We start from the raw sequence: 56377 nt of genomic DNA, 5'->3' as shown, positions 1-56377 counted from the left end.
CGGGGACGGAGGACTGGATCGCGTACGACGTACGGGCCACCGGCTTCCACTTCCTGCTGGACAAGCGCGTGCCGGGCACCATGGAGCCGCTCGCCCCCGCGCTGCGCAGCCTCGCCGACGGGCACGGCTGGGACGCCTCGGACCTCGACTTCTACATCGTGCATGCCGGTGGGCCGCGGATCCTCGAGGACCTGGGCACCTTCCTCCACGTCAAGCCGGAGGCGTTCCGTCACAGCCGGGCCACGCTCACCGAGTACGGGAACATCGCGAGCGCCGTCGTACTGGACGCGCTACGCCGGCTGTTCGACGAGGGTGGCGCCGCCGACCAGGCGCGCGGCCTCCTGGCCGGGTTCGGCCCGGGCATCACGGCCGAGATGGCGCTGGGCCGCTGGAGCCGTACGCCATGACCCTTACGGAAGGAAAGCCGATGACCGGGTACTCCCACACCGCCGCCCCACCGGACAGCGGTCTGATCGTGCCGCCCGGCGAAGGCCGTACTCTTCGTGCCGCCGCCCAGCACGTGACGTTCAAGGTGACCGGCGCGCAGTCGCGCATCGCATCGAGTTTCGAGGTGCTCGTGCCACCGGGCTTCGACGTCGGCGCGCACGTCCACGCGCGCAGCGAGGAACTGTTCTACGTCCTTGAGGGCGAACTCGATGTCCTCGCCTTCGAGCCGCGCGTGCGCACCCCGGACGGTTGGCAGGGATGGCGGTCCCCGACCGGGGAACGTGTGGTCCGCGCCACTCCCGGCACGGTCATCGTGGTCCCGCCCGGCTGCCCGCACGCCTTCGCCAACCTCGGCGAAGTCCCGGCCCGGATGTTCTTCCAGTCTTCCCCGCCCCCGGACCACGAACGCTATTTCGAGGAACTCCTGGACATCCTGTCCGCCGACGGGCCCGTGGACCACGGTGCCATCGCGGCGCTGCGCCGCCGCTACGACGTCGAGCAGCTCACGCCGCTGCGCCATGACCCGCCGACGAGGCACCCGTAATGCACGACACAACCGCCCCCTTGTACGAGGCGTCGGACTTGGCTGCGCTCGACTTCGACCCGTTTCTGCGCGAGGCCGCGCAGGCCGCACCGGTCATCCGGATCCGGCTGCCGCACGGAGCCCCCGGCGAGTGCTGGCTGGCGACACGGCACGACGCCGTCCGCTTCGTCACCTCCGACCCCCGGTTCAGTCGCGACATCGTCGGCCGACCGCTGCCCAGCATGAACAGATACCTCGTCCCGCTGGACCGCGCGGTCAGCTTCGTCGACCCGCCCGACCACACCCGCATCCGCTCTGTGGTCTCCTCGGCGTTCAACCGCTTCGGCATGGCAGCCCTGCGCCCCCGCATCCAAGCCGTACTCGACGAGCACATCGACGCCATGGTCGCATCCGGACCCCCCGCCGACCTGGTCCAGCACGTGACCTCCCCCTTCCCCATGCATGTCATCGGAGCTCTGCTGGGTGTCCCGGAGGGCGACCGGCCGTGCCTGCGCACGTGGGCGGACACCATCTTGACCCGGGCGAAAGACGAAGCGGGCGTCGAGCGCGCCCGGCAGGCCAAGGAAGAAGTCCGCGCCGCCTTCCGCGAATTGGCCCGCGAACGCCGGCGCCGGCCGCAGGACGACCTCATCAGCGAACTGGGAGCCGCAGTCGAGAGCGGCAGGATCGAGGAAGAAGAACTCCTCGCCCTGGCCACGCTGATGGGAATCAACGGCTGGCACGCGGTACGCAACCACACCTCCAACATGGTCTACCTCCTGCTTACCCACGACAGCCTGATGAGCCGGCTCCGGTCCGACCCGCAAGCCGTACCGGCGGCCGTGGAGGAGCTACTACGCTGGATCCCGCACAAACACGGCGTGGGACAAGCCCGCATCGCCACCGAGGACGTCGAGGTGGGCGGCGTCCTCATCCGCCGCGGCGAAGCCGTCTATGTCTCCTACGTGGCAGCGAACTGGGACGAGCGGTGCTACCCCGCGCCGCACCGGATCGACATCGACCGCAAAGGCCCGCCCCACCTCGCGTTCGGCTACGGCCCCCACCACTGCCTGGCACCATTGCTGGCCCGCATGGAGGCCGAACTTCTCCTGACCACCCTGATCACACGCCTCCCCGGCCTGCACCTTGCCATCGATCCCGGCGAAGTCGTGTGGCAGAAGGACGTCCTCATCCGAGGACCCGTAGCCCTACCGGTCACGTGGTGAACCCGGCCGGCGCCCCTTGCGACCCGGGCGATGCACGGATGGTGTTGTCCTCAACGTCCAGTACTGAGAGTTCTCGTCCGGTTGAATGGATGCCGTGACGCATGCTCTGGGTTTCACCGAGGAAGACCTGCGCCGGCTGGCGGGGGCGCGCTCCTTCGAGCGCGGGGTCTGCTATGTGTCGGCGGTGTCCCGGCTGGAGATCGGGGACGAGACGATCACCGCAACCGTGGACGGCAGCGACGCGTACGAGGTCGAGCTGACCGAGGACGAGGAAGGCCGACTCAGCGGCTGGTGCGACTGTCCGTACGGGCAGGAGGGCAACTTCTGCAAGCACTGCGTGGCGGTGGGCCTGGCCGTCCTGGGACAGGCCGAATCGGTGCCGCAGCAGCGGTCGCCCGCCGCCTCGCGCACCCGCCTGCTGGACGACTGGCTGGAGTCCCGCACCCGCGAGGAACTGGCCGCTCTGGTAAGGGAACAGCTCGCCGGCGACCGTGGCCTGCGCCGCCGACTCGAGCTGCGCGCGGCCACCGCTGGGGAGGACACCGCCATCGTCCGGGAGCGCATCCTGGGCCTCCTCGACACCTGTTCCTTCGCCCGCTACGGCTACGTCGAGTACGCCGACGCCCGCGCCTACGGGCAGCAGGCGGCGGAGGCGGTCACCGCCCTACGGGCGCTGACGGCTGGCGGGCGGGCCGCCGACGCGGTGGAGGTGGCCCGCGAGGCCCTCCGGGCTCTGGGCCGTACATACGGGGAGATAGACGACTCGGACGGCCTGATCAGGGACGTCGCCACCGGCCTGGCCGAGGCCCATCTGGAGGCCTGCCTGTCCGCCCGCCCCGACCCGGTGGAGACCGCCGAGTGGCTGGTGCACCACCTGCTGGATGAAGAGAACGACATCACGGACATCGACCTCTTCGACTACCGGGAGGCCCTGGGTGAGCCGGGCATGACCCGGGCACGCGAAATGGTGGTGGCCGCCTGGCGGATCAACCCCAAGGCGTGGACCGAGAAGTACCTGATGGAGCGGCTCCTGAAGGCGGACGGTGGAAGCGTGGACGCGCTGGTCGCCGTCCACGCGGCGGACCTCGCCCCGAACGGCCACACCCACCTGGTGATCGCCCGGGAGCTGGAGGGGGCGGGCCGTACGGCCGAGGCCTTTGAGTGGGCGGAACGCGGGCTGCGGGAGGCCGAGTCCGACCGGGGGCCGGATGACGAGCTGGTCGCCTTCGTCTGTGATCGCTACGCACGGGCCGGCCGCTTGGTGGATGTGGTCACGATCCGCCGGGATGTGCTGCGGGCCCGTCCCTCCCTTGCCGCCTACCGGCATCTTCGTACCGCGGCCCGCACGGCCGGGAGCTGGGAGGGCACTGAGCGCGCGGGCGCCCTGGAGGTACTGAAGGCCTCCGACCGGCCGATGAAGGGCCGTCGGTACGGCGGCTCGGTGCTGGTCGACGCGCTCATGGACGACGCCGACCTCGAGGCCGCCTGGCAGGCCGCCGCCGACGGGTACGCGGACCAGCAGCAGTGGCTGGTCCTGGCCGACCGGATCCGCGACAGGCAACCGGCCGACGCGCTGACCGTCTACCTGCGCTGGATCGAGCCACTGCGCAAGGAGACCGGTGACCGCACGTACGAACGCATGGCGGAACTGCTGCTCAGCGCCCGCGCCTGCCACCGCACGCTGGGCACCGAATCCGAGTTCGCCACCTATCTGGCCGCCCTGCGCGCCGACCAGAAGCGCAAGCGGAAGCTGACGGCGACGCTTGACCAGCACGGACTGTGAGCGGTGCCGGGCTCCGTGTCTGAGCCCTGGCCCACCTCTCGCGTCGGCTTCCACCGCGCGTCACCCATGGCAGAAAACCCTTCATCGGTGGCCGAGCCTTGTATGGGACCGCCGATGCCGGGCAGGCGCCTCGCGCGGGAGAAAGGCGCATACGGCGATGCGGAAGCCCGGTGACACCCTCGGCTGGATCCGGCCGACGTCGGCGCCGTCGGCAGTGCCCGTAACGCTTCCGGGCGATGGGGTTGGATACTCGGCCGCCGCATCGCCCGCGACGTCAGGGTCCGGCACCGCACGGTCCGGCCCACACGCACCGGCAGAGGGCGCGTGCACGCCCGAGCGGCCCGCCACCGAGTGATCAGGTCGCGGTCCCCGCCAGGGCGGCGCGTGACGCTTCCCAGGAGGTAGGGACATGACGCAGAAGGAGCGCCGGATCGTGGTGGTCCGGCACGCCGAGGCGGTACCCAAGCACGTCACGGACGACTTCGACCGCGAGCTGGCCGACCGGGGGCGCCATGACGCCCAGCAGGTCGGGTGCCGACTCGCGCAATCCTGGGTCGGGATCGACCTTGCCGTGTGTTCTCCGGCGCGGCGTACCCGTCAGACGTGGCAGCTGATGCTGCCGGAGCTGACCGCGCCCCCGCCGACCGTCTACGAGGACCGCCTCACCGTTCTGGGCGCCCGGCGACTGAGCGTTCGGGTGCGGTGTGGAACCGTGTGATCCCGGCCGCCTGGGGCCCGAGGCCTTGGTGTGCCTCTGGTCGTGCCCGATCTCCTTGGCGGACTGGCGCTGTCGGGTAGGCGGGTCGGCCGTCGGCATGCCGTCACAGCACTCGTTGCGCGTCCGGCCCGGAACCCCATGGGTTCCGGGCCGGCACTACGGGCGGCGTCAGCCCACGGCGGAGAAGGCCTTGTCGAAGAGGTCTTCATCCTCATCCGCGTCGCTGCCGGGCATGACCGCCCCGTCGGCGTGCTCGCCCTGCTCGGCGTGCTCGCCCTGCTCGAAGGCCACGGCGACAGCCGTGATGTCGCCGGCCTTCTCACCCGGGCCGGCAGCGACAACCGGCTCACCGCTGCATGTGGCGTTGTCGAAGAGCAGGGCGACCATGTCGGTGTCGTTGGCGATCTCCTGGACTGCGCCGTCAGTGACCGCCAACTTGTGGCACTTGCCCTCGGTCACGTCGCTGATCTGCGCGAGCTGGCGCTCTCCGTCCTTGAGGAAGACATAGTTGAAGGCCTGCCCATCGTCGGCGAACGCCTGAGCGCCGGCGGGGAGAGTGAGCGCGAGGGCTCCGGCGAGGGCGACGGCTGTGGTACGAAGACGCATGAGGGATTCCATTCTTCCGCGTTGTGAATGCCGGTCGGCTGACACCCATGCGGAGCGTAGAAGTACGCCTCACCCGAAAACGTGACCTGGCGATGGCACGGTCGAAGATTCACCCGAGTTGCCCTGCCACATCCAACCTGCCGCCTCGATACGGAGCCGCTCCGCACGTCTTCCCGCCCCACACCGGGCGGGGCGGGAAGCAGCGAGGGCCAGTAGCCCGGTCGATCAAGGTCTGGCCGTGCGGCCCCGAGTATGCGAGAACACCCCGACCTGGAGTTCATCGTGCGGCTGGCGGTGCCGGCAGTACTGCCGCTGCAGGCCGGCCGGCCGGCCGCACGACCATCTTCAGGAACCCGGTGACGGACACGACACCGCCGGCCACTCCCGGCGAAGCGCCCGACCTGCTGTCGTCGAGCGACACCGGCGGCAACGACATCGACAACATCACCACCATCGACACGCCCGCCTTCCAGGGCTCGGGCGTCGAGCCGAACGCGCTGGTGCGGCTGCTGGCCACCCCGGTGAAGGGCGGGTCGGGGCCGGCCGTGGTCGGCAAGGACACCGTGACCTCGGAGGGCGACTACGAGGTCGTCAGCGCCGCGCTGCGCGACGGCACGTACGGATTCGCCGTACGCCTGGAGGACCTCGCCGGCAACGTGAGCCAGCCGTCGCCGACCCTCGCGGTCACCACTCCGAGGCGGAGCGGATCGGCGTGCTGGCCCGCGGCGGCCAGGACCGGGTGGACATCACCGTCGACAACCCGGTCAGCGCCCAGCTGTCCGTGCACGGCGGACCGCCAACCGGCGTCGACAAGTCCAAGGGAGACGAGCTGATCCTGCGGGGCGGGTCGCCGAAGGCAGAGCTGCACGAGAGCCGGTCCAAGAGCCCGGCACCGGCTCGGCCCTGGTCTCCTACCCGGAGACGACGCACACCAGGACCACCGTCGACTTCACGGACATCGAGAAGCTGACCCTGAACAACGAGCGCCCGCACGGCAAGGAGGACAAGGCCGCGAAGGAGGCCGCCGGCAAGGTCAGCCCCGCGGCCGCGTCCAAGCCCTAGGGAGTGTCGTCAAAGTGGCGTCGGCCGCCCGAAAGGGCGGGGGCTGGCGGGGGCTGGTGCGTGCGATCGCAAGGCGGAGGAGGGAAGCGACGCGGTGGGGGCACCTCCCAGCGGTAGCTGGGGGACGTCGGTGACCGACGACAACGCGGCGAGCGTGCGTGCCAGGCTCCGCCAGCCTGGGGGCACCTCCCAGCGGTAGCTGGGGGAGGGACTTTGACGACACGACCTAGGCCCGGGCACCAGGCCCGGCACCAAGACTGGGCCTGGCCGCACCACGCACGGGAAGCCCCCGCCTCCTCCCCCGATGGGATGCCGTTGGTTGATTCGGGGGTCTACTTCGCCCCGTCGAGCATTGGCTCGGCGGGGCAAAGTGCTGCGAGGTGGCTGGTGCGGGTGCGGGCCCCGCGTGTGTCGGTGAGTGTGCGTCGAGGCGGGCGAGGTTGATCGCGGCGCCGGTCAGCTGGTGCTGGAGGCTGGTCTTCGCGAGACCGCGGCAGCGGGATCTGCGCAGACCGCAGCGCTGGGCGGCCTGGGTGATGGTGCCTTCGACTCCGGCGCGGGTCTTGTATCGCTCCTTCCAGGTCTGGGTGTCCTGGTCGGCGCGGGCCTGGCGGAGGGCTTCCATTTGCCACTCCTTCATCCCCTTAGGGGCTCTCCGGCCGTCATCGACCGATTGGCCCAAGCTAGGGGGAGTGGATGAGACGAAGCGATTCTCTCGACCGGAGCCACGCCGGGAAGATGCCCCGGACATCGGCACAGCCGTCACATGCCCAGCCCGTCGCCCGGAGTGCTGGTTATGAGGCCATTGTCGTCGAGGTACCACCGTCTGCTACCGGCTCAGGCAGCCAGTCAGTCGCGGTTCACGAGCGGAGCCTGAGTCGGCGCCTGCGCCTGCGTCAGTACTGTGGCTTCGTATGACCGACCTCGAGATCGAGATCACGGCAGACCTGGTCCATGACCTGCTGCTGCAGCAGCATCCGGACCTTGCAGGGCTGGCCATCCGCGAAGTAGTGGGCGGGTGGGACAACCAGCAGTGGCGCCTTGGGGACGAGTTGGCCGTGCGCATGCCGCGTACAGAACGTGCCCCGGACCTCCAGCGCAAGGAGAGCCGGTGGCTGCCCGTACTGGCTCCGCGCCTGCCGCTCCCGGTCCCCAACCCCGTACGGATCGGTGAACCGTCCGCGCGCTTCCCGAAGCCCTGGACCATCATGACGTGGGTCCCCGGCAAGCCGCTGGACCATACCTCCATCAGCCGCGGCGACCACGCGGCCGACACTCTGGCAGCCTTCCTCACCGCGCTCCACGTGGAGGCGCCCGAAGACGCGCCGATCAGCTCGGACCGCGGCGACCACCCCAAGAAGTGCACCGACGGCTTCGACTACTTCTTCCACGCCGTCGTCCCCGGCGGCATCGCCGACGACGTTCGATCCGTCTGGGACGACGCCGTCGCGGCGCCCGAGTGGGAGGGCCCGCCTCTGTGGGTGCATGGCGACCTCCATCCCGCGAACGTCGTCGTCTCCGACGGGACACTCTCGGGCGTGATCGACTTCGGTGACATGTTCGCCGGCGATCCGGCGTGGGACCTCGCGGCCGCCTGGGTCATCCTTCCCGCAGGCGCCGCCTCACGCTTCTTCGACGCATACGCGCATGCCGACGAGGCGACGATCCGGCGCGCCCGCGGGCTGGCAGCTTTGAAAAGCCTGTTCCTCATGCTGATGGGCCAGAACGGAGACCGGGGCCTGCCTGGCGGCAAGCCGACGTGGGGACCCGCAGGCCGCGCAGCCCTTGATCGTGTTCTGAGAGGCGGTTTGACGTAGGCACGGAGTGACGACCCTCACCCGGTACTCGCTGTCAGAACTGTCGCGATGTCGCTCTCGCGTCGCTCACGAAGCGCTCCCCATGGAGACGAACAGATTCTGCGGGCGCCTGCTGTAGGAATCGGAAACGCGTGAGGGCGATCACCTCTGCTGCCTAAGCACCAGTGCGGGAATGCCAAGGTCAACGGTTGGGGCATGCCCGTCAGCCGTACCGCTTCGGCCTGCTTCTGCCGGAGCAGCATCAGTGTCAGCTCCATGCCCTCGATCTCACCGAGCCAGCCTTCAGCCTCGGCACGGGCCCGGCGTGCGATCAGATCGGTCTCGATCTCCTCCAGGCGGAAGGCCACCTGCGGGTTGACCCGCAGGACCGGACAGCGAGTACAGGCTTATCCGAACTAGCCGAGCCGGCGGCCTGGCGGGGCGGATCGCAGTCGAGTCGCTAAAAGTAGTGGTTGGAAATCTTCGCGCCCGGGAGCATTCGGGCGTGTCGCGCCGCCAGATGCTGCCCGGCCGCCAGCGCGCGGTGCGCCACGGGCGGTCACCGCCTCACTGGAGGACGACCTCGACCCCGTGGTCGGCGAAGATCTCAAGGAGAACCTCGAACAAGGTCGCAGTGCCCTGGTGCAGCGCACGCTGTTTCACGAGCCGTGTCCTGGCTACCTCCGAGTGCTGCCATTCCAATGTGAACGGAGGAGAGGCACCCCAGCCTCCTCCGAGGCAGTCGTCCAAGGCGTCGAGGTTCCATCCGAAGTACCCGCCGGGCGCTCTTTCCTGGCAGAAGGCGCGGATCTCGGCGCCCCCTTCGGTCTACGCGCATCAACCTAGGAGCGGACCCGGCCTCCCGGGATCACGCAGACGCGTAGGGAAGAGCTACGCGTCCGCGTGGCCACGCCTGCGATCAGGGCCCGGGCGGCGGAGCGCTTGCCATCAATCCCCTGCGAGCGCCGCCTCCGGGAGATGGATGCCACCGCGGCGAAGGAGATCCTGATCTTCCGTCCCGGCGCATTCGAACGCGACGAGCCGGCCGCTGCCGGGCCCACGCATCGTCGAAGATCCGACCACGGCCTTGGCCTCGCCGTTTCGCGCCTTACGTGTCTGCCGTCCCGCGGTCGCGACCGGCGGCGGCCTACCAGGACTTGAAGGTCAATTACCCTTCACAGCTGCGGAGTTGAATGTCTCGCGGTAGGTGCGCGGCGGTACCCCGACGTGTGCCTTGAACAGGGTCCGGAAGTTGGCCGGGGTGCCCAGGCCGCAGTGGCGAGCGATGGCTTCGACCGTGAGGTCGCCGGATTCGAGGAGTTCGCGTGCGCGGGCGAGCCGGGCGTTGAGCAGCCACCGCATGGGCGGCAGGCCTGTGTCGGTGTGGAAGCGGCGGATCAGGGTCCGGCGGGACATGCCGGCCTGGTGCGCCAGCTGGTCGACGGTGAGCGGCTGGTGCAGGTTGCGCAGGGCCCAGTCGTAGAGTGCAGGGCTGTCGGAGGGCTCGGGTCGCACTGGCAGGTCGATGAACGGGGCCTGGCCGCCGGTGCGGTGCGGGGCGGCCACCAGCAGGCGGGCCTGCTGGTTCGCCAGGCGGGGGCCGTGGTCGCGGCGGATGAGGTGGAGGCACAGGTCCAGGCCGGAGGAGACTCCGCCTGAAGTGAGCACTTGACCCTCGTCGATGTACAGATCCTCGGGCACGACCGTCACCCGGGGGTGCCGCCGGGCCAGCGCCTGCGCGTACAGCCAGTGCGTGGTGGCGCGGCGGCCGTCGAGCAGACCGGCGGCGGCGAGGGCGAACGCGCCGGTGCAGATGGACGCCATGCGGGTGCCGCGGGCTGCCGCCCCCGCCAGCGCGTCGGTCACCTCGGCGCCGGGCACGTCCGGCTCCAGGTAGCCCGGGACGATCACGGTGTCGGCGGTTGCCAGGGCGTCCAGACCGTGCGCGACGGACAGCGGGGGGCCGCCGTGCATCGGGACGAGACCGGGCCGTTCGGCGCAGACCGTCAGCGTGTACGGGCCGTCCCGCCAGCTCCCGAAGACCTGCCAGGGGATCCCGATGTCCAGCGCGAGGACGTTCTCGAGGGCGACCACGACCACGTGGTGTGCCCCGTCTGATGCTCGACCCGTCATGGCACGATTCTATCGCTACATGGCACCCGTGCCACTGACAGTTGGGTCCGGTACGCGCCTACGGTCGCCTCATGGACACTGAAGCGCGCCTCCTGCCGGCACTCCCGGACACTCCCGTCGCCCGTGCCGCCGTCGAGCTCGTTCTGTCGTGCGAGAGCGAGCCCGTCGCCAACCACAGCATCCGCAGCTACGTGTTCGCCGCGCTGCTGGCCGAACACGAAGGACTCAAGCCCGGCATCGACTTCGACGCCGAACTCCTCTTCCACGCCTGCGTCCTGCACGACCTCGGAGCCTCGCCGTCGGCCCCGGGCCAGGCGCGCTTCGAGGTCGAAGGCGCCGACATGGCCGCCCGGTTCCTCACCGAGCACGGCTACGGCGCCGACAAGACGGACCCGGTGTGGGAGGCGATCGCCCTGCACACCTCGGACGGCATCGCCGAACGCCGTGGCGTGCTGGCCTACCTCACCCGCCGGGGCATCGGAGTCGACATCGGCTTCGGAACCGAGTTCGTCACCGACGCCCAGGGCGAGGCGCTCCACGGCCGCTACCCGCGCCTCGACATGGCCACCGTTCTGGTCGACGACGTCGTGCGGCAGGCCGCCCGCTCCCCGCAGGCCAGCGCCCGCTACACCGTCCCGGGCGAATTCCTCCGCGAGCGCGGCGGACCCGGCGCCGTCACCGCCCTCGAACTCGCGGCTCGGGCCGCCCGCTGGGGCTCCTGACGCCGACACCGCGCCGCAGGGCAGAACGTCGGCACCGAGCACTCCCGACGGGCCGCCGTACGCCATATCTGCGCGCTCACGTTTTCGCGTGGTGTCGGGGCGGGCGGCTGGCTGATGACCTGGGTACGGTCTCATGGGAGCAGGCCGGCGACGCCGTCCATGGACGAATGCGGAGGTCAGCGGTGAGGAGTCGACACGAGCCGACGCGGTCCGGCCGCGCAGACATCGACGCGGCCCAGGCTGCGGCCATCCACGTGATCGTGCTTCCCGGTGGCGGGTACGCCGCACACGCGGCACACGAAGCGGAGCCGATCGCCGACTGGCTCGGTGGGCTCGGCATCTCGGCGAGCGTGTTCCGGTACCCGCTCCATGCGCGCCATCCCGAGCCCCTGCTGGCGCTGCGAGCCGAGATCCGGCGACGCCGCGAACAGGGCGCCGAGCACATCGGTCTGATCGGTTTCTCCGCGGGAGGGCACCTGGCCGGGCACGCCGCGCTCGCGCCGACCGCCGACCCGCGCGAGTCGGTCCAGTTCGCCGTACTCGGCTACGCGATCACGTCCATGGAGACCGAGACCTACCGGCCCTCGCGGATCATCCTGCTCGGCGAGGACGCCGCACCGGACCTGCGGCGTGAGACATCGCTGGACAAGCTAGTGACCGCCCAGTCACCACCGTTCTTCCTGTGGCACACCGCCGAGGACATCTACGTCCCTCCGGAACACACCTACCGCCTCGCCGCGGCCTTGGCCGCGCACGACGTCCCGCACACCGTCCATGTCTTCGCGCACGGCCCCCACAGTCTCGGGCTCGCCCGAGGGGCCGGCGACGCAACGGCCTGGACCACGTTCGCAGCCTCCTGGATCGCCGAACAGATCGACGCTCCCGCCGGAAGCACCACCGACTCGCACCGCTGACGACAGGGGTGAACGCCATGAGCATCAACCTGGATACGACCCAAACCCTGGTCGAGAGGGCCCGCGCCCGCGCGGTGGCGATCGGCATCCCGATGAACATCGCCGTCGACGACGGCGGACACCTGCCGGCGTTCGACCAAATGGAGAGATCATGACCAGCGCAGCGCTGACCGGGAGTGCCCTGCAGAAGCGAACCGTCGACGGCCTGGCGATCCGCCACGTTGATACCGGCGAACAGCCGGGACCGACGCTCCTCATGACGAGCCCGTGGCCGGAGAGCCTCCTCGCGTTCCGCCGCATCTGGCCGCGCCTGGCGCCACTGGGTCGGCTGGTGGCCGTCGACCTGCCCGGATTCGGCCACTCGGAGGGGCGCACCGAGCTCTTCGCCCCCTCGGCGATGGGCGAGTTCCTGTACGGCCTGATCCGCGAATGGGGCCTGGGCACCCCGCACGTGCTGGGCCCGGACGTCGGCACCGGCGCGGCGCTGTTCCTGGCCGCCCGACACCCGGAGTCGGTGGCATCGGTCATTGTCGGCAGCGGCGGGGCGGCGTATCCGCTCGACGTGTCCGGCGCGCTCGCGAACATGATCGCGGCGCCGGACCTCGGCTTCCTCCAGGACTTCGACGCCCGCGCGTCGGTCGGCGCGGCGGTGGAAGCGGCGGCGCCCAAGGGCGAGGAGCCCGAAGTGTGGGAAGACTACGTGTCCGCCTACGAGGACGGACGCTTCGCCGAGTCGGCGCGTTACGTCCGCGCGTACCCCGCGGAACTCCCGCTCCTTGGGGACCTGTTGCCGTCCATCATGACGCCGGTGCTGGTGATGAATGCCGAGCTCGACGAACTGGTTCCGCCGTCCAACGGCGTCTACCTGCACGACCGGCTCCCGAACAGCCGTCTCGTCTCCTTCGACTCCGGTCACTTCCCGTGGGAGCAGGCCGCCGCCGCATACGGCGCGACCGTCGCCCGGTGGCTCAACGAAGAGCACGCCCAGGTGGCGGACGCTTGAAAGCCCGACAGACAAGGGAAGTCAGCGTGCACGGCAAGCGGGGTTTCACCGCTGTCGCGGCCACCGTTGCCGCAGCCGCCATGACGGCGTTCGCAATCGGCCGCGCCGCGGCGGCGACCGCGCCGGTGTCCCATCCACGCGTCCTGATCCACTACGACCGCGCCGCCAGGCGAGCAGCCCGAGAACGTCGCCGCTGAACCGGGCGGCGCTTTCGACGTCGTGCCGGCCCGGGCTGCCAAGGTCCAGCGGATCACACCGCAGGGCGGTCGGCGCCTGCTGGCATCCCTTCCCGTCCCCGACTCCGCGCGCGGCATCGTCTGGCGCGTCCCGCACGGGGGCGGAACGCCCGTCCCGTGGGCGAGCGGCGCCGTCTGCACCCCGGGCAGCCGGTTCGGTCTGGGCGCCAACGGACTGAAGGCCCACGAGAACGCAGTGTGGGATTCCGACTCCGACCAGGCGACGCCGCTGCGCATCCCGATCGGCCGCCACGGGGAGCCCGGCGCCGTCGAGACCGGGCTCGCCGGACCGACGATCGACGACTTCACCTTCATCGGACACAGCGACGCCATCGTGGCCGCGCTCAACCCCGACAGCAAGGTGGCGCTGACCAACCCGACGACTCGTACCGAGTCGTCCTGGACGCAGGCGACGGACCAAAGGGCCGGCCTCGGGCAGGTGTGCGGCACGACACGCTCCACGTCGCCGGCGCCGCGGTCCTCACCGACACCGGCCCTAGCCTCGTCGTGGCCGACCTCGACGTCCGCTCGGCCGTACGCAACTGACGCGACAGCCACAGAGGGGAACAACCATGGAACACAGCGCCAAGTACCTCGATGTCGACACCTCGACCATCGAGGGACCGAACGGCATCAGTTACTCCTACCGCCGCCTCGGCCCGCGCGGCGGCCGCCCCCTTGTCCTGCTGGTCCACTTCCGCGGCAACCTCGACAACTGGGACCCCGAACTCGTCGACGCACTCGCGGTGACCCGCGACGTCATCGCCTTCGACAACGTCGGCGTGGGCACGACCAGCGGGACCACGCCGACCACGTTCGCGCAGATGGCCGACGATGCGATCGCCTTCGTCGAGGCGCTCGGCCTCGACCTGATCGACCTGCTCGGCTTCTCCATCGGCAGCTTCATCGCCCAGGAGGTCGCCCTCGCCCGGCCGTCCCTGGTCGCCAAGATGGTCCTGGCCTCGACCGCCCCGCAAGGCGCGCCCCGCATGCACGGATGGGCACCAGACATCATCAAGGCGATCGGCGAGCCGGCCACCCTTCCCGAGGGCTACCTGCATGCGTTCTTCACCGACTCGCCGGCGAGCCGCGCCGCCGGCCAGGGGGTCATGGGCCGGATCTTCGCGGGACGGACGGAGGGTCGCGACGCACCGACCACCTGGCAGACCCGCAACGCGCAGTACGACGCCGTCATGAAGTGGGGCACGCCGGACTTCGGCAAGCTCCAGCGGCTCGCCGCCATCGAGCAGCCCGTGTTCATCGCCAACGGCGACGACGACCGAATGATCCTGCCCTGGTACTCACACCTCACCGCCGCGCTGATCCCCGACGCGGTCGTGAAGCTGTACCCGGACTCCGCGCACGGCTTCCTGTTCCAGCACGCGCAGGCCTTCGCGACCGACGTCCACAACTTCCTGGACGCATAGACCATGTCGGAACTCGTCGGTACTGGGCGACGCAGCGCCCCGCGCCCGGCACCGACGGACCAGGACATGCACGAGGTTCTGGTACGAGCCGACGACTCCTACTCGGCCAGCGTCCTGCTGCCGGACATCTCGCTCTCGGCAGCGGCACTCGGCGACCGCAAGATGATCAAGGAGTTCAGGACGTGGCCCCGTGGGAGGGGGACGATCAGGAGTGGTGGGACTGGTACATGACCCTCGCCGCCGATCCCGGGCTCGACCGCGCGGACCTCAAGCCCGGACGGGAACTCCACGACGCCGCAAGGGCGTCCGCGCGCGAGGTGAGCGCCGCACTCGACGAGCCGTACCCGCTCACCGACGACGCCGTCCGGTTCTTCCACCGCCACGGGTACGTCCGGCTGCCGGCCGTTCTCCCGCCGGCCGTGATCGCCGCACTCGCCGCACGGGCCCACCACATGCTGGAGTCAGCCTACGGCCGTGACAACCCGGGGCGGTTCCTCGCCCGGGAGCAGCTCTGGCTGACCGACCCGATGCTGCGCGATGTCGCCCTGTCCCGCCGCCTCGGGGACATCGCGGCCCGGTTGCTCCGCGTCGAAGCGGTCCGGCTCTACCACGACAACATCCTGTCCAAAGAACCCGGCTGTGGCCGCACGCCCTGGCACCGTGACAGCGACCACTATCCCCTGGACTCCCCCGCGGTGGTGACCTCGTGGGTCCCCCTGCACGACATCCCGACGGAGATGGGCCCGCTGGCCTGCCTGGCACGGCAGCTGACCCCGGCGGCACTCCACGCCCTGCCCGCCTCCCCGCAGGAGCGGTCGTACGACGAACACGTGGCTGGTGGGCTCCGCGCGGCGGGCGTGGTTCCCGATGCGAGCCCGTTCGCCCTGGGCGAGGTTTCCTTCCACGCAGCGGACTGCTTCCACACCGCCGGCGCCAACCTCACCGCGGTACCGCGTCGGGTACTCTCGTCGACCTACTACGCCGACGGCACGCGGATCACCGCCCGGCACACCATGCTGAGCGGCAGCTGGACGGAGTTCGTCCCGGGCGTCGAACCGGGCGCTCCGGCCGCGTCGGCACTCAACCCCATAGTCGGCCTCGGGAACCGGCCGCCATCGGCGTACTGACGACTTGCCGGACCAAGGACAACGCGGATGCCGCTCCGCTCACGCCCGGTCGAGCGGGCGGGCAGGCGGGCGGGCGGGCGGGCGGGCGGATCACGCGGAGCCGAGGCAGCTCGACATTGGCACCCGCGACTCCCCGCCGGGCGGTCGTCCATCACCGGTCCGGTCCGGTCCGGTCCGCGACGACCTGGTACCGCGAAGGGGACTCCTTTCCGACACCGAACGCCGTTCGGCGCAGGACAGCAGGACAGGTTGTCGTGTGGACGCATGTCGAACGCCAGGTCGCACGCCGTCAACCCCAGGGAGGGAGCGCCCCGGGGCGGATTCAAGCCCTTCCGGGGGCACGGCGCTTGGACCGGCGCCGGGCCGGGCACCGATGCCCGCGTGCCCATCACAGACGAGACACATCGTTTCACCGCCCTGTCGGTACGGCTCACCGGCTTCGACGGAGCGGCCTTGGAAGCCACCGGCTTGACCGACACGTACCGGGCGGTCGCCGCGGAACAACTCGGCGCCGGGCCGTACGCACGGCTGCTGCACGAGCTGCGGGAACCGGACGACTCCATGGACGACGACCTGAGGGAGGCCGCCCGCGCCGTTACGTACCTCTGGTACACGGGCAGTTGGCCGGGCTGGCCGCCGCTCACGGTGTCTTCGCGTGCCTACGCCGAGGGACTGGTGTGGAAGGCGGCCGGTCTCAAGGCTCCCGCCACCGATCCCGAAGGGTACGGAAGTTGGGCCGGGACCCCCGACCGGTCCGCTCCGGGGGACGGGACCGGGGGCAGCGGCCGGTGACGAGGTACGACGTGATCGTCGTCGGCGCCGGTGTCGCGGGCTCGCTCGTCGCGCACCGGCTTGGCCGGCACGGCCGACGAGTCCTGGTCCTGGAGGCCGGCGTGGCGGGGCCCAACGCCCACGGACCGACCGCCGGCCCGCTCTCCACGGCTGCCGCAGAGGTGCCGAGCTCCCCCTACCGGGCCCATCCGGCAGCTGCCTGGCCCGAGGTCACGGACCTCGTCGGCGCGGACGGGACCCCCGGCTTCCGGGCGTCCGGCCACCTGCGGCAGGACGGTCCGCTCCCGTACGCCAGCGGATACGTCCGCGTGAACGGCGGCACCGGCAACGCCTGGACCGGCCTCGCGCCGCGCATGCTCCCGGAGGACTTCGACACCGAGTCCTTCGGATACGGGCGTCGATGGCCACTCACCTATGACCGGCTGGAACCGTACTACCGGGCGGCCGAGGAGGAGTTGGGGGTGGCAGCCGACGTCGACGCACAGCGCGAGCACGTCGGTCTGCCCTTTCCCGACGACTACGTGTTCCCCATGCGGCCCCTGCCCGCCGCACGTCTGGACCGTCTGATCTCGGCCCGCCTCGACGGGCTCCGCGTCAAGGACCCCGTCGCCCTGCGCGAAGTCGAGCTGAAGGTGGTCGGCACACCACACGCACGCAACGGCGTCCCGGACCCCCGGTACGACGGCGGACGCGGCTACGTGCCGCGCGGACGGCACGGACGGCCGGACCCGGACAGCCGGTGCGTGGGCAACGCGAGCTGCATCCCGCACTGTCCCTCATACGCGAAGTACACCCCGCTCAAAACCCAGGGCCGCTGGAGCGCGACCGTCACACTGCGGGACCGGTCCGTCGTGAGCCGCGTCCTCGTCGACGGCCGGGGGCGCGCCACGGGCGTGGAGTACCTCTCGTACGACAGGAAGGTGTCCGTCGCGCACGCCGATGTCGTCGTGCTCGCCGCGCACGCCGTGGAGAACGCCAGACTGCTGCTCCTCTCCGGGCTCGCCGACGCCAGCGGCCAGGTCGGACGCAATCTGATGGACCATCCGGTCCTGCTGACCTGGGGCCTGTTGCCAGAGGACACCGGGCCGTACCGTGGCCCCGGCTCGGTCTCCGGCTTCGAGGGCTTCCGCACCGGCGCGGCGCGCCGACTGCGGGCGCCGTTCCGCGTCGAACTCGGGACGTGGGGCTGGATCTGGGCAAGGGGCCCCGTCGACACGGACGTGGACCACTTCATCACCGAACGGGGCCTTTTCGGTGCCGTGTTGCGGCGGGCGGTCGGCGACCGGATCCGCCGCCAGTTCACTCTCCAGTTCGAGATGGAACAGAGCGCCGATCCGGCGAACCGGATCACCCTCCACCCACACGAACGCGACGCGCTGGGCCTGCCCCTCCCCCTCGTCACGTACGACCTCGACGAGCACGTGAAGAAGGGGATGGCGGCAGCCCGGGCGGTCTCGGACCAGATCTTCGCTCTGCTCGGCGCCGAGGAGCACACGGACTACGCGCCGGTGGCGGCCTGGCCGGGCCGCTTCGAGTACCACGGCCGTACTTATGGCTACCGCGGCGCCGGCCACGCCGCCGGCACCCACATCATGGGCGACTCCCGCGCCACGTCGGTGGTGGACGCCTGGCAGCGCTGCTGGGGCCATCCGGGCCTGTACGCGGTCGGCTGCGGCAGCATGCCTTCGGTGGCCACCTCCAACCCGACGCTGACGATGGCCGCGCTCGCCCTGCGCAGTGCCGAGCGGATCGAGGCGGACCTGGCGGCCCGCGACCGCCCGGCGTCCCTGGAATCACCTCCGGCGTCCCTGGGTTCGCCCCCGGCATCCGCCCAGATCAGCATGACATCACCGCCTCAAGGAGGCTCGGCATGACCGCACACCTGCCCCTGCCGCCCGTACCCGAACCCTTCCGACTCCCCTTCCATTACGGGGCGTTGCACCAAATTGGCGTCGACTGGCTGGTGGACCCCGAGCCGGTCCGCAAGCTGCTCGCCGAGCACCACCCGGACCTGACCGCGGCCGCGTTCGAGGACGGACGGGCGCTGGTCTCGCTCAACTATCAGCTGTACTTCGCACAGTACGCGTTCGGCGGTGGCGTCACCCAGGAGATCGAGCTCAACGTCATCGCCTTCCCGACGGCTTCGGACGGCCGTCTGCCGCGCCTGAGCTACACCCAATACGCGCAGGGCTGGGACCAGACGAAGCTGCTCGGCATCGCCCGCGTCCACGTCGTGTGCGACAACCCGTTCGCGATCCGGGCCGGGCGCGAGCTCTACGCGGAACCCAAGTACCCGGGCTGGTTCGAGGTCGGCCTTCCGTCCCTCAACGGACCTGAGGGCGAGACCTGGACCGTACGGTGCAAGGCGGCCGCGATCGGCCCCGACGACACTTTGGAGAAGGACCCACGCCCGCTGCTCGACCTCACGGCGGAGCTGGACGGCCTCACCGCCGTCGCCGCCAACTCCGCCCCGATCACCGGCTACGGCACCGACCACGAGGGCCGCCTCCTCGCCGGCCCCATGAACGTCTACCAGCCCTACCGCTGGTACGACCTGGCCGCCCCAGAACACTCCGATCGCACGCGTCTGGCGTTCCACTCCCCGGACGGCGGCCTCGGCCGCGACATCCGCGCTCTCCTGGGCGACGAACCACCGGCCGTCGGCGCCTGGACGTTCCAGTCTCCCCCGGTGGCCGCCCACAACCGCCCGTACTACCTCCCGACGGGGCCGCGCCTCTGACGTCGGGGCCCTCGGTGCGAGGAGCGATCGAAGCACTCGTGCGTGAGGGCGAAGCCCTCCGCATGGACGGTGATAGCCCGCCTCGGCCTGCGCGGCTGCCAGGAACCCGCACCGAGCCCGCGGTGAACACTCCCTCCCACCGTCGCGAATACGGCCGAACCGGCCGCCTGACCTGTGCGAGGGCACGGGTCAGGCATCGCCCTCCGCGCCTCTGTGGCAGCAATCGAAGCCCGTTGATGAGGACTCCGCGGATTCAGGGGCTCGCCGCGGTCAGAGTGTTCAGGTGGGGGCGTTTTTCGCAGAACGCGAGGGCGCCTTCCGCCGCCGAGTCGGTCCGGAAGACAGGTGCGGTGAGTGGGTCCTGGATGCTGAAGGCCGCCTGGCTGTCGAGGCCGCGGATGGCTTTGACGACGCGCCGGGTGATACGGACGGCCTGGGGGGGAATCGCGCGGATCCGGCCCGCGAGGGTGAGCGCGGCGTCGAGGGCTTTGCCCTCACCGACCAGCTGGTTGACGAGTCCGTGCCGGGCCGCGTCCGCGGCAGGGAGCGGGGAGGCGGTCAGGAGCATCTCCATGGCGAGGTGGTGAGGAAGCCTGGAGGGAAGGCGGATGGCTCCGCCTTCGGAGGCGACGAGGCCGCGGGCGACTTCGGGGAGGGCGGAGAACGCGGTGTCGGCGGCGGCGATGAGGTCGCAGGCGAGGACGAGTTCAAATCCGCCGCCACTGCCGCCCCTTCGACGGCGGCGATGAGCGGCTTCGTCCGTCGGGCGCGGGTGAGCCCGGCGAGTCCGCGGTCGGCGACCCGCGGTACTCCCTCGTCGGGGAAGGCTTTGAGGTCCATGCCGGAGCAGAAGTGGCCGCCCGCGCCGGTGAGGACACCGACGTCGAGTCCGGGGTCGGTGTCCAGGAGGGTGAATGCGTGGTCGACGGCTTCGGCCAGGGCCTGGTTGACGGCGTTGCGGACGTGGGGCCGGTTGAGGGTGATCACCAGGACGCCTTCGCGTCGCTCGGTCAACACCGCCGGCTGCGTGGATCGCGTACTCATCATGTCCTTCCGTTCAGGGCACCGGTTTGTCCAACTGCACGGCGCCGAGTCGGTCCAGCAGCAGGGGGAACGCGACGGTGCCCTCGAGACGGGCGAGGGCCGCGCCGATGCAGAAGTGCGGTCCTTACCCGAAGGCGAGGTGGTCGTTGGGTGTCCGCCCCACGTCGAGGTGGTCGGGATCGGCGAAGCGCTGCCCGCCCGGTTGGCGGCCCCGATCAGAAGGCTCACGATGTCGCCCGCGCCGATGGTCCGCCCGTGCAGGGGAATCGGTTCACCCGCACACCGGAACGTAGCGTCCCGCACGGGCGAGTCATAGCGAAGCAGCTCCTCGACCGCGGTGGTCAGCCCGGATCCGGTGTCCTGGCCGGCGGGGCGCGCGGCCTGGTCCGGACGGCGCAGCAGGGCGAGCATCCCCTTGCCGATCAGGTTCATGGTGGTGTCGTGGCCGACGAGCAGCAGGAGGCAGGCGGTGGAGTGCAGTTACTCCTCGCTCATGGCCCCGCTCTCGCCGCCGGAACGTTTCTCGGCGATCAGGGCGTCCAGCAGCGCGTGCAGGGCCCTTGCGGAGCGGGCCGGGTCAGGCGACGTGTCGGGGGCGATGGTGTCCAGGTGTGTGGGCACGCCGAGGATCGCGCAGATCATCCGGAACGTCAGTGGCGCCGCGAAGTCCGCGATCAGGTTTCTCCGGGGTCGCGTTTATCGACAGACACCCGACCAACGAAGGCGCCTCACACGGGGATGCGGCAGGTCTCGGCCTTGCCGGCGCACCCGGCCACCTCCGCGCCCTCGCCCTCGCCCTCGCCCTCAGCCTCATGCGGCAACATGAAGGTGCCCAACAGACCGCCCGGCGTTTCCGGCGCGGGTTTCGCCAGCCAGTCCTTCTCTGGCAGACCCGGTCCTGTTCGGCCAGGCGGGCCGGCGATGGCGCAGCCGTGGACTGGGTCGCCAGTCCACGGTTGGCACCGCCCCAAGAGGACGACCTCTCAGGTCCTGTACTCGTCGTGGCGGCGCAGCCAGTGGGTCTCCTCGCCCTCCTCGTGGCGTCCCAGCGGCGTGCGGTCGAGGAGGCCGTAGTAGGCCATTGCGGGCTCGAGGCCGCGCGCGGTGGTGACGTACGTCCGGTAGACGGTGCCGTCCGACTGGGCGTAGCAGCTCAGCCCGGGCCCTTCGGTGACGTACCCGAGTACGTCCGTGCCGGACGCATCTGCCATCTGACTCACGGTCGCCGGGATCTCACCCTCGAGGAACGGCCTCAGCTCCTCCTCCGTGTACATGAAGCCGAGGTCGCGGTGGAAGTCGCTGTCGCCGGCGGAGACCCAGTCGAAGCTCCAGCCCATCCGCTCCCGGTAGGCGAGGAGCTTGTCGACCGGTGCCCGTGAGGAGCAGATCAGCGTCACGTCGCGGGCCTTGAGGTGGACCGCGTTGGGATCGAGGGTGTCCGCGATCGACGAGCAGACAGGGCATCCGGCCTCGTACGGCGGGCCGAACATGAAGTGGTAGACGAGCAGCTGTGAGCGCCCGTCGAAGAGGTCCGCGAGCGACTTGGTCCCGCCCTCGGTCTCGAAGCGGTAGTCCTTTTCGACCTGCACCCAGGGAAGCTCGCGCCGCTTCCGCGCGAGCTCGTCGCTGCGCCTGGTGAGCCTTTTCTCCTCCGCGAGCAGCTCCGCTCGGGCTGCCTCGAATTCCTGCTGCGTGCCGACGCTGTGCTCGGGCATGGGCTTTCCCTCCTGTGTAGGAGCAGAAGAGCGCACCGCTGCGGGCGGTCGCCCGCAGCGGCTGCCAGGACCGGCGTACCCGCTCCGGCCCTACGTCCACCGTACGCGCGCGGCGGCGGACCTTCTCGGCCGGCCAGATCGCCGGAAACGGCCGTCAGGGCCCCTACCAGGAGGCTGGCAGGCGCCTTGGCGGGCTGTGGCGCCAGCGGGTAGCGCCGCCCGTTGTCAGTCGGCGAGCAGAGCCGTGTAGTCGCCCGCCGCTTCCACCGCGGCAACGAGAGCCGCGCCGTCGATCTGGCCTCCTTCTTCCAGTCGGACGACGCTGCGGCCGCTGCGCGTGTCCGTGGCAGCCGAGTGGACTCCGGGAGGTCTTCCAGTTCGTCGTCGATGAGCAGCCCGCAGTTGGTGCAGTGCATGCCTTCGATGAGGAGCTCCGGTTCCGGCCGCCGACTCACTCCCAGCCTGAGGCGATCGGGAACTTCACGTTCCATTCACATAAGTCGATCCTCATCGGCTACACATGTCGGCCGCTTCCGGAGAACGGCTTAAATCATCCCACCCGACCTGCGCGTTCGGAAAGATCACCTATTCTTCATGATCATGATTTGCACGTTCCTGAAGCAGTCGCGAAGTGGGGTAGGAACGGATGACTATGAAGGTGGCAGCGCCGGCCCTCACCTTGCGCGCAAGGCCCCCTGCCCGGAAGCGCTCAGAAGTTACGAACAGGCCTTCGTCGAGGGAAGGGCGTCCCCCAGCGATGCCCCTGACTGTCTGAAGACTCTCGGCCTGGTCGAGGAGTATCCGGGCTGCCCGAATCACTACTTCGCCGTTCCCCCGACGGTGGCAACTGCTCGTGCCACTCAACCCGTCGAGCAGGAGATGGCCGACCTCAGGGAGTCCTTGGAAGCGACGCGCCGTCACTTCGCGGGCGCCGAATCCGCGTATCGGCGGGCGCTACAGGAGCACGGACGAGGTCACGCGACCATCACGGGCGTGCAGGAGGTCAACGCCGTTCTGGACCGGGAAGTCGCCGCGTGCACACAGGAGCTGAGAACGGTCCGGCCGGTCAGTAGACGCCCTGCGGAGGACCTCCAGCGGGCCGTCGGCCGGGAGGTGGGCATCCTGCGGCGCGGCGCGGCGCGGCCATGCGCGCCTTGTACCAGGAGACCGACCGCTCCCACCCCGCCGCGCTGGCCCACTTCCGGCACATCCTTGCGTTGGGCGGTCAGATCCGGACCCTCGATGAGCTCAACGATAAACTCGTGATCTGCGACGAACGCGTAGCGTTCGTTCCGGTGAGTGAGAGCTGGGGCACCGCAGCCTTGGAGATCCGGGAGCCGGGCCTGATCCGCTTTCTCGTATCGGCGTTCGATGTGGCTTGGGGACGGGCGACGCCCCTGACCGATCAGTCGATCGAAATGCACCGGCCGAAGATCACGTCCAGCTTACAAAAGAAGATCATCCGGCTGGTTGTCGAAGGGCACACGGACAGCGTCATCGCCAGCCGCCTGGGCACCAGTACGCGCACGGTGGCCGAGCATGTACGACGGGTCTCGTCCCAGCTGGGCAGTCGCAGCCGCGCCGAACTCGGGTATCTGGTTTCGAAAACGAACCTGCTGCAACAGCTGAACGTGCCTCAGGAGAAGGAGCCCCGATCATGAACGACATCGTTCTCATGGCGGATCCGAGCGTGTCGGCCATACCTGTGCACGAGTGCGGGGAAGCCCTCGTGGACGTACGGGCAGGCGCCAAACTGCTCGTCGACGCACGCAAGGCCGACCCGGCCGACCACTACGCCCACCTGCGCGAAGGCGTCCTACAGCGGTTGCTCCAAGCCCAGGATCTGCTACCGCAGGGGCTGCGCCTGCTCTTCGTGGAGGGATACCGACCGCCGTCACTCCAGCGCGAGTACTTCGACGAGTACCGCGACGGACTTCGTGCCCAGTGCTCGGAGCTGACGGAAGCCGAGTTGTACGCGGCCGCAAGCAGGTACGTCTCGCCGCCGGACATCGCCCCGCACAGTGCCGGAGCGGCCGTGGACCTCACGCTCGCCGACGGGGACGGCACCGAACTCGACCTGGGCACCCGGATGAACGCCACGCCCGAGGAGAGCGCAGGCGCCTGTTACACACATGCGCCGAACATCAGCCCCGAGGCCCGCGCCCACCGTGCCGCCCTCGGCGCAGCCTTGAGCGCCGCAGGCTTGGTCAACTACCCCACCGAGTGGTGGCACTGGTCCTACGGAGACCGGTATTGGGCACTGTCGAAGAACGCCCCGGCAGCCCTCTACGGCCCGACCGATCGTGAGGCGTGAACAAGCCCTCTTGCTCCGCCGGGGAGTAGCAAGAGGTGGTCACTGCCTGTCGTCGCGCGCGACCAGCTGCTGGCCGCGAGCCGGTCCTGAACGGTCGTGGAGGGCGTCGGCCCCCTGCAACCCGAGGAGCAGCTGCCTCAGCTCGGCAGGCAGCCCGCGTCCGAGACGGCGCTCTGCCTCAGCGAGGGCCCCAGCTGCGCATGACTCCGGAACTCGGCTCCAGGAAAGACCTCAAGGGCCGCTTCTCTCCACATGATCCGAAGACTACTCAGTGGCCGGCCGGCTCCTGAATTAAGGTACTTGGCCCACACACCAAGCCGGGACCGCAGCGGATCCACCTGCCAGCCGGATACCTCCGCCCGCCGCACCGACATCACGAGTTCAGCTTCAGTAGCCGGGACCACTTGCCATAAGGGCCGTTGCGAAAGTCGTTTGGTCCGCTTGTCGGACACCCCTACCCTCTGGCCCGTGATCCAGACGAGGAATGGCGACTTGCGTGGCTATCAGGTGGGACCAGTGCGCGCCGAGCTTCGTGCACTCACGGTAAGTGACGACCGTGAAGGTATGCTCGAAGGGACGCCGCAGCTACACCGTCGCTTTCGTCTGATGGGCATCGAGAAGGCGATGGCAGCGACGCCGCACTTGTATGTGCATGATCTCGACAAGCTCCGAGCCGATGCGGAGGGGCGAGTCGAGGAGTGGCTGCCGCGAGAGGCGGTTCATGCTCGGCTGACGTCATGGTGGCAGCCCGAGGACATTGCAGAGCCTGGGCATACGGTGCTCTCAGTGATGTGGTTCCAAACGGCTGCGCAGGATCCCTTCGCCCGCCTGGCCACCATCGTGCGTCCCCTGGACTGGACTTCGCTAGCCAAGTTTGTCCCCCATGAGGACTAGGGTCTGGTGTGAAAGTGCTGGTCACAGCCATTCGTTGATGGCTGTGACCAGCACGGTCGCTTCGTAGCGGACGGCGAGTTTTGTCGTACCTGGTGGCGACGGCCCGGTGGCGCTTGAGGCGGTTGATCCCGCACTCGACGGCATGCCGCTGCTTGTAATCGCCCTTGTCGAACTTCGGTGGCCTCCCGCCATGCGATCCGCCACTTCAGCCGGTTGCGGACGCGGTCCGAGGGCACCGGAATCGTTGCCTTGATTCCGCGTCTACACAGGTAAGGCCGATTACTGCGGGAGTCATACACCTTGTCGGCCCGCACCCGGTCCGGGCGCTTGCGCGGCCTGCCGAGCCCCAGCCGGGGCACCCGGATCGCTTCCAGGACGGGCTCGAACTGCGGGGAGTCGCCCCGCTGCCCGGGCCGACGCCTGGGTCCATGCCTACAACCACACCCGGCTGCACCAGTCCCTGAACATGTCCACCCCGGGCGCAGTCTTCCGCCCCTCTGCAAGCGAGTTCGAGCAAGTACGCGAAGTCATCGTTCCCCGCTCGAAGCCGAGCCGCCGACCATTGACTTCCTCCCGCCTCGGCTGCCCGCCCAGTTGCCCTCGCCCCGTGTACCCGTGGATGAGAATCAGGTCCGCGCGGTGGAGTTCACCTGCGTGATCTCACAAGCCGACCGCATCTGCCTGCCGGGAAACCAGCAGGCCGAGTTCGGCCCAGCCCTCGGCGGCCGCACCACTACCATCTGAGCCGGTGACCGGAGCATCCACGTCTTCCTGAACGGCGAACTGCTGCGAACCCGCCCGCCCCGATACTCCCGAAGGACCTCAAGGTCCTGCTCAAAGGCGGGGCTCGGATCGTCGGTCTGGAACCCGCCGCCTCCGCGCACGCCGACCTGGAGGGCGAGGCGCACGCAGCCGGCGAGATCTGGTCCCGCGCCCTCTTCGACATCCGCGGCGCCCTGAGCGCCAGTGCGGCCGACCGCGTCATCGTCAACGCGCAGTTCGGCATCGCGCCCGACACCTCCTTCCGGGACGCTGCCCTGATGACGATCGCCACCGCCCAGCGCATGTACGGCAAGGGCGCGGCGGACGCCGTGCGCGCCGCGTTCAAGGCCCGCCAGATCCCCGGCATCCAGTAACAGGCGTCCGCTTCCCCGGACTCGGTTCTCTGCCACGTCCGGGGGAAGCGGAATGTTCCGTTTTTGGTCGCTGGGCGAACATCGCTCCTCTCTCTCCGGACAACAACTGGTCAAATACTTGTTGCAAACCTGTCAATCGGACACTCCCTCCTGGCAATCTCAACGGCCTGACCCCCCACGGCAATTGAAGGAGCAGGAGTGACCCTCCCCATGTCCTCATCCCGCACCACCCACAGCCGCACCCGAGTGCTGCGCGCCGCCGCCGTCGTCGCCTCCGCGGCCATGGTCGCGATCTCCGTCCAGAGCGGCTCCGCCAACGCGTCGGCCGAACGGGAGGCGGGAGCCACCGCGCTCGCCCTGACGACCGACGCGCGCGCCCAGGCGATCACCACGGCCCAGAACGCGGCGGCGGACACCGCGCGCGCCATCGGCCTGGCCGACGAGGAGCGCCTCGTGGCCCGCGATGTGATCAAGGACGCCGACGGTACGGTGCACACCCGGTACGAGCGCACGTACGCGGGAATGCCGGTCCTCGGCGGCGATCTGGTGGTCCACCAGAAGAAGGACGGCAGCCGCAAGACCACCAAGGGCCTCGAGGCTCGAATAGCCCCGGCCGCCGCCCGCACCTCCCTGAAGGCCGCACCCGCCGGTGCCCGCCAGGTCGTCTGGGCCGCGAGCGGCAACCCGGTCTTCGCCTACGAGGCCGTCGTCACCGGCAACCAGCACGACGGTACCCCCAGCGAGCGCCACGTCATCACCGACGCCGCCACCGGCGCGGAGCTGTACTCGTACGAGGCCATCGACTCCGGCACCGGTACCAGCGAGTACTCCGGCACCGTCACGCTCGGCACCACCCAGAGCGGGTCGACATACAACCTGACCGACGGCAGCCGCGGCGGCCACAAGACCTACGATCTGAACGGTGCCACGTCTACCGCCACGGGCAGCCTGTTCACCGACGCGGACGACAACTGGGGCGACGGATCCCCGTCGAACCGTCAGACTGCCGCTGTGGATGCCCACTACGGCGCGGGTGTGACCTGGGACTTCTACAAGTCCGAGCTCGGCCGCAACGGCATCGCCGGGGACGGCAAGGCCGCCTACTCCCGCGTCCACTACGGCAATGCCTACGTCAACGCCTTCTGGTCCGACAGCTGCTTCTGCATGACGTACGGCGACGGCGCCAACAACCAGAAGCCGCTCACCTCCCTGGACGTCGCCGGCCACGAGATGAGCCACGGCCTGACCGCCGCCACGGCCAAGCTGAACTACAGCCGCGAATCAGGGGGGCTCAACGAGGCCACGAGCGACATCTTCGGCACCTCGGTGGAGTTCTTCGCCAACAGCTCCACGGATGTCGGCGACTACCTGATCGGCGAGAAGATCGACATCCGCGGCAACGGGACGCCGCTGCGCTACATGGACCAGCCCAGCAAGGACGGGGCCTCGGCCGACTACTGGTCCAAGAGCGTGGGCCGGCTCGACGTGCACAACTCCTCGGGCGTCGCCAACCACTTCTTCTACCTGCTCTCCGAAGGCAGCGGCGCGAAGACGGTCAACGGTGTCTCCTACAACTCGCCCACCTACGACGGCTCGACGGTCAGCGGGATCGGCCGGACCAAGGCCTACAAGATCTGGTACAAGGCGCTCTCGACCTACATGACGTCAACCACCAACTACGCCGGGGCGCGGACCGCCACCCTGCAGGCGACGGCGGACCTGTACGGCTCGACGGGCACCGAGTACCAGCAGGTGGCAGCCGCCTGGAAGGCCGTCAACGTCAACTGACGGACTGACCGTACGCCTCGCCGGCCCCCGACAGCAGCGTACGGCAGCAGCCGGCGCCAGCGGCCGCTGCCGCGGTCCGCGCCTACGGCGCCAAGACCGCGAGGAAGCCGGCCGGCTCGCCGCCGTCCTTGAGGACAACGCTGCGGCGCCCATGAGCGAAACCTGGTCCGGGGCGCTGCTGCTTGTGCCATTGCTGCCGGTCCTCCTGGACGCCGTCTCGGTGTCCAGGAGGACGGGGCGCCGGCTCGTACCCACTGACCTGCGCCGGTCGTAGACCGCTTGGGCCGGATCCCAGCGGCGAGAGCCGCCTGCCAGAGCCGCCATGGGCGGCGAGGTGTTTCGCAGATCGCGGTCCCCTGCGCGTCGGTGGCGGCACCGGCGGGTTCCGGGTGATGCGGGTGGCGGCGGCCCGGTCCATGGCAGCGGCGAAGCCGGCATCGCGGCGGCGACGCTGGGGAGACGGCCGCGGTCATGATGCCGACTACCGCCGCGGCGTTCGTCGTCACCATGCCGGCGTGCAGGTACTCAAGGAACTGCCGACGGCGCTCCGGAGTGAAGCGGGAGGGGCGGCGCTCCAAACGGCGGGCAGCCGCGGCGGCCACCGCATCACATGCCGCGGCGAACGCCTGCTCCTTGGTGCGCCAGGTGTTGGCCTGCCCAGAGCCGTCGATGCCGCTGCCTCTTGAATTCCCGCGCGGCAGCGTGTGTCACTGCCGCAGGGCATAGTGGGTCAGACGGGAGCGTGCAGCGTCTTGACTCCACGCGAGGGCATGTCTGCAGGAGGGCACCCGCCCAGCCCTCATGCGACGACCCGTATTCCTCGGTCTCCACCCCATGACCAGTCCCCGCTCCACCACCGGCACCTGGTACAGCACAGCATCGGCGCCCAGACACGGGCGACCGCCATCCCACGCCTACGCCCAGAATGCCCAAGCCGTGGACCGGCTGAGAGGCGAATAGCCGAAAGCGTCCGCTCGGCAGGGATCCGTACGCCCTGGCTCCTCTTGAGGCCCTGGAGAGGCGGCGCGCCCGATCTGACAACGCATTCCAGCCAGACCCTTGTTGTCTGGCTGAAACCAGTGCCATGCTGTGTCTGCGGTGACCATCTCCCCTCCCCCGCGGAGAGGTCAGCGGCCCCGCCCCGCACCCCTGCAGGGCGGGGCCGACCGCATAAAGTCCTCGCGACGCTTCTGGGACAGCGGCCGAGGTCGAGGCACAGGTGCTGCGTCTGCGGCGCGAGCACCGCATCGGGCCTCTTCCGGCGGCCGCCCGCAGCGGTATCGCCGCTTCCACCACCCACCGGATCCTGCAACGGCACGGCCTGCCGCCCCTGGCCGCCTCGGTGGCTTTGTTCGCGGGTTTACAAGGCGCCCGGTCGGCGCCGAGCTCGAAGTTCACGAGAAACGCCAGCACCCCGCTGGCGGGATTACGCAGGGGAGCGCCATTCCCCTTCGAGGCTGCTGAAGATCATGGAGTCTCGCCAACCGTCGCGGAGCAGCGTCGTGTGGCGCAGGCGTCCCTCATGCGTCATACCGATCTTGGACAGCACTCGGGAGGAGCCGAGATTCCTCGGGTCACAGGTGGCATGGATCCGGTGAAGCCCTAGCTCGTCGAACCCGTGCGCGAGCAGCTGCCGACCGATTTCGGTGCCGATGCCCTGCCCCCACACGCGGGGATGCACGATGTATGAGATCTCGCCCTGGCGCTGCTCATGGCTGCGGACATGCAGCTCGCCCATGCCCACCACATCCCGCCCGACGCGGGCGGCATAAGGGAACCGGCGCTGAGGGGCATCCGACCAGGCCTTGACCGCGGAGTCCACGAAGCCCTTCGTCTGGACCTCTGTGTTCGGCCCCCAGGACTGATAGCGGCACACCTCCGGGAGGCACGCCCACGAATGAACGGCCGGCCAGTCCTCCGAAACGATCTTGTCCAAGGTTACCGAGTGCCTACTCATACGACGATCATGAACGGGTCGCCGTGTGAAGAGCAAGATCAAGGAGCCCACCAGGCTTCGCCGACGGCCATGCGGGAGGAAGGCCCGGTGCCGTCTCTCATGAACCTATCGCCGCGCTCCCTGGCTGAGTGGACAGAGCCACTTGGTGTCTCCGAGGCGTGCGCGCTGAACGCGTTGGCCGGAGGTCAGTTGTTGGATTTGAGGGCGTCCAGGTGCCGCCGCAGTACCTGCCGGAGCAGCATCGGCGGATAGCGGTCCGGCAGCAGCGTCGCCTGGAGAGTGAGTCCGTCAAGGAGGGCGGCCAGTCGCGTGCTTTCCAGTTCGACGTCCATGCCGGCCTGCAGCGAGCCGGCGCACTGGGCTTCGTGAAGCACGCGCGACATCAGGGTGTGCAGATCGCTCTGCATCTCGGCTGCGCAGGGCCGCAGCTCGGGGCGGGTGTGTGCTGCGGCGGTGAAGGCGAGCCAGAGTGCGGCCTCCTGGCGGCGGGCCTCGTCCAGGGGGAGGAACTCGGCCAGGAGTTCTTCTGTTGCGGCCTGGCGGTCGGTGCGCCCGTATGGAGCCAGGAGCCTCTCGGCGTGAGTGCGGATGCGGTCACTGATGCGCCGGCTCAGCTCCCGCATCGTGAAGGTCATCAACTCGTCGTGGTCGGCGAAGTAGTGGCGGACGGAGCCGATGGCGAGTCCGGCTTCATCGGCGACGTTGCGCAGCGATGCATGCTCCAGCCCCTGCCGGGCGGCGACGGACAGGACGGCTTGGGCCACCGCCCTGCGGCGGGCTACGGGATCGACGATCTTTGGCACATTTGCCGTTATAGCACGTCTGGGCTAACTTCGTTTTAGCTCAGTCGTGCCATAAAGATGGGTGGTATCTGCGTGAACCCCTGGCTACTCGCCGCGATCATCGCGGTGGTCGTGATCGCGGTCGTGATCAAGCGGATGATCGGTGAACCGGTCAACGCACGGGACCTCTTCGCGGCCCCGGCGATCCTGACCGGGATCGGCGTCCTGTCCCTCGTCAAGATGACGGATCTGACCGGCACCGACCTCACCTGGGTCACTACCGGCGCCGTCCTCGGCGCGGCACTCGGCGCACTGCGCGGCGCCACCGTTCAACTCATCGACAAGGGAGGTGTCCTGTGGCAGCGGTACACCGGCCGCACCTTCCTCACCGTGATCGGCACCCTGGCGGTCACGGCCGGTTTCAGTGCCCTGGCGGTGAAGATGGGCATGCACGAGAACGCGCGCCCCCTCCAGCTCTCCATCGGCGTCAGCTTCCTCGGCGAGTCCCTCATGGTCGGCCGCCGCGGCATGACTTCGGGAATCCCCTTCGCCCCGGCGCGTACTCGCTGACTCATTGACATACCCCGCGCCCGCGCATGTCGCACCACTCGGCCAGCACCGCCCTCCAGGTCACGAGCGGAGCCGGAAGCGGCTCCCGCCGGACGGCGTTGCCGGGGCGCGGGGCGGCACCTCACGGCACGATGAACGGGCGTCCGGGTGCCCCTTCACCATGCCGCGCACACCCGCCGCCCGCACCGCGCGGCGGGCCCCGGTGGGGCTCGTCCAATTGCTCTGCAGCTTCCCTAACGGGTTGGAGTCCTCCTCCAGGGCGGTGGCCGCCACCTTCCGGATGGGCTTCTCGGGGTAAAGGGTTGTAACTGCGGAGGCGGCCTCTCGCAAGCATGGGCCCGCGACCGGGCGCCGCATCCGGCTTTGTTCAGGGATCCGCCGTGCGAGCGGCGTCGTCAAGCGGAGGGTTGACCGTAGGCGGCGTGATCGGCCAGGGCCTGGGCAGGGCCGGCGTGGAAGGTGAAAACAGTGCCTGCACCGGTGATGGACAGCAGTCGCATGGCCTGGGCGGGTATGGCGGTGAGGGCGAGGCTGCCGCCGGCTGTGCCGCCACGCCGCCCGTCCGGCCAATGGCGCGGAGGCTGCCGTGGTGGTCGTGGCGGCCAAGGACGAGGAGCTGCGGCCGTGCGAGGGTGCCGGTGATCGCTCCGATGTTCGCTTCCGTGGTGTCCCGTCTTCTGATCTTGAACCAGGCTCCGGAGACGTGGGTCCATGTCTCCAGCCGCTCCCTCGCCATGGCGAGGTCGGTGGTCGTCGGGCACAGCGTCCACGGAGCGCTCAGCTCGTGGGTGTCGAAGAGGTGCTGGAGGATCCGCCGGCGCTCGTGACGGGGCCGGGTGAGGAGTTCGGTGCCGTCATGCTGGAGAACATCGAAGGCGATGAAGAAGGCCGGTGTCTTCGCGGCCAGCGCGGCGGCGGTACGGCCGCGGGCGGCAGCCCGGCGCTGGAGCGCTTCGAGGGACAGCCGCCCTGCGGTGTCCCAGACGACGAGTTCGCCATCGAGGACCAGGCCGTCGGGCAGCTGCTCGGCGGCGGCGACCACGTCCCGGAAGCGGTCCTGGACCAGGGAGCCGCGCCGGGTCTGGAGCAACACCCGGCCGCTTCGCCAGCGGCAACTCTTCGGCTGCCCGTTCATACCTGGGGGTGCCAGCAGCGGACACGGGCCCGGCAGGCCGGGCTGATGCCGGTGGACGGGCCCGCGCCGTCGCTGATCGTGGACCGGCCGCCGGGCGGCCGGGGGACTCAGATCATGTTCTTGTAGATGTTCCAGCCGCGGCCGAACAGCACCCGGGCGGTGAAGGTCGCGGTGCCGGCGTTGCCCGTTGAGGTGTACAGGTACATGTCGCCATTCGGGAGGCGGCCGAGCACGTCGCCCTTGCTGTCGCCGTCGATGTCACCCGGCACGAGCAGCGTGTCGTAGACGTTCCAGCCGGTGGCGACCTGCTCCGGGGCGGCGAACGGCGCGGTGGACGTCCCCGTGCCCTTGTAGAGGAACATCCGGCCGGAGGCGTCCCGGGCGAGCACGTCGGGTCGCCCGTCGCCGGAGTAGTCGCCTGCGCCGACGACCGCGTTGTAGGCGTTCCAGCCGGTGCCGACCTTGATCCGCGTGCCGAGCTTGGTGTCCACCGCGCCGTCGCCGGGGTGCAGCCACAGGACGCCGGCGGAGTCACGGCTGAGCAGGTCGCCCTTGCCGTCGCCGGTGAGGTCACCGGGGCCGACCATGAGCGTGTAGTTCCACGTCGTGCTGACCTTCTGGCCGCGGATGTACAGATCGCTGCCGATGTTCTGCACGTAGCTGGCGTGGTTGTGGCTGTTGAGCGCGGTGGCGTAGGTGTTGCGGGAGCCGGGCGTCTCGGTGCCGACCCCGGTCGGCGGCGTCGCGTAGGTGCCGTTGGCCAGGGCGTAGTACTTGGCCAGCGTGTTGTTGGCCTCGGTCATGAGGTTCTGTGACTTGCCGTAGAGCTGCGTGGTGCCCGCGCCGACCATGAACCTGTTGAGCTCCCACCCGTTGCCGTGGTACACGGGTGCGGCGAACTTGCCTCCGCCGATCGACTTGTAGAAGTACTGCAGGCCGTCGCGGTTGCGGGCGACCAGGTCGCTCAAGCCGTCGCCGTCGACGTCGTCCGGGCCGCTGATCACGTTGTACGTGTTCCAGCCGGTGCCGACCTTGACACGGGGCTTGAGCGGGGCCGTGGCGCTGCCGGATCCCTTGTGGAACCACAGCTCGCCGGTCAGGGTGCGGGTGAAGACGTCGCCGAGGCCGTCGCCGTCGACATCGCTGGCGCCGACGATCTGGTCGTAAATCCCCCAGCCGGAGCCGACCTTGACCCGCACGTTGAAGGGGTTGCTGACGCTTCCGGTGCCGGTGTACAGCCACAGGTCGCCGACGTGGTCGCGGGCCAGCAGGTCGGGGTGGTGGTCCCCGGTCACGTCGCCGGTGGCTACGAGGCGGTTGTACTTCTGCCAGCCGCGGCCGGACCACAGGGGCGCCGACGTGCCCTTCAGACCGGTCTCGTAGAGCGTGAGTACGCCGTCGAAGGAGAGGGAGAGCAACTCGGCCTTGGTCGTGCCGCCGACGTCGCCGACCGGCAGCAGGTCCTTGTACGAGGCATCGGGGTCGGTCTTGGAGATCACGTAGTCGCCCCAGTCGGAGATCGACGACAGGTAGACGGCCGTGCTCTGGTCGTACTCCACGACGATCATGTCGCTGATGCCGTCGCCGTCGACATCGTGCCGCGGCAGGGCTGCGGCAACCACCGGCGCGGAGGACGTGGCGCGGTCGGGCATGACGACGGCCGGGTGCCCGCCGTCGCGGCGCGGTGCGGCGCTGGAGGCCGACTCCGGTGCCGGGGCGGCCGCGGTCCCCGCGAGGGCGGAGGCGGGTGCTAGAGGCTGCGGGGCGGCGGTGCTCGGGGCGGCGGAGAGGGCGCCGGCGGCCAGGGCGAGTACGCCCCCGGCGGCCAGGGCACGCAGGCGTCTACGGTGCGATGAATTCAAGATCCCCCCTGAGGATCGAGCCGGGTCCGCCCGGACACGTCTTGCTGTGCGCTCGGAGACACCCATCCATGCGTGAACGGTTCCCTCTTCCGTCCGTGCAACGTATGCCGCGCCTCCGACAACGCCGCAGGAAGCCCTGCGCCACCCCCCTGGCGGCTAACCCCCCTCCATCACGACGCTCTCCCGATGCCCGGCCCGGACCGCGTGGCCGACGGGCGGCACAGCGCTCGCGTTGCCGAACCGTTTACGCCTCCTCGCCGAGGGTGAGGCGCTGCAACAGGCCGAGCAGGGTACTGCGGTCGGCCGCGGGCAGCACCGAGAAGCACGAGGCCAGCACCTCATCTGCGACGCGATGCCCTTCCTTCAGGACGCGCTCCCCATCAGGTGTGAGGTGGTGCTCGATGCGACGGCCGTGGCCAGGTCGGCGCTCGACCAGGCCTTGCGCGACCAGGCGGGAGGCGAGTGTGCCGAAGGCCTGCTCGCTCTGGAACGTGGCGGCGGCCAGCTCGCGAGCAGAGGCCCCGCGCGCGTTGCCGATCGCCCGAAGGGCGTCCCACTGGGCGAGCGTGGTGCCGATCGCCGCCAACCCGCCTTCCAGGGCGCGGTGCTGACGGTACTGGGCCTGTTTGACCGCCCTGCCGAGGGTTTGAAGTTCATCGTGCATGGCTCCAGCTTAACCCGCGACTAAGCTAGCTTATATCAATATGTTTAGTTAGGGTGTTGAGCATGACTTCCAAGCGCACCGTCACCCCGCATCCAGACCTGCCGCTCACCCTGACCGAGACGGACAGCGACCACGGCAGGACCATCCTGGTCCTGCACGGCGGCGGAGGTCCTGCCACCGTCGCCGGGCTCGTCGAACACCTCGCCCGCAGCGCGCGGGTCATCACGCCCGTACACCCCGGCTGGCAGGGCACCCCGCGGCCCGACTGGCTCACCGGCGTCGACGACCTCGCCCTCACCTACCTCCACCACCTCCACGAGCAAGGGCTGCGTGACGTCGTGGTCGTCGCCTCGTCGTTCGGCGGCTGGGTCGCCGCAGAGATGGCCGTCCGGGACACGGCCGGCCTCATCTCCGGACTCGTCCTGATCGACGCGGTGGGCGTGCACGTCGAAGACGAACCGATCGTCGACTTCTTCGCCCTCGACGCCCGCGGTGTCGCCGACCACGCCTGGCACGACTCGGACCGGTACTTCGTCGACCCCGCGACGGTACCGGCCGCACAACTCGCGGCCCGGCAATCCGACATGGCCGCCCTGCGCACTTTCGCAGGCGACCCCTACATGCACGACCCCAAGCTGCTGCGCCGCCTTACAGGCGTACACATCCCAGCCCTGCTGCTGTGGGGAGCCGGCGACCGGATCGTCACCCCGGCCTACGGCGCCGCCTATGCAGCCGCCTTCGCCAACGCCCGCCTCCACATCATTCCCGAGGCAGGCCACCTGCCGCACATCGAACAACCCGAAGCCGCCTTCGCCCTGATCGACGCACACCTTCACGCCATCGACACCCCTTCCCACGCGTGCAGTTGACCAGCACGCCCGGGCGGCGCGTACCGCCGGACTCTCAGCGCCGGTCAGGGTCGGTTGGAGGTGAGGGTCTGGGCGCCGAGGACGGCGAGCAGGGCGTGCTTGTCGTGGCTACCACCACCCTGGACAGAGGGCGGAGCTCACGCCCGCGCTCCGGGGCGGGACGGTTTGCCAAGTCGTTTGGGCTGATGGGTCAGCGCTGGAGCGGGTCGTCGTTCAGCCGGCCTGCTCGTAGTTGGTGAAGAGGTCGATGAGGCTGTGCGGGGCATTGTGGTCGAAGCACAGCCTGTGGTTCCGGGCGGCCTCGGCGGCAGCGGCGGCACTGCGCGGGAACAGAGCCTCCTCATACTCGGTGAACGCGGCCTCGGTGTCGCCCAGGTGCGCGCCGAGTGCCTTGCCGAGTTCGGCGCCGTCGTACATGGCGAGGTTGGCGCCCTCGCCGGCGAACGGCGACATCAGGTGGGCGGCGTCTCCGAGGAGCGTCACCCCGGGTACGCGGTCCCACCGGTGCTCGATCGGCAAGGCGTTGATGGTGCGCGGGACCGGGGCGGTCTCGCCGTCCGTGATCAGCGCGGTGAGTTCCGGGGCCCAGCCGTGGAACTCCTCGGCGACGCGGGCCGTGGCCGCTCCGGCGTCGGTGAAATCGATGGCCGCGATCCACTCCTGCGGCTTGTTGAGCGCCACGTATGTGTGCAGGACGCCGTCGGTCTCCCGGTGGGCGAGGATCCCCTTTCCGGGCGCGAGCGCGAAGAGCGCGCCGCCGCCGACCGCCCGCGCGCTGGCCGCATGGCGGGAGGCGCCGTCGAACAGATAGGTCTCGATGAAGGACGTGCCGACGTACTCGGGCTTCTCGTCGGACAGCAGCGGACGGACCCGCGACCAGGCCCCGTCCGCACCGACCAGCAAGCGGGTCGTCACGGTCGCCCCGTCCGCGAACGTCACCTCGTGCCGGCTGCCCCCGAGAGGCCGGACCGCGGTGACCTTGCGCCCCCACTGGATCATGTCGGCCGGCAGCGAGTCGAGCAGAATCTTCCGGAGGGCGCCGCGGTGCACCTCCGGACGCCCGCCGGTGCCGTCGTCAGCCTCGTCGAGCAGGACCGTTCCGTCCTTGTCGAGTACCCGCGACGCCTCGCCGCCCTGGTGGACGATGCCGAGGAATTCCTCGAACAGCCCGGCCGCCTTGAGCGCGAGCTGCCCGTTGTAGTCGTGGATGTCGAGCATGCCGCCCTGGGTACGGGCAGCCGGTGAGACCTCCGCCTCGTAGATGGTCGCCGGGATGCCATGGATGTGGAGGACGCGGGCGAGCATCAGCCCTCCGAGTCCCGCGCCGATGATCGTGACCGGAGTGGTCATGACGCTTCCTTCCTGGTCGCGGCCCGCTGGGCGGACACCCGGCGGGGCATGATTGGAACACTGTTCCATTGCGCCCCTAGAGTGGAACGACGTTCCATTCGTTGTCAAGCTGGAACGTCGTTCCAAGGCGTCTAGGATGGACGCATGGCAACCAGGACGCGTCGTCCGGAACGACGGCAGGAACCGCTCTCCCGGGAGCGCATCGTCAGCGCTGCTGTCGAACTTCTCGACACGGTGGGCGAGCGCGGGCTCACGTTCCGCGTACTGGCCGAGCACCTGGCGACCGGCCCCGGGGCGATCTACTGGCATGTCACGGGCAAGACCGAGCTCCTGGATGCTGCCACCGAAGCCGTCGTCACCATCACCCTCGCCGGCGACGAGACCGACGCGGCGCCGGAGGAAGTGGTCCGCGCCGTCGCTCTGGGCGTGTTCGACGCAATCGACGCCCACCCTTGGGTCGGTACGCAGCTCGCCCGCGCACCGGGGCAGTCGCCGATACTGCGGATCTTCGAACGCATCGGACGCCAGGTCCAGGCGCTCCAAGTGCCAGAAGCCGCCCAGTTCACCGCAGCGTCCGCGCTGACGAACTACATCCTCGGAGTGGCGGGCCAGAACGCCGCCAACGCCCGAGCGCACCGGCCGGACGCGAACAGGAGTGAGTTGCTCGACGCCGTTGCGGCCGAATGGGCAGAACTCGACGCAGGCGAATACGCGTTCACCCGAAGCGTCGCCGGCCAACTACGCAAGCATGATGACCGTGCCGAGTTCCTCGCCGGGATCGACCTCATCCTCGCCGGAATCACCGCTCGCCAGTAGTCGGCCGGCCCCCGCCCTCCGACGAGGGCGGTGTGCCGCGAGACGCCCACCGCGAGTATCGCCAGCAGCGGCGAGTGTCTGCCGCTCCCCGGCCGGATGGGCAGGTCCTCCTACTGGAAGCCGCGGCCCGTGCGACGCGGCACGGTCTCCTGGAGCGCATTCCGGCACAGCGGGCCGCCGCCCGCCCCGCGGCGGGGCGGGGCGCCGGATCAGCCGGACGCGTCGGGTGGTGTGCCCGCGGCGCGGCGGAATTCCTCGTTGAGGCGCTGGGCCTCCTCGAGCTGGTCCTCGAGGATGACGATGCGGCAGGCGGCCTCGACCTGTATGCCCTGGTCGACGAGTTCCCGGGCGCGGGCGGCGATGCGCAGCTGGTAACGGGAGTAGCGGCGGTGGCCTCCCTCCGAGCGGAGCGGGGTGATCAAGCGGGCCTCGCCGATGGCACGGAGGAAGCCGGGTGTGGTACCGAGCAGCTCGGCGGCCCTGCCCATCGTGTAGGCGGGGTAGTCATCGTCGTCCAGTCGGCCGCCGAGCGAATCGTCCGCTGTCATCTGCACCTCTTCCTGGGAGCGCGTCAAGGGGCCCTGGTGCTGTGCGGCACCAGGCCCCGGAGGAAAGTCAACACCATCCGCCGGCCCTGGTGTGTTTCCTTCCCTGCGGGCGGGTGCTCGCGCTCGCGGACGCCGCGCACGACCAAGGCCCCGCCGGATCACCTTCGGTTCTAGTGGTCGTCGCAACACCCCAGCTCAAGGGGTGCGATGGACTTCGAGATCCGCAAGGACCGGATGGCGCAGGGGCCTGTGAGGCTGCGGCGTGAGCGGGAGGAATACTTCCGCCTCGTGCAGCTGGGACTGACCAATCGAGAGGCAAGCCGACGCGTCGGCGTCCATCAGCGGACCGGCCGTGAATGGCGAAACGGCCGGACCGACCCGAAGCGGCGGCGGGCTCCTGCTCTGCCAGAGCAGGAGCCCGCGTTCCCGACGCGGTACTTGCGTGAAGACGAGCGCATCCACATGGCCGACCGGCTGCGGGAAAAGGCGCCGGTCCGCACCATTGCCGCCGAGCTGGGCCGCAGCCCCTCCACCATCAGCCGGGAGATACGCCGCAACGGCATGCCCCTGCGCGGCAACCAGAGCCGATGGGCCTACCGTCCCCACGCCGCACGGCGCCGCGCCGACCAGCGCCGGCCCCGGCCCAAGCCCGGCAAGACCGGCCAGAACACCGAGCTGCGAGACTTCATCCAGGCCCACCTGGCGATGCGGTGGAGCCCTGAACAGATCTGCCACGCTCTGCACAGACGGTTCCCCGACCGGCCGGAGATGCACGTGGTCCACGAGACGATCTACCAGGCCCTCTACGTCCAGGGCCGCGGGGAACTGCGTCGCGAGCCGGCCAGAGCCCTGCGCACCGGGCGGGCCCGGCGCAAGCCGCACCGCCAGGCCGCCGCCGGACAGCCTCGCTTCGCCCACCCCATGGTCGTGATCAGTGAACGGCCCGCCGAAGCGGAGGACCGGGCCTTGCCCGGTCACTGGGAAGGCGACCTGATCATCGGCAAGGACAACGCCTCCGCCATCGGCACCCTCGTCGAACGCGCCACCCGCTCCGTCATGCTCGTCCACCTGCCCACGGGCCGCAGCGCCGAGGACGTCAGCGCAGCCCTTCAGGCCACGGTCCGGGCACTACCCCGGCACCTGACCAGGTCCCTGACCTGGGACCGGGGCTCCGAGATGGGCCGCCATCACGAGTTCACCATCGCCACCGACATCCCGGTCTACTTCTGCGACCCCGCCAGCCCCTGGCAGCGCGGCTCAAACGAAAACACCAACGGTCTGCTGCGGCAGTACTTCCCGAAGGGCACCGACCTGTCGGTCCACAGCCGCGAACACCTGACCACCGTCGCAGCCGAACTCAACGGCCGCCCACGCAAAACGCTCGGCTGGGAAACCCCAGCCGAGCGCCTGCATAAACTCCTCGCGGCCTGATCAACACGACCACGTGTTGCAACGACCCCTAGAAACCGCCGTGAGCCGGTCGGGGCCTTCGCTGTCGTTCTGCCGCTCAGACGGAGACGGGGCTGCCGAGCATCGCGGACGCGTGCTGGAGCGGGCTCAGGGTCGCCGCGGGAGCTTCGGGCAAGCCGCGGACGATGAAGCCGAGCTGGGTCATGGCCCGGATGACCTCGCCGGCGCTGAAGTCGCGGCGGTCCTGGCGGGTGATGACCTGTCCCGCCTGCATGACGGGGTAGACGCGACGGCCGATGATCACCGATTCACCCACGACGGTTTCGGGCTTGACGCCCTTCATCGATTCCAGCACGCCGGCCTTGGTGAGGTCGAACGGGAACCGGGCGATGACACAGCGCATGATGCCTCACTCACGGGAGGAAGGGGGAAGTACGGAAGGGGGCTGACCTGGGTGCGACAGGACCTAGGCCACAGCATCGAACTTGCCCTGGCGCTGGCCGCCGCGGCGCGAGGCCTGCGAGGGGCGGCCGCGACGGCCGGGCGAGGCGGCGCTGCGCTTGGGGCGCTCGCTCACCGGCGCCGTGATGACGACGGGGATGCCGGACGGGGTCCGGGAGCCGGTGATGCGCTGCAACTCGGCCTCACCGGAGCGGACCTGAGTGGTCTGCGGGGTGATGCCGGCGGTGGCCATGAGGCGGGTCATGTCGCGTCGCTGGTTGGGGGTGACGAGGGTGACGACGCTGCCGGACTCGCCCGCGCGGGCGGTGCGTCCGCCGCGGTGGAGGTAGTCCTTGTGGTCGGTGGGCGGGTCCACGTTGACCACGAGGTCCAGGTTGTCGACGTGGATGCCGCGGGCGGCGACGTTGGTGGCGACCAGCACGGTCACGTGCCCGGTCTTGAACTGGGCCAGGGTGCGGGTGCGCTGGGGCTGGGACTTGCCGCCGTGCAGGGCCGCGGCCCGTACGCCGCTGTTGAGGAGGTCCTGGGTCAGCCGGTCGACGGCGTGCTTCGTGTCCAGGAACATGATCACGCGGCCGTCGCGGGCGGCGATCTCCGTGGTCGTGGCGTGCTTGTCGGCGCCCTGCACGTGCAGCACGTGGTGTTCCATCGTGGTCACCGCGCCGGCCGAGGGGTCGACGGAGTGGACGACGGGGTCGTTCAGGTAGCGGCGCACGAGCAGGTCGACGTTGCGGTCGAGGGTCGCGGAGAACAGCATCCGCTGGCCGCCCGGGCGCACCTGGTCGAGCAGGGCGGTGACCTGTGGCATGAAGCCCATGTCGGCCATCTGGTCGGCCTCGTCGAGCACGGTGATGTCCACCTTGTCGAGCCGGCAGTCGCCGCGCTCGATGAGGTCCGCGAGGCGTCCGGGGGTCGCGACGACCACCTCGGCGCCACCGCGGAGCGCGCCGGCCTGCTTGCCGATCGACACGCCGCCGACGACCGTGGCCAGCCGCAGCTTCACGGAGCGGGCGTAGGGGGCGAGGGCGTCCGTGACCTGCTGGGCGAGCTCGCGGGTGGGGACGAGTACCAGGGCCAGCGGCTGGCGGGGCTCCGCCCGTCGTCCGGCGGTACGGGCGAGCAGCGCGAGGCCGAAGGCGAGGGTCTTGCCGGAGCCGGTGCGCCCGCGGCCGAGCGCGTCGCGGCCCGCGAGGGTGTTCGGCAGAGTCGCGGCCTGGATCGGGAACGGGACGCTCACGCCCTCCGCGCCGAGCGCGGCGAGCAGCGGGGCGGGCATGTCGAGCTCGGCGAACGCCTCCACGGCGGGCAGCGCGGGGGTGATCGTCCGGGGCAGGGCGAACTCGCCCTGTACGGCGGCGGGCCGGCGGCCGTAGCCGCCGGAGCGGCCCTGTCCTCCCGAGCGGGCCTGGCCGCCGGAACGGGACTGACCACCCGAACGGCTGGGGGCGGCCGAGCCGAACCGGCTCCCGCCCGTGCGGGAGGAGGAGGTGGAGGAGCGATTGTTCGTGCGTGTGCGGTTCATGCGGAACCTTCCTCGAATGCGGCGCATATCAAGGAATTCCCGCAGCAGCGAGCGCACGGAGAATTGCGAGAATGGGCCGGATGGAACGTGAAAGCGAATCTGGCCGGCGAAAATCAGTGCGGGCTCAGGCGCTGAAAACGGGGACGCGGCGCGAAGGCGGGTGCCCCCGGGTGAGGATCCTCGTGCGGAGGGCCGCGGAATCCTCGGATCGTCCCGCAGGTGAACTCACTGCGGGGAAAACGCGCAGCTGGGGCCCGCACCCCGAGGGATGCGGGCCCCAGCTGCGAAGTACGCGTCAGCGTCAGGCGGGAACGATGTTCTCGGCCGTCGGGCCCTTCTGGCCCTGCGCGATGTCGAAGCTGACCTTCTGGCCTTCCTGCAGCTCGCGGAAGCCCTGGGCGGCGATGTTCGAGTAGTGGGCGAACACGTCAGCGCCGCCACCCTCCTGCTCGATGAAGCCGAAACCCTTTTCCGCGTTGAACCACTTCACGGTACCAGTAGCCATGTCAAATCTCCTTTGGGGCAGTACGACGAGATCCGCAACGTGCGGACCTCGTGTCGCCGCGATGATTGCCCCGCCGGACCAAAAAGACCGGAAATACGCAAGCGCTCACAGTGGACGTGAAGTCCGACTGGGTGCTTGAAATTTTGGGAACCACAACTGCAACTGAGATCGACAGTAGCACGGCGCGGTGACCCGCGCCGTAAAAATCGGCGCCCTCTTCGGAACCGTGAAAAACCCTCAGCGCGCGGTCCGCCAAATTCTCATCTCGCGAACACAGGTATTCCCGCCCGGGGCGCAGCGTTTCCCGCGCCGCAGGGCAGGTCCCCGTGGCCGCCGTGCAGTATCCGTCCGGACATGCGAAAGCCTCCGGACGGGTGCTGCAATCGCGCTCTGAATGTCCGTCCGTCGCCGTGTGTCGTGGCGAGCGCCCCGGACAACGGGCTGTGGGTATGGCCCGGACCGCAATCAGCTCGTGGGGAGTGGCCATGAGCGACGGCATCGGCGCCCGGTTGGCGGCCAGCAGCCGCATCTCCGTCCGGGCCCTGCCGGCCTCGCTGGATGCGGCCGAGCCGACGACGTCCCCCAGCGGACCGGCCGCCACCCGAAGACTCCGGCCCTGTGAACCCGATCCGTTATGGTCCACCCGCCCCCTGGGACATGAGCGAACATGCCCGGACCCCTTCGCGGCATCGCCCGCACAGCCGTGAGGACCGCAACCGCCACCGCGGTGTCCCACCGCGTCTCGCGGCGGCAGGTGGGCCGATGAGCACAGCAGGGCGAACAGCAGCAGGCAGATCAGCAGCAGCCTGCCCCGGCGCCACCGACCGCCGCTGCCCCCGGAGACGACATGACCGCCGAGTCCGACCAGCTCGGGCAACTGGCGACGTAGAGGCCCAAGGCCTTCTGCCCGACGAGGAATTCGCGGCTCGGATGGCGGGACGCCCCGCCTGAAGCGGACGTGCAGCACAGAGACGGGACGCGCGCGCTGGACCACGTGACCATGGACGAGCGAGATCTCCTGGTGGACCTGCACGCCGTCGCAACCATGGACGCCGACGGCCTGCTCCACCTCCTGAACCTGCACCACGGGATCCGCTCAGCGGCTGAAGCAGGCAGCGGTACTGGCGCCGGTGGTGCAAGCCCCCGCCCGCAGCGGACCCTCGAGACAGGCCCGGAGCACCCGGTACTGGTTCAGTTCCCTCTCGCCCGCATCGAGCGTGTCCCTGCGGACCTCGGCCTTGCCCCTGTCCCGGTGCCCGGTCACTGCCCCGCCAAAGGCTCCCAAGAGGCTCAGGATGAGGCAGAAGGTCAGGTTGAACCACCAGGGCAAGTGCTCCGTACCGTCAATGGCGATCGGCACGACGCCAGCCGCGCCGGCGATCCCGCCCCAAACTGCGACGCGTCGCACACGTCTACGGCGCGCCACGTCCGCCTCGCCCGCCGCTGCCCCTTCGACCGTCCCGTCCTTTTACTCCCCCGCCCCCTCGTGGCACAGCTGTCACTGCCCGTCAGCACCGTACGCCAACGCGGCGGCTCAGCACCCTGATCTGCCCTGACCTGGACGCCCCTCGTAGGCGGCGACGTGCTGGGCGGTGTTCCAGTCGTGGCACAGCTGGACCGGGGACCGGCCGGACTCCTCTACGCAGCCCGCCGCCCATCCGTAGCGCAGATCGGTGATGAAGGCGCAGAACAGCTCCAGGTCACCCTGCTGCCCCCGCACCGTGGACCACATCAGTTCACCCCGGGAGAGTGCCCGTGCACTCAGCGAACCGGCGGATCAGGCTCAGCCGGTCCACGATCGTCTTCTTCGCCAGCAGTCTGCTTCGCTGCTGTTGCTCCCACCCGCGCAGCATCACGTCGAGCATGGCGGGCTCCGGGTCCAGAGCACGGACATTGTCCGCGCGGACCGACCGGATCGCACCCGGCACATCTGCCACACCCACCCCCACACACCCGATGGTTTCACTCGATGCGGCATCGTGGCGTCGGATACACCGCCCCAGGTCCAGAACCTCACGCCATCACTTGGACGAGCCAATCCCCGTCCCCAACCTGCATAGAACCGTCAACGGGAAGCGCGGAATGATGCATCCGGCCCAACTCCGCCTCCTTCGAATCCCAGACCTCGGCGAGCGGAACCATGTGGTCGATGTCCAGCGCCCCGGCCGGCGTCACCCGCTGCTCGTCGTAGTAACTCCAGCAGACACCCCAGGTCAGGGTGCTTGAAGCTGCTGCGCTGGTAGCCGGTCCGGTCCTCGGCCGCGAGCTGGAGCGCGGAGACCGCAACCCCGATCACGACTTCACGACGGAGGCTCTGTTTGTCGCCGTCGGATCGGCGTGGCTGTATCTCGCCACGGTGATCGATATCTGCTCGCGGCGCGTGATCGGCTGGTCCATCGCGACCACACGCGTACGTCCGTGGTCGCCGACGCGATCGAGATGGCCATGGCCGCCCGCGGCGGCCAGGTCCGCGGCCTGGCCTTCCAGACGGACAGGGGCGCCAAATACACACAGCACCAGCCTCAACACTCCCAGCCAATCACCCACGCCCCACGCCAGCCAACCTGCACATTCCCATGTCAGAGGATCAGCCCAGGCACTACATGAATGGCCGGTCATAGACGCACGTCGGCGGTCGGGCTGACCGCCGACCGCTGCTATCGGGAGGGGGGAGGCGCCGTGATCGAGATCAAGAGCACCCGCCACCCTGGCGACTTGGCCCGTGAAGGACTACCTCGCCCTGGGAGCCCGCTGCCGCGACCTTCCCCAACTACGCGCCAGCTTCGCCGAGCTGCTCACCAGCTGCCCCGCCGACCAGGAGCCCCTCGAACTCGACGAGCAGTACCGCGTCCAGCGCCTGCTGGAACGCCCGGCCAGCCCCGACCCGCCAGGTCACTGCCCGGTCCGCGCCCAGGCGATGCTGCCGGCCTCCACCGCCCGCTCCCTCCGCTACTGCAGCGACCTGTACGGTCGCAGAGCCCCGGGGCTACGCCAGCGGGGGTGGCTGCCCAGCCCGCTGCCGGACCTGGCCACCGCCTCGTGACTGCCGCTGGCCCACGCCGCCATCGTGGTCGTCTCTTCAGCGGTTCCGTCACCCCGATTCTGGCCTGGATGCGTACTTGAAAGGTTCGAGCACGGACCGGGGCCTTGAAAACCGGCTCGGGCGGAGGGAAAGTCATCTCAACGAGCAGGCTGAGCGAGGGAGTCGGACGATGAAGACGCGACACCACGACGCACCCTGGGGCACCACTCGCATGGCGCCGTACGCCGAGACCGACCCGATCCCGTCGCTCACCCCGGTGATCGACCCCGAAACCCAGACCGCCGTCATCATCGACGAACACGGAGGCACGATCACGCTCGGAGATCGCCTGGCCAGCTTCAGCCGCTCGAACTCCACGTCCACCAGCAGCAGCACCAACAACTCCACGAGCACCAGCGGCTACGAGGGCTCGTCGGACTCCGACGACAACTCGGACTCGGACTCTGACTCGGACCACCACTCCCACTGATGACGACCGCTCGGAGCGGATCGGTGCTGGTGCTGACCAGCCCGCACGACGTGACCGCCGATGTGGTCCTGCGGATCCTCGCGGATCGCCGGGTTCCGGTAGTGCGCCTTGACCCGGCTCCCGATCTGCTGGCAGGTACTGCTCTGACCGCCTCGTACCGCACCGGCGATCAGGGCGGCACGCTGCGCACGCCGAGCCGCGGGCTCGACCTCACCAGGGTTCGCTCCGTCTGGACCCGCCGCCCCTCCCCCTTCGAAGGGCCGGCCGGACTGGACGCCGAAGAGCGCAGGTTCGCCGCGTCGCAGTCCCTGTGGGGCGTCGGCGGTATCCTTGCGTCCCTTCCGGGCGCCCACTACGTAAACCATCCGTGGGACAACCGGGCAGCGGAGTACAAACCGGCCCAGCTCGCTGCCGCGCAGCGTAGCGGTTTCCCGGTCCCCAGCACACTGATTACCAACGACCCCGACACAGCACGGGAGTTCGTTGCTCGCCAGACCGGCGAAGCCGTCTACAAGCCCCTGTGGAATACGCCGTACAAGGTCGACGGCCAAGCGCACCAGGTATGGGTGCGGGAAGTCCACGCGCACGAGATTACCGCCGCCATCGCCACCTGCCCCCACCTCTTCCAAGCCAAAGTGGAGAAGGCGTTCGACGTACGCCTCACTGCTGTTGGCACCCGGCTGTTCGCTGTCCGGATCGACAGCCCTGACCTCGATTGGCGCCGACGGCAGTCCTTGATGGAGTGCTCACCGATCACCGTGCCCCCTCAGATCGCGCGCTCGGTTCTTGCCTTCCTGGCCGATTACCGGCTCACCTTCGGCGCCTTCGACTTCGCCGTCACAGCCACCGGTGACTGGTACTTCCTCGAGTGCAACCCCAACGGGCAATGGGCATGGCAGCCCGACTCGATCACAGACTCGATTGCCCATGCCATCGCTGACCAGCTACACAAAGGCCCAACCGCGTGAGTGAGGTTGATCCGCGGGAGTGGACACCGGGTTTCATGCGGCGCGTGACAGCGCACCTGGTGTGATCATCTGTTGTTCGAATTCTGCTGGTGTGAGGTAGCCGAGTGCGCAGTGGCGGCGCCGGCGGTTGTAGTAGGCCAGCCGGCGGAACAGCTCGATGCGGGCCTGCGCCTTGGAGATCCAGCGCCTCCCGTGGAGCAACTCCCTTTGAGGCCCTGGAAGAACGACTCGGCGAGGGGGTTGTCGTAGCTCGAGCCGACGCGGCCCATGCTGCGGCGGATGCCGTGCCGACGGGAGACATCGGCGAACGCCGCGCTCGTGTATTGAGCGCCCCTGTCCGTGTGGAAGACCACGCCGTGGACCTGGCCGCCGCGGGCGGCCACAGCCATCTCGATCGCATCGGTGACCAGGGAGGTGCGCATGTGGTCCGCGATGGACCAGCCGATCACGCGCCGTGAGCAGATGTCGATCACCGTGGCGAGATAGAGCCACGTCGATCCGACGGCGACGTAAGTGATGTCGCCGCACCACTTGGTGTTCAGTAATTCCGTCGTGAAGTCGCGCATCACCAGATCAGGTGCGGGCGGAGCCGTCTTGTCGGCGATGGTCGTGCACTTCCTGCGCGGCAGGTGCCGCCCGACGATGCGGTTGATCCTCATCAGCCGGGTGACGCGCCTGCGGTTGATCTTCCGTCCCTGGGCCCTCAGCTCGGCATGGTCGCGCGGGGCGCCGTAAGCGCCCTGGTGATCGGTGTGGATCTCGCGGATCTCAGACGCTCTCCGTGCTTCCTCGGCGGCTCGCTCGCCTCGGGCCTCGGCACTGGCCTGGTGGCGGGAGTAACCAGAGCGGGAGACGCCCAAGACCCTCCATATCCGCTCGATGCCGAAGTCGGCGCCGTTGGCGGAGATGAAGTCCCATCGGCGGGGGCTCACTTCACCTCGCGGGCAAAATAGGCGGCCGCCGCCCGGCGAAGAATCTCGCGCTGCAGGTGCCATTCCTTCTCCGCCTTGAGCAGGCGGGCGTTCTCCGCCCGCAACCGGGCCAACTCCTCCGCCTCACCGGCACCGGCACCGGCACCGGCACCGGCACCAGGATGCCCGGGCACAGACTCGTCGTCCCCACGTCCGCAAGGACTCGGCTGTGACACCGAGATCCGCGGCTACGGCCAAGTACGTCCGCCTGCCGGACGCGGCGCGGTAGAGCGCGACGGCGTCCTTCCTGAACTCCTCCGGTACGGAGACTTGCGTCCCACCTGGACATCCCTCCCTGGATCATCAAGATCCATTGTCAGCGTGTCCACTCCAAAGGATCAGCCTCAGAGTGCGGGATCAACCGCATCAAGAGACACCGCGCCGTCGCCACGCGATATGACAAGCCCGCGGTCCGCCACGAGGCGACCGTCCTCGTCGCAGCCATCAACGAGTGGCTGTGACCCTCGGCCGTCACGCGGCAGGATCCACGTTCCACGCCGCAGGCAGATCGCTGCCGCAGAAAACGCAGACGAAGTCGTCCTCGCGCACGATGTTGTGCTCTTGGCAGTCGGGGCACCGCCGGAACACCACCTCGTGGGTGAAGCCGGAAGGCCGCCCAAGCTCTACGTCGTCCAGAGCACAGGCGACCTCCGTCCAGGAGGTGACGTCCGGGCAGTACCCGGTGGACTGGTTGCTGACCTCGCCCACGGACCACCGGCCTGCCTCGCGCATGAAGCTGATCTCGCCGGCACTCAGAACCTCGTCTCCGCCGGCACAAGCCACGTGCTCGCTTCGTCGCGGCGCCAGCCGAAGCACACCGTCCGTGCCGACCACGAAAGTGAACGGCTCGGCCAGCTCCGCCACCGATCGCTCACCGATCCAGCCGCCGAAGTCAGCCGCCGAACTGATCCGGCACCCGCCGTCACCAGGCAGCTCCGCGCTCACCCGGTGTCCGACGGTCCGCATGCGGACGGAGTTGATCGGGTCGTCGGGGTTGACGTCGATGCGGTGCTTGATACCGCCCCGGAAGTCGACGCTGACGAGGGCGTCCTTGATCCGGAGCGGGGTGTTGATGGCGAGGCGGGAACAGGGGATCTCGGCGCCGATCGGCGGAAATGCAGGGTTCATGTCGCAAGAGCCTTACGTGAGTGGGGGGCTTGCGCAGACCATTCAAGTGGGGGGTGCACTCCCCCTCGCACCAATCACTCCGTCGTGGGCGCGCTCCCCCGCCACAAGGCGCGCCCGCGAAGGGCTCACGCGCAGCAGTAAGGGTCAGGCCCTGGGGCAGGTGGGCGGCGCGGAAGATGGCGACCGTCGGCCCACTGGCCGTTCATCAGATCCCCACGTCCCACAAGACGGAATCATCAACGTTCAAGATCCACTATCGCGACAGGACCAAAGCTTGCCGGTTAACCTTCGGTGGCCAGCAACGAAGGTTCGTTCCCGGTGGCGAGGGTGACTTGGGCTGTCCATGACCAGGGCACCGGGGGCGGATCCCAGTGCACCTGGACGTCGGTGTCGTCAGCCGCGGCCGGACCCGCCCCGAACGGCGCCACGTCCCCCACCGTCACGTCCAGGCGCAGCCGCTTGAAGCACAGCGGGTGGCGGTAGACGCCGCCGTGGTCGACGGCCCGGTCCGGGCTGATCTCGGCTACCAGCTCGGGGCGGACCAAGATGACGTCCAGGACATCGCGCGACCCCCACCGCCACCGAGAAGCGGGGGCACCCGTCCACGGATGGCCGGCCGCGCGCAGCCGACCCGCCTGGTCGTGGCGGCCCAGGACCAGGAGCTGCGGGCGGGCCGGGGTGCCGGTGACGGCGCCGACGATCGCTTCGGTGGTGTCTCGTCTTCTGATCTTGGTCCACCCTCTGTACGAGGGAGATAGCGGCTGGTCAGGGGCTTGACCACGATGCCTTCCATGCCGGACACATCCGTCCAGGTCTGAAGCCATTCCCGGGCCTTGGCCAGGTCGGTGGTCGTCGGGCAGAGCGTCCACGGGCCGTCAGGGCATGGTCGGTGAACAGCTGCTCCAGGAGAGCGCGCCGGTCCGCGTACGGGCGCGTCAACAGCTCCTGGCCGTCCAGGTGCAACACGTCGAACGCCACGAAGTAGGCCGGCCACCGGGCGGCCAAACTGGCGGCGCCGCGGGCACGGGCGGCGGCCTGGCTTTATCGGCGAGGTCAAAGAATCCGCGACGCCCATCATCAGCGGGTGAGGCGGGCGCGGCGGGCGGCGGCGAGGTCGAGCACATCGTCGATGGCGGTCCGGGGCGGGCCCTCGAGGATGACGGCGTGTCTACGCAGCAACGCAACCAAGTGGCGGCCGACTGACGGGACTTCGACGGGGATACCTCGGTCCAGAGCAGCGGCGAGCATGTCAGCGAGCTCGCGGGTGTGCTGGGCGAGGGCGTCGGCGGCATGCCCGGCGGCCTCGACGGGGCGATTGCGGCGCGTGAGCTGCCGGGTCAAGGCGGCGAACGCTACCCCGGGCAAGGCGGCGAGGACCTTCTCGGCATCGAGGTCGTCGGCGAGACGGCGCAGCATGGCCGCAGCCGTGGCACGCGGAAGATTCGAGCGGACGTCCGCGGGACCGTGATTCGGAAGGGTCACGATCAGGCGGTGAGTGTCAAGGGAAGCGAAGGTGACGACGTCGGGTGTGCGGGGCACGGGGGGGCAGAGCTCCTTGGTCTGGGGTCGAGATAGTGCTCACGTGCGCGGAACAGGCCGCAACCCGTCGCGCGGAGGTCGGCTGCGGCCAGGGCCGGAACGGCGCTTGTGGGTTGTTCTGTGGGGCCCAGGGGGCGTGCGTGGGCTTTGGTGTCCGTATCCGGCGCTCTAGGGATGTCGGCGGATGCGGGGCGGCGTGCCCGATGGCGGGCGAGCAGGGCGGTGAGGACCGGTCCTCTGAGCGGTCCACCATCGAGGCGGACCCACTCGGTCGGGGCGCCGGTCGTGTTGTCCGAGGGCGGTATGCCGATCGAGAGCTGACGGGACTGCCGCGACCCGACTCGGGCGAGGGCGAGGGCGAGGGCGAGGGCGAGCGCAGCGGTCACGGCGAGGAAGACGAGGGCGGAGCCCGAGAGCAGGAAGACGCCCTGGACTGCGGTCAGTGCGATGGCGGTGTTCGGGTTCGAGCCGTGCCCATTCCTCCTCGAACGCCTAGGCCTCTCAGTCCGGGCTCTGGCCGTTGGTGCTGAGGTTCGAAGGTAGGGGGTCGGTGAGGTAGTGCTGGATGGTGGGGGCGAGGAGGTCGGTGACGGAGGAGGCGGGGAGGGTGGCGATGGCGCCCAGCTGCCAGATGTAGCGGTTCATGACCATGCCGACGATCTGGGTGGAGATGAGGCTGGCACGCAGGTTGCGTTCGGTGTCGGGCAGGCTGTGGGAGACGACGGCCAGGACGAGTTCGGAGAACAACTGCCGCAGGCGTTGCAGGGCGGCGGGTTCCTGGGCGGCGGTGAGGATGATGGAGCGCAGGGTCTCGGCGGAGACGGGGTCCTCCCACAGGTTCAGGCTGGCCTGCACGAAGGCGTGCCCACGCCGCTCCATGGGCTGTTCGGCGGCGGCGGCCACGGCTGCGCCGAACGCCTTGGGGGGTTGCATCACCTCTTCCAGCAACCCGGTCTTGGTGCGGAAGTAGTAGTTCACCAGGCCGGGGTCGACGCCGGCCTCCTGGGCGACCGATCGGAGTGAGGTCGCGGCGTAGCCACGCGTGGCGAAGGATCTGCGGGCGGCGGCGACGATCTTGTCCGCCTGCTCTCCGCGTTCACCCCGAGGGCCTCGGCCAGTCACACCGCATCACCTTCCGTAACGGTTGGCAGAGGGGCCTTCCCCTCGGCGAGAGTTTCAGCATACGTTGAAATTAGTTTCCACGCATGAGGAAATTAGGAGTTGTCATGGTGTCGCATCCGACAAGCACATTGCTCCGCCTGCTGCCGGCGCCTCACGCCCGAGGACCCCGAGCGTGCCTTCGAGCACGAGCAGCGGGAGCTCACCGGAGAACAGCCTTGAAAGGCGGGGCCCCACCACATCGACAGGAGGCCCCGTCATGGCCAACCTTGCTCTGATCTACCCGGTTGCGGCCGCTGTCGGCGCTACGTACGCGGTCGCCGCATGGGTCTGGCGCCGGTACAAGGCCGCGGCCCTGGACGGCGTGTACCCCGGCTCTCCGGAACACCAGGCCGCGCTCAAGTCGGTCGAAGACCGCACTGCACCCCAGTTCGGGTACTGGCCGGACCTGCCGACCGCGATGCAGACCGCCCACGACCCGCGGCCATCGAGCACGCCGACACCGAGCGGGGGCAGCCCATGACCGAACCCCGACCATCCGTCCGCCGTCCGGGCGGATCGGTGAGGGACAAACAGGGCTGAGGTCGTCACCCGGTCATCTCTTGGCCCGGGCTCGGAGATGACCAGTTCGAGTGAAGGGCCGATGGCCGGCGGACTGCCGTCGGCAGCACGCACGCCGCACCGCCGCTGGGAGTCCGCCTGTCATCGGCTTGTTTGCGCTGTCGTCCGCTGCTGACCGGCGTGGGCTGAGGAGAGAAGTCCTGGCGAACCCTCGGCAGCTGAGCCCGCCCATCCAAGATCCCCGACAGAGTCAAGCTGAGGCGAAACGTCCGATCCCGGCGGCTCCACTGGCGGAGTCGGGGCGTGGTCACCGGGTGGTTACCCGAGCCAGACGATGTCCAGGATGGACAGGTGCCGGGTGAGCCGGTTGATCACGTAGACGACGGAGAGCTGCCCGACGGACGCGGCGCGGACGTCTTCGCCCTCCGGGTCGCCGGTGTTCCACTGGGGCCAGCCCCACGGGGAGCGCACCGCGATGTCCAGGACGTCGCGGACCGTCTCCTTCGCGTGCTCGGGGAGCGCGGTGAGCACCTTCACTGCCTGCGGGGACAGGCGCACCGCCCATGACTCACCGGTCACCGTCGGGCGCCGAGGATGTCGTCCAGGTCCACGAAGCCGGTCTCGTCACGGCCGGAGTCCATGTACGTGTCCACGGCCGGGGCCGCGGCGACGCGCAGCTGCCAGGCGCGCACGACGTCGTGCAGCGGGGTGAGGCTGTAGCTGTGGCGGGAGTCCTCCAGGGCCTTGGCCCAGTCCCGGTCGAAGGCCGGCACCCAGGTGTCGGCGCGGCGGTCGGCGCGCAGCTGGGCGAGCAGTTGGGCAGCGGCGGCCGGGGCCGGCGGGGCGGGGGCTTCCTCGGGCTGCGCGCTCACGGGCTCCTCCATTGCAGGTCGTACCGCCACGGTAGCCGCCGCCGGGGTGCGGCGAGAGGGGTTCGGCGCTCACGGCTCCATCACCTCGTCCGGCAGGTGGAACTCGCCCTGATTGGGCCGCCGGCTCTGCAAGCTCCGTAAGCCGGCCCAGATCTGGGAGGACGGTCGAACGGTATCCGGTCTCCAACAGGCCAGCTCGGGCTGCGACAGCCGGAGGTGGATCCGCTCCTCGCCATCACGGCTGCTGGGGACACGGTTGCGCTGCTCTGGGATACCCCACGGGTCGTCTCAAGACTCCCCGGAGGCCATGTGGGCCTCGAACCAATTCGTGGGGCACGGGGCCAGACGCGACGTAGAAGCGGGCATCCGACAGCGTGCCCGTCCTGCGCACCCTCATCAGCTGAAATGCGGCAGGTGCCGACGTGGCCCGTGAGGAACTCCGAGCACAAGGCGGTACGGAGCCGGCCCGGTGCACCATCGGCACTGGCTCAGGCAGAACAACATGACTTTCCAACAGCAGCTGAAGCCACTGCTCGACGCCTACGCCGGCCAACTCCCCCGAGCCGTCGACGCCGGACTTCGTCCCCCACGAGATCGGCGACCGCTTCTGCCTGCTGGGCCCGGCCGAGGCCCAGATCGAGAAGCTCCGTACCCTCCGCGACCTCGGCGTCGACCGGTTCGCCGTGTGCGACAGGCACGACGCCCGCGAAGCCACGATCGACGCCTACGGGCAGCACGTCATCCCGGCTGCCACCGGCTGACCGGCCGCGATCAGCCGGTGCAGGTGATCGAGAAGGGGACCGGGTTGGAGGTGGCGCGGGTGGGGCTCTGGAGTTCCACGGCCATCCCTGTGGTCAGGGTGCCGGCCTTCGCATAGGTCGTCAGCCGCACGGTGTCGTGCCCGGTGGGGTTGGCCTTGTCCCCGATGGACATGGTGCGCCAGTGCGGATCCACCACCGAGCCGTCGCCGGACACCCAGCGGTAGGAGATCAGGGTCGGCTCGGAGGCGGTGAAGGTCGCGGTGAACGCCGGGGCCTGGCTCTCGCGGGTCGGGCAGCTGCCGGTGTAGGTGGTGTTCGCGCCCGCCACCGACATCCGTACGCCGCCCGAACCGGGGGTGGAGTCCTCGTCGTTGCCGTTGAGGGCATAGACCAGCCCGGAGGCGATCAGTACGCAGGCGGCCGCGCCGGCCGCGACGAAGGCCGCCGTACGGCGCTTGCGGGGCGGGGCCGCGGGCGCTGCGGCTGTCGGGTGCGCGGGCGGGGCGGGCTCCGAGGTGGTGGTAGGCGCCGGCGCCGTGGGGACTGTTGCCGCTACCGGGGCTGCCGTGGCTGCCGTGGCGGGTTCCGCCGGGGCCGGCAGGACGCGGGTGGCGGTCGTGGTGGCGTCCGGTTCGTGGGCGATGCCCCGCAGGGCCTCGGCGACTTCGGCGGCGGGAGTCCGCTCGGCCGGTTCCTTGCGGAGCAGCCCGGCGATGACCGGGGCGAGCGGGCCGGCCCGGGTCGGCACCGGCGGTTCCTCGTCCACTACGGCCCGCAGGGTGCTCAGCGCGGTGTCCTGCCGGAACGGGGTGATCCCCTCCACGGCTGCGTACAGCATCACGCCGAGGGACCACAGGTCAGACTCGGGGCCCGAGGGGCGGCCCAGCGCCCGCTCCGGCGGCAGGTACTCGGGGGAGCCGACGAGCTCGCCGGTCATGGTCAGCGCGGTGCTGCCCTCGACCATCGCGATGCCGAAGTCGCTGAGCACCACCCGCCCGTCCTCGGCGAGCAGCACGTTCGCCGGCTTCACGTCGCGATGCTCCACCCCGACGGCGTGCGCGGCGCGCAGCGCGCTCAGTACCTCTGCGCCGATGTGCGCGGCGTGCCGGGGTGTGAGCGGCCCCTCGGCACGCAGCAGATCGGCCAGCGACTGGCCGCGGATCAGCTCCATGACGATCCAGGGCCGCTCGTCCTCCATGGCCACGTCGTGGACCATCACCACGTTGCGGTCGGGTATCCGGGCCGCCGCCCACGCCTCCCGCTCCAGCCTGCTGTACATCCGCGCGATGTCGCCGGCCCCCAGATGGGCCGGGGCCCGGACCTCTTTGACGGCGACCTCGCGGTGCAGCGTCTCGTCGCGGGCCCGCCACACGGTGCCCATACCGCCCTCGCCGAGCCGGGACAGCAGCCGGTAGCGTCCGGCGATCAGCCGTTCCCCGCCCGGTGCACCCACCGCCGCCGCGGTAGTGATGGTGAGCGTGCTCTCCGTCACGGTCTCGGATTCCTCGTTGTGCATGGGGGCGGTTCTCCTCTGATCGCCTACCGACGCCAACATCACGTACGGACTTGGACCTCCGGTTCAACGAAGTGACCGAAATTTTTCGAAAATGGTTGAACCGAACACGTTCGCGATGGCGTGTTGCTGTCGTACGCGGAGTCAACAGGCGTCTTTTTCAAGGAGTGCGAAGTGCCTTCGGTCATCGTTGGACGCACGGGTCCCTTCACCGGGCAGAGCGTGGTTCTGGGCAGCGAGCCCCTCAGCTTCGGGCGCAAGAACGACAACGGCGTCGTGATCGTCAGCCCCAGCGCCTCCCGGCTGCACGCCGAGATCCTCACGGAGGACGCCGGTTTCGTCCTCTACGACCGGGACAGCCGGAACGGCACGTTCGTCAACGACCAGCGCGTCACGCGGCATGTGCTGCGTCCGAACGACTGCATCCGGATCGGCGATGAAACGTTCCTCTACGAGGGCCAGGACGCCATGGAGACGGTCATGGACCTCTCCCTCCTGGACGTGCCCCGGCCGAGCGCCGCGGACCCCGGCACGCTGCGGGTCACCATCACCGGCGGCGGCCCGGTGGGCCTCGCCTTCGCCCTGGCGCTCGACGAGATGCTGCCCGGGCGGACCGCCATCACCCTCTACGACGGACGCTGGACCAGGAAGGGCTCCTCGGTCGTCTGGAAGGACGAGACCCAGGGGAACTTCCGCCGCCGGCAGGTGGTGACCGTCCAGAGCCGGCAGTACCTCGCCCTGCCCGAGGAGGCGCTCTCCGCCCTCTTCGACGACGGCGCCGCCTACTCCGAGATGTGGCCCGTCGGCCCCGACTCGGTCGATGGCCGCCCGCCCC

56 protein-coding genes and 7 pseudogenes (2 of these 63 cut by a window edge) are annotated in these 56377 nt (G+C 69.7%); 33 read left to right on the top strand and 30 right to left on the bottom strand.

Annotation, left to right across the window (positions count from 1 at the left end):
• The 5 genes from OHT74_RS38435 to OHT74_RS38415 all read left to right on the top strand — a co-directional run.
• Positions 1 to 407, top strand: the 3' portion of a protein-coding gene (locus OHT74_RS38435) for a type III polyketide synthase (RefSeq protein ID WP_328622895.1). The gene continues 646 nt to the left of window position 1, outside the view; only the last 407 of its 1053 coding nucleotides appear in the window; the start codon falls outside the window, past its left edge; the stop codon is at positions 405 to 407.
• A gap of 20 nt (positions 408 to 427) precedes the next feature.
• The gene (locus tag OHT74_RS38430; protein WP_328622894.1) at positions 428 to 991 is read left to right on the top strand and encodes a cupin domain-containing protein; all 564 of its coding nucleotides are present in this window, start codon (positions 428 to 430) and stop codon (positions 989 to 991) included.
• On the top strand, positions 991 to 2196 hold the full coding sequence (locus OHT74_RS38425; RefSeq protein WP_328622893.1) for a cytochrome P450: 1206 nt from the start codon (positions 991 to 993) through the stop codon (positions 2194 to 2196). Before OHT74_RS38430 ends, OHT74_RS38425 begins: the two co-directional genes overlap by 1 nt.
• A gap of 94 nt (positions 2197 to 2290) precedes the next feature.
• Positions 2291 to 3979: an SWIM zinc finger family protein gene (locus OHT74_RS38420; RefSeq protein WP_328622892.1), complete on the top strand. Its 1689-nt coding sequence runs from the start codon at positions 2291 to 2293 to the stop codon at positions 3977 to 3979.
• Positions 3980 to 4388: 409 nt separating this feature from the next.
• Positions 4389 to 4697 carry a SixA phosphatase family protein gene (locus OHT74_RS38415; protein ID WP_328622891.1) on the top strand — a complete coding sequence of 103 codons (309 nt, stop codon included), beginning with the start codon at positions 4389 to 4391 and terminating at the stop codon, positions 4695 to 4697.
• A 168-nt stretch (positions 4698 to 4865) separates the two neighbouring features.
• On the opposite strand, the gene OHT74_RS38410 is transcribed toward OHT74_RS38415, so the two are convergent.
• Positions 4866 to 5303, bottom strand: coding sequence for a hypothetical protein (locus OHT74_RS38410; protein ID WP_328622890.1), 438 nt, complete (start codon positions 5301 to 5303; stop codon positions 4866 to 4868).
• Between the two features lie 356 nt (positions 5304 to 5659).
• Here OHT74_RS38410 and OHT74_RS38405 point away from each other — a divergent pair, with 356 nt between their 5' ends.
• Positions 5660 to 6136: an Ig-like domain-containing protein gene (locus OHT74_RS38405; RefSeq protein WP_328622889.1), complete on the top strand. Its 477-nt coding sequence runs from the start codon at positions 5660 to 5662 to the stop codon at positions 6134 to 6136.
• A gap of 561 nt (positions 6137 to 6697) precedes the next feature.
• On the opposite strand, the pseudogene OHT74_RS38400 reads toward OHT74_RS38405, so the two are convergent.
• Positions 6698 to 6987 (bottom strand): annotated as a pseudogene (locus OHT74_RS38400) (transposase); the annotation flags it as partial.
• A 292-nt stretch (positions 6988 to 7279) separates the two neighbouring features.
• On the opposite strand from OHT74_RS38400, the gene OHT74_RS38395 reads away from it, so the two are divergent.
• Positions 7280 to 8182: an aminoglycoside phosphotransferase family protein gene (locus tag OHT74_RS38395; protein WP_328622888.1), complete on the top strand. Its 903-nt coding sequence runs from the start codon at positions 7280 to 7282 to the stop codon at positions 8180 to 8182.
• A gap of 546 nt (positions 8183 to 8728) precedes the next feature.
• Here the strand turns inward: OHT74_RS38395 and OHT74_RS42275 are convergent.
• Both OHT74_RS42275 and OHT74_RS38385 read right to left on the bottom strand, forming a co-directional pair.
• A complete protein-coding gene (locus OHT74_RS42275) occupies positions 8729 to 8971 on the bottom strand; it encodes a barstar family protein (RefSeq protein ID WP_443047759.1) in 243 nt (80 codons plus the stop codon).
• Positions 8972 to 9325: 354 nt separating this feature from the next.
• The gene (locus OHT74_RS38385; RefSeq protein ID WP_328622887.1) at positions 9326 to 10294 is read right to left on the bottom strand and encodes a GlxA family transcriptional regulator; all 969 of its coding nucleotides are present in this window, start codon (positions 10292 to 10294) and stop codon (positions 9326 to 9328) included.
• Positions 10295 to 10365: 71 nt separating this feature from the next.
• Here OHT74_RS38385 and OHT74_RS38380 point away from each other — a divergent pair, with 71 nt between their 5' ends.
• The 9 genes from OHT74_RS38380 (at position 10366) to OHT74_RS38340 (ending at position 19255) form a co-directional block, all read left to right on the top strand.
• A complete protein-coding gene (locus tag OHT74_RS38380; RefSeq protein ID WP_328622886.1) occupies positions 10366 to 11016 on the top strand; it encodes an HD domain-containing protein in 651 nt (216 codons plus the stop codon).
• Between the two features lie 182 nt (positions 11017 to 11198).
• Positions 11199 to 11930 carry an alpha/beta hydrolase gene (locus tag OHT74_RS38375; protein WP_328622885.1) on the top strand — a complete coding sequence of 244 codons (732 nt, stop codon included), beginning with the start codon at positions 11199 to 11201 and terminating at the stop codon, positions 11928 to 11930.
• Between the two features lie 17 nt (positions 11931 to 11947).
• Entirely contained in the window at positions 11948 to 12085 is a 138-nt protein-coding gene (locus tag OHT74_RS38370; protein ID WP_328622884.1) for a heme-binding protein, read from the top strand.
• On the top strand, positions 12082 to 12933 hold the full coding sequence (locus OHT74_RS38365; RefSeq protein WP_328622883.1) for an alpha/beta fold hydrolase: 852 nt from the start codon (positions 12082 to 12084) through the stop codon (positions 12931 to 12933). Before OHT74_RS38370 ends, OHT74_RS38365 begins: the two co-directional genes overlap by 4 nt.
• 808 nt (positions 12934 to 13741) lie before the next feature.
• Positions 13742 to 14596: an alpha/beta fold hydrolase gene (locus OHT74_RS38360; protein ID WP_328622882.1), complete on the top strand. Its 855-nt coding sequence runs from the start codon at positions 13742 to 13744 to the stop codon at positions 14594 to 14596.
• Positions 14597 to 14778: 182 nt separating this feature from the next.
• The gene (locus OHT74_RS38355; protein WP_328622881.1) at positions 14779 to 15723 is read left to right on the top strand and encodes a phytanoyl-CoA dioxygenase family protein; all 945 of its coding nucleotides are present in this window, start codon (positions 14779 to 14781) and stop codon (positions 15721 to 15723) included.
• Positions 15724 to 16104: 381 nt separating this feature from the next.
• Complete coding sequence (locus tag OHT74_RS38350) at positions 16105 to 16515, top strand: hypothetical protein (protein ID WP_328622880.1); 411 nt, start codon at positions 16105 to 16107, stop codon at positions 16513 to 16515.
• Positions 16512 to 18389: a GMC family oxidoreductase gene (locus OHT74_RS38345; RefSeq protein ID WP_328622879.1), complete on the top strand. Its 1878-nt coding sequence runs from the start codon at positions 16512 to 16514 to the stop codon at positions 18387 to 18389. The genes OHT74_RS38350 and OHT74_RS38345 overlap by 4 nt, the downstream gene beginning before the upstream one ends.
• Positions 18386 to 19255 carry a hypothetical protein gene (locus OHT74_RS38340; RefSeq protein WP_328622878.1) on the top strand — a complete coding sequence of 290 codons (870 nt, stop codon included), beginning with the start codon at positions 18386 to 18388 and terminating at the stop codon, positions 19253 to 19255. The genes OHT74_RS38345 and OHT74_RS38340 overlap by 4 nt, the downstream gene beginning before the upstream one ends.
• 253 nt (positions 19256 to 19508) lie before the next feature.
• Here the strand turns inward: OHT74_RS38340 and OHT74_RS38335 are convergent.
• From OHT74_RS38335 to OHT74_RS38325, 3 genes and pseudogenes are all read right to left on the bottom strand, one after another.
• A pseudogene (locus OHT74_RS38335) lies at positions 19509 to 20299 on the bottom strand (crotonase/enoyl-CoA hydratase family protein).
• A 480-nt stretch (positions 20300 to 20779) separates the two neighbouring features.
• Entirely contained in the window at positions 20780 to 20920 is a 141-nt protein-coding gene (locus tag OHT74_RS38330) for a hypothetical protein (RefSeq protein WP_328622877.1), read from the bottom strand.
• A gap of 362 nt (positions 20921 to 21282) precedes the next feature.
• Positions 21283 to 22014 carry a DUF899 domain-containing protein gene (locus OHT74_RS38325; protein ID WP_328622876.1) on the bottom strand — a complete coding sequence of 244 codons (732 nt, stop codon included), beginning with the start codon at positions 22012 to 22014 and terminating at the stop codon, positions 21283 to 21285.
• 1145 nt (positions 22015 to 23159) lie between these two features.
• Here OHT74_RS38325 and OHT74_RS38320 point away from each other — a divergent pair.
• From OHT74_RS38320 to OHT74_RS38310, 3 genes are all read left to right on the top strand, one after another.
• Positions 23160 to 23675, top strand: coding sequence for a helix-turn-helix transcriptional regulator (locus OHT74_RS38320; protein WP_328622875.1), 516 nt, complete (start codon positions 23160 to 23162; stop codon positions 23673 to 23675).
• Positions 23672 to 24328 (top strand): M15 family metallopeptidase, encoded by a 657-nt coding sequence (locus OHT74_RS38315; RefSeq protein WP_328622874.1) that lies wholly within the window; start codon positions 23672 to 23674, stop codon positions 24326 to 24328. Before OHT74_RS38320 ends, OHT74_RS38315 begins: the two co-directional genes overlap by 4 nt.
• Positions 24329 to 24796: 468 nt before the next feature.
• A complete protein-coding gene (locus OHT74_RS38310; RefSeq protein WP_328622873.1) occupies positions 24797 to 25222 on the top strand; it encodes a hypothetical protein in 426 nt (141 codons plus the stop codon).
• Between the two features lie 21 nt (positions 25223 to 25243).
• On the opposite strand, the pseudogene OHT74_RS38305 reads toward OHT74_RS38310, so the two are convergent.
• A pseudogene (locus OHT74_RS38305) lies at positions 25244 to 25632 on the bottom strand (transposase); the annotation flags it as partial.
• 205 nt (positions 25633 to 25837) lie between these two features.
• Here OHT74_RS38305 and OHT74_RS38300 point away from each other — a divergent pair.
• The 3 genes and pseudogenes from OHT74_RS38300 to OHT74_RS38290 form a co-directional block, all read left to right on the top strand.
• Positions 25838 to 25966, top strand: a complete 129-nt coding sequence (locus tag OHT74_RS38300) for a hypothetical protein (RefSeq protein WP_328622871.1) — start codon at positions 25838 to 25840, stop codon at positions 25964 to 25966.
• Positions 25967 to 26568: 602 nt separating this feature from the next.
• Positions 26569 to 28146 (top strand): M4 family metallopeptidase, encoded by a 1578-nt coding sequence (locus OHT74_RS38295; RefSeq protein WP_266671426.1) that lies wholly within the window; start codon positions 26569 to 26571, stop codon positions 28144 to 28146.
• A 1195-nt stretch (positions 28147 to 29341) separates the two neighbouring features.
• Positions 29342 to 29485, top strand: a pseudogene (locus tag OHT74_RS38290) (IS481 family transposase); the annotation flags it as partial.
• Positions 29486 to 29572: 87 nt separating this feature from the next.
• Here the strand turns inward: OHT74_RS38290 and OHT74_RS38285 are convergent.
• Positions 29573 to 30082 carry a GNAT family N-acetyltransferase gene (locus OHT74_RS38285; protein WP_328622870.1) on the bottom strand — a complete coding sequence of 170 codons (510 nt, stop codon included), beginning with the start codon at positions 30080 to 30082 and terminating at the stop codon, positions 29573 to 29575.
• Between the two features lie 206 nt (positions 30083 to 30288).
• Positions 30289 to 30906, bottom strand: a complete 618-nt coding sequence (locus OHT74_RS38280) for a TetR/AcrR family transcriptional regulator (protein WP_328622869.1) — start codon at positions 30904 to 30906, stop codon at positions 30289 to 30291.
• Positions 30907 to 30978: 72 nt separating this feature from the next.
• On the opposite strand from OHT74_RS38280, the gene OHT74_RS38275 reads away from it, so the two are divergent.
• A complete protein-coding gene (locus OHT74_RS38275; RefSeq protein ID WP_328622868.1) occupies positions 30979 to 31455 on the top strand; it encodes a DUF1453 domain-containing protein in 477 nt (158 codons plus the stop codon).
• A gap of 367 nt (positions 31456 to 31822) precedes the next feature.
• On the opposite strand, the gene OHT74_RS38270 is transcribed toward OHT74_RS38275, so the two are convergent.
• The 3 genes from OHT74_RS38270 to OHT74_RS38260 all read right to left on the bottom strand — a co-directional run bounded on the left by OHT74_RS38270 (position 31823) and on the right by OHT74_RS38260 (position 35116).
• Positions 31823 to 32590: an ATP-dependent DNA ligase gene (locus OHT74_RS38270; RefSeq protein WP_328622867.1), complete on the bottom strand. Its 768-nt coding sequence runs from the start codon at positions 32588 to 32590 to the stop codon at positions 31823 to 31825.
• 107 nt (positions 32591 to 32697) lie between these two features.
• On the bottom strand, positions 32698 to 34452 hold the full coding sequence (locus OHT74_RS38265) for an FG-GAP repeat domain-containing protein (RefSeq protein WP_328622866.1): 1755 nt from the start codon (positions 34450 to 34452) through the stop codon (positions 32698 to 32700).
• 244 nt (positions 34453 to 34696) lie between these two features.
• Entirely contained in the window at positions 34697 to 35116 is a 420-nt protein-coding gene (locus OHT74_RS38260) for a MarR family winged helix-turn-helix transcriptional regulator (RefSeq protein ID WP_266671417.1), read from the bottom strand.
• Positions 35117 to 35178: 62 nt separating this feature from the next.
• On the opposite strand from OHT74_RS38260, the gene OHT74_RS38255 reads away from it, so the two are divergent.
• Positions 35179 to 35985 carry an alpha/beta fold hydrolase gene (locus OHT74_RS38255; RefSeq protein WP_328622865.1) on the top strand — a complete coding sequence of 269 codons (807 nt, stop codon included), beginning with the start codon at positions 35179 to 35181 and terminating at the stop codon, positions 35983 to 35985.
• Positions 35986 to 36198: 213 nt separating this feature from the next.
• Here OHT74_RS38255 and OHT74_RS38250 read toward each other — a convergent pair whose 3' ends face one another.
• On the bottom strand, positions 36199 to 37335 hold the full coding sequence (locus OHT74_RS38250; RefSeq protein ID WP_328622864.1) for an FAD-dependent oxidoreductase: 1137 nt from the start codon (positions 37333 to 37335) through the stop codon (positions 36199 to 36201).
• Between the two features lie 144 nt (positions 37336 to 37479).
• On the opposite strand from OHT74_RS38250, the gene OHT74_RS38245 reads away from it, so the two are divergent.
• Positions 37480 to 38151, top strand: a complete 672-nt coding sequence (locus OHT74_RS38245; protein ID WP_266671411.1) for a TetR/AcrR family transcriptional regulator — start codon at positions 37480 to 37482, stop codon at positions 38149 to 38151.
• Between the two features lie 209 nt (positions 38152 to 38360).
• Here OHT74_RS38245 and OHT74_RS38240 read toward each other — a convergent pair whose 3' ends face one another.
• Positions 38361 to 38699, bottom strand: a complete 339-nt coding sequence (locus OHT74_RS38240) for a MerR family transcriptional regulator (protein WP_266671409.1) — start codon at positions 38697 to 38699, stop codon at positions 38361 to 38363.
• A 207-nt stretch (positions 38700 to 38906) separates the two neighbouring features.
• On the opposite strand from OHT74_RS38240, the gene OHT74_RS38235 reads away from it, so the two are divergent.
• Positions 38907 to 40130, top strand: coding sequence for an IS30 family transposase (locus tag OHT74_RS38235; protein ID WP_443047642.1), 1224 nt, complete (start codon positions 38907 to 38909; stop codon positions 40128 to 40130).
• A 76-nt stretch (positions 40131 to 40206) separates the two neighbouring features.
• Here the strand turns inward: OHT74_RS38235 and OHT74_RS38230 are convergent, their stop codons facing one another.
• The 6 genes from OHT74_RS38230 to OHT74_RS38205 form a co-directional block, all read right to left on the bottom strand.
• A complete protein-coding gene (locus OHT74_RS38230; RefSeq protein ID WP_328622863.1) occupies positions 40207 to 40512 on the bottom strand; it encodes an SCO5918 family protein in 306 nt (101 codons plus the stop codon).
• A gap of 63 nt (positions 40513 to 40575) precedes the next feature.
• Positions 40576 to 42093, bottom strand: coding sequence for a DEAD/DEAH box helicase (locus OHT74_RS38225; RefSeq protein ID WP_328622862.1), 1518 nt, complete (start codon positions 42091 to 42093; stop codon positions 40576 to 40578).
• 301 nt (positions 42094 to 42394) lie between these two features.
• Positions 42395 to 42598 (bottom strand): cold-shock protein, encoded by a 204-nt coding sequence (locus tag OHT74_RS38220; RefSeq protein WP_030303079.1) that lies wholly within the window; start codon positions 42596 to 42598, stop codon positions 42395 to 42397.
• A 1096-nt stretch (positions 42599 to 43694) separates the two neighbouring features.
• Positions 43695 to 43958: a hypothetical protein gene (locus OHT74_RS38215; protein WP_328622861.1), complete on the bottom strand. Its 264-nt coding sequence runs from the start codon at positions 43956 to 43958 to the stop codon at positions 43695 to 43697.
• Positions 43959 to 44132: 174 nt separating this feature from the next.
• Complete coding sequence (locus OHT74_RS38210; protein ID WP_328622860.1) at positions 44133 to 44330, bottom strand: hypothetical protein; 198 nt, start codon at positions 44328 to 44330, stop codon at positions 44133 to 44135.
• 4 nt (positions 44331 to 44334) lie between these two features.
• Positions 44335 to 44535, bottom strand: coding sequence for a hypothetical protein (locus tag OHT74_RS38205; protein ID WP_328622859.1), 201 nt, complete (start codon positions 44533 to 44535; stop codon positions 44335 to 44337).
• Between the two features lie 314 nt (positions 44536 to 44849).
• On the opposite strand from OHT74_RS38205, the pseudogene OHT74_RS38195 reads away from it, so the two are divergent.
• From OHT74_RS38195 to tgmB, 4 genes and pseudogenes are all read left to right on the top strand, one after another.
• A pseudogene (locus tag OHT74_RS38195) lies at positions 44850 to 45109 on the top strand (DDE-type integrase/transposase/recombinase); the annotation flags it as partial.
• A gap of 211 nt (positions 45110 to 45320) precedes the next feature.
• Positions 45321 to 45641 (top strand): hypothetical protein, encoded by a 321-nt coding sequence (locus OHT74_RS38190; RefSeq protein WP_328622858.1) that lies wholly within the window; start codon positions 45321 to 45323, stop codon positions 45639 to 45641.
• A gap of 169 nt (positions 45642 to 45810) precedes the next feature.
• Positions 45811 to 46110 carry a putative ATP-grasp-modified RiPP gene (gene tgmA, locus OHT74_RS38185; RefSeq protein ID WP_267002577.1) on the top strand — a complete coding sequence of 100 codons (300 nt, stop codon included), beginning with the start codon at positions 45811 to 45813 and terminating at the stop codon, positions 46108 to 46110.
• A complete protein-coding gene (gene tgmB, locus OHT74_RS38180; RefSeq protein ID WP_328622857.1) occupies positions 46110 to 47078 on the top strand; it encodes an ATP-grasp ribosomal peptide maturase in 969 nt (322 codons plus the stop codon). The genes tgmA and tgmB overlap by 1 nt, the downstream gene beginning before the upstream one ends.
• A gap of 33 nt (positions 47079 to 47111) precedes the next feature.
• Here tgmB and OHT74_RS38175 read toward each other — a convergent pair.
• The 6 genes and pseudogenes from OHT74_RS38175 to OHT74_RS38150 all read right to left on the bottom strand — a co-directional run.
• A pseudogene (locus tag OHT74_RS38175) lies at positions 47112 to 48328 on the bottom strand (IS3 family transposase); the annotation flags it as partial.
• Between the two features lie 192 nt (positions 48329 to 48520).
• Positions 48521 to 49015: a hypothetical protein gene (locus OHT74_RS38170; protein ID WP_328623479.1), complete on the bottom strand. Its 495-nt coding sequence runs from the start codon at positions 49013 to 49015 to the stop codon at positions 48521 to 48523.
• Positions 49016 to 49458: 443 nt separating this feature from the next.
• On the bottom strand, positions 49459 to 49722 hold the full coding sequence (locus OHT74_RS38165; RefSeq protein WP_328622856.1) for a hypothetical protein: 264 nt from the start codon (positions 49720 to 49722) through the stop codon (positions 49459 to 49461).
• Between the two features lie 220 nt (positions 49723 to 49942).
• The gene (locus OHT74_RS38160) at positions 49943 to 50143 is read right to left on the bottom strand and encodes a hypothetical protein (protein WP_328623478.1); all 201 of its coding nucleotides are present in this window, start codon (positions 50141 to 50143) and stop codon (positions 49943 to 49945) included.
• A gap of 111 nt (positions 50144 to 50254) precedes the next feature.
• Positions 50255 to 50659: a hypothetical protein gene (locus OHT74_RS38155; protein WP_266671402.1), complete on the bottom strand. Its 405-nt coding sequence runs from the start codon at positions 50657 to 50659 to the stop codon at positions 50255 to 50257.
• A gap of 558 nt (positions 50660 to 51217) precedes the next feature.
• Positions 51218 to 51838, bottom strand: a complete 621-nt coding sequence (locus tag OHT74_RS38150; protein ID WP_266671400.1) for a TetR/AcrR family transcriptional regulator — start codon at positions 51836 to 51838, stop codon at positions 51218 to 51220.
• A 256-nt stretch (positions 51839 to 52094) separates the two neighbouring features.
• Between OHT74_RS38150 and OHT74_RS38145 the strand changes: the two genes are divergently transcribed.
• A complete protein-coding gene (locus tag OHT74_RS38145) occupies positions 52095 to 52358 on the top strand; it encodes a hypothetical protein (RefSeq protein ID WP_328622855.1) in 264 nt (87 codons plus the stop codon).
• 356 nt (positions 52359 to 52714) lie between these two features.
• On the opposite strand, the gene OHT74_RS38140 is transcribed toward OHT74_RS38145, so the two are convergent.
• On the bottom strand, positions 52715 to 52975 hold the full coding sequence (locus OHT74_RS38140) for a hypothetical protein (protein ID WP_266671396.1): 261 nt from the start codon (positions 52973 to 52975) through the stop codon (positions 52715 to 52717).
• On the bottom strand, positions 52972 to 53268 hold the full coding sequence (locus OHT74_RS38135) for a DUF6247 family protein (protein ID WP_266671394.1): 297 nt from the start codon (positions 53266 to 53268) through the stop codon (positions 52972 to 52974). The genes OHT74_RS38140 and OHT74_RS38135 overlap by 4 nt, the downstream gene beginning before the upstream one ends.
• A gap of 575 nt (positions 53269 to 53843) precedes the next feature.
• Between OHT74_RS38135 and OHT74_RS38130 the strand changes: the two are divergent.
• Positions 53844 to 54029, top strand: a pseudogene (locus OHT74_RS38130) (TIGR03842 family LLM class F420-dependent oxidoreductase); the annotation flags it as partial.
• 10 nt (positions 54030 to 54039) lie between these two features.
• Here OHT74_RS38130 and OHT74_RS38125 read toward each other — a convergent pair.
• A complete protein-coding gene (locus OHT74_RS38125; protein ID WP_328622854.1) occupies positions 54040 to 55545 on the bottom strand; it encodes a serine/threonine-protein kinase in 1506 nt (501 codons plus the stop codon).
• A gap of 171 nt (positions 55546 to 55716) precedes the next feature.
• Between OHT74_RS38125 and OHT74_RS38120 the strand changes: the two genes are divergently transcribed.
• Positions 55717 to 56377, top strand: the start of a protein-coding gene (locus OHT74_RS38120; protein ID WP_328622853.1) for an FHA domain-containing protein. It continues 1238 nt past the right edge of the window; the window shows 661 of its 1899 coding nt (coding positions 1-661); its start codon is at positions 55717 to 55719; its stop codon lies beyond the right edge, outside the window.

The sequence above is a fragment of the Streptomyces sp. NBC_00354 genome (assembly GCF_036106915.1).
Lineage (GTDB): Bacteria > Actinomycetota > Actinomycetes > Streptomycetales > Streptomycetaceae > Streptomyces.
Note: the sequence above shows the minus strand (reverse complement) of the source record. Positions and strands in the feature narration are given on the sequence as shown.

Coding starts and splice junctions, on each gene's coding strand:
- OHT74_RS38430 (WP_328622894.1), top strand. CDS start 428: ATGACCGGGTACTCCCACACCGCCGCCCCACCGGACAGCGGTCTGATC.
- OHT74_RS38425 (WP_328622893.1), top strand. CDS start 991: ATGCACGACACAACCGCCCCCTTGTACGAGGCGTCGGACTTGGCTGCG.
- OHT74_RS38415 (WP_328622891.1), top strand. CDS start 4,389: ATGACGCAGAAGGAGCGCCGGATCGTGGTGGTCCGGCACGCCGAGGCG.
- OHT74_RS38410 (WP_328622890.1), bottom strand. CDS start 5,303: ATGCGTCTTCGTACCACAGCCGTCGCCCTCGCCGGAGCCCTCGCGCTC.
- OHT74_RS38395 (WP_328622888.1), top strand. CDS start 7,280: ATGACCGACCTCGAGATCGAGATCACGGCAGACCTGGTCCATGACCTG.
- OHT74_RS38385 (WP_328622887.1), bottom strand. CDS start 10,294: ATGACGGGTCGAGCATCAGACGGGGCACACCACGTGGTCGTGGTCGCC.
- OHT74_RS38380 (WP_328622886.1), top strand. CDS start 10,366: ATGGACACTGAAGCGCGCCTCCTGCCGGCACTCCCGGACACTCCCGTC.
- OHT74_RS38370 (WP_328622884.1), top strand. CDS start 11,948: ATGAGCATCAACCTGGATACGACCCAAACCCTGGTCGAGAGGGCCCGC.
- OHT74_RS38365 (WP_328622883.1), top strand. CDS start 12,082: ATGACCAGCGCAGCGCTGACCGGGAGTGCCCTGCAGAAGCGAACCGTC.
- OHT74_RS38360 (WP_328622882.1), top strand. CDS start 13,742: ATGGAACACAGCGCCAAGTACCTCGATGTCGACACCTCGACCATCGAG.
- OHT74_RS38340 (WP_328622878.1), top strand. CDS start 18,386: ATGACCGCACACCTGCCCCTGCCGCCCGTACCCGAACCCTTCCGACTC.
- OHT74_RS38325 (WP_328622876.1), bottom strand. CDS start 22,014: ATGCCCGAGCACAGCGTCGGCACGCAGCAGGAATTCGAGGCAGCCCGA.
- OHT74_RS38320 (WP_328622875.1), top strand. CDS start 23,160: ATGCGCGCCTTGTACCAGGAGACCGACCGCTCCCACCCCGCCGCGCTG.
- OHT74_RS38315 (WP_328622874.1), top strand. CDS start 23,672: ATGAACGACATCGTTCTCATGGCGGATCCGAGCGTGTCGGCCATACCT.
- OHT74_RS38295 (WP_266671426.1), top strand. CDS start 26,569: ATGTCCTCATCCCGCACCACCCACAGCCGCACCCGAGTGCTGCGCGCC.
- OHT74_RS38270 (WP_328622867.1), bottom strand. CDS start 32,590: ATGAACGGGCAGCCGAAGAGTTGCCGCTGGCGAAGCGGCCGGGTGTTG.
- OHT74_RS38260 (WP_266671417.1), bottom strand. CDS start 35,116: ATGCACGATGAACTTCAAACCCTCGGCAGGGCGGTCAAACAGGCCCAG.
- OHT74_RS38255 (WP_328622865.1), top strand. CDS start 35,179: ATGACTTCCAAGCGCACCGTCACCCCGCATCCAGACCTGCCGCTCACC.
- OHT74_RS38250 (WP_328622864.1), bottom strand. CDS start 37,335: ATGACCACTCCGGTCACGATCATCGGCGCGGGACTCGGAGGGCTGATG.
- OHT74_RS38245 (WP_266671411.1), top strand. CDS start 37,480: ATGGCAACCAGGACGCGTCGTCCGGAACGACGGCAGGAACCGCTCTCC.
- OHT74_RS38240 (WP_266671409.1), bottom strand. CDS start 38,699: ATGACAGCGGACGATTCGCTCGGCGGCCGACTGGACGACGATGACTAC.
- OHT74_RS38235 (WP_443047642.1), top strand. CDS start 38,907: ATGGACTTCGAGATCCGCAAGGACCGGATGGCGCAGGGGCCTGTGAGG.
- OHT74_RS38230 (WP_328622863.1), bottom strand. CDS start 40,512: ATGCGCTGTGTCATCGCCCGGTTCCCGTTCGACCTCACCAAGGCCGGC.
- OHT74_RS38225 (WP_328622862.1), bottom strand. CDS start 42,093: ATGAACCGCACACGCACGAACAATCGCTCCTCCACCTCCTCCTCCCGC.
- OHT74_RS38220 (WP_030303079.1), bottom strand. CDS start 42,598: ATGGCTACTGGTACCGTGAAGTGGTTCAACGCGGAAAAGGGTTTCGGC.
- OHT74_RS38210 (WP_328622860.1), bottom strand. CDS start 44,330: ATGTGGTCCACGGTGCGGGGGCAGCAGGGTGACCTGGAGCTGTTCTGC.
- tgmA (WP_267002577.1), top strand. CDS start 45,811: ATGAAGACGCGACACCACGACGCACCCTGGGGCACCACTCGCATGGCG.
- tgmB (WP_328622857.1), top strand. CDS start 46,110: ATGACGACCGCTCGGAGCGGATCGGTGCTGGTGCTGACCAGCCCGCAC.
- OHT74_RS38170 (WP_328623479.1), bottom strand. CDS start 49,015: ATGCGGACCGTCGGACACCGGGTGAGCGCGGAGCTGCCTGGTGACGGC.
- OHT74_RS38145 (WP_328622855.1), top strand. CDS start 52,095: ATGGCCAACCTTGCTCTGATCTACCCGGTTGCGGCCGCTGTCGGCGCT.
- OHT74_RS38125 (WP_328622854.1), bottom strand. CDS start 55,545: ATGCACAACGAGGAATCCGAGACCGTGACGGAGAGCACGCTCACCATC.